General features: G+C 73.0%; 51 protein-coding genes (2 of these 51 cut by a window edge). 27 read left to right on the top strand and 24 right to left on the bottom strand.

What is annotated here, in order from left to right; genetic code table 11:
• The 16 genes from ACZ6O5_RS02520 to ACZ6O5_RS02445 all read left to right on the top strand — a co-directional run.
• Positions 1-525, top strand: the 3' portion of a protein-coding gene (locus tag ACZ6O5_RS02520) for an LppM family (lipo)protein (protein ID WP_465974136.1). It extends 300 nt beyond the left edge of the window; the window shows 525 of its 825 coding nt (coding positions 301-825); its start codon lies beyond the left edge, outside the window; the stop codon is at positions 523-525.
• Between the two features lie 250 nt (positions 526-775).
• Positions 776-1,120, top strand: a complete 345-nt coding sequence (locus tag ACZ6O5_RS02515) for a hypothetical protein (protein WP_107159812.1) — start codon at positions 776-778, stop codon at positions 1,118-1,120.
• Between the two features lie 13 nt (positions 1,121-1,133).
• The gene (locus tag ACZ6O5_RS02510) at positions 1,134-1,742 is read left to right on the top strand and encodes a glycine zipper family protein (protein ID WP_465974135.1); all 609 of its coding nucleotides are present in this window, start codon (positions 1,134-1,136) and stop codon (positions 1,740-1,742) included.
• The gene (locus ACZ6O5_RS02505; RefSeq protein WP_465974134.1) at positions 1,739-2,422 is read left to right on the top strand and encodes a carboxypeptidase-like regulatory domain-containing protein; all 684 of its coding nucleotides are present in this window, start codon (positions 1,739-1,741) and stop codon (positions 2,420-2,422) included. Before ACZ6O5_RS02510 ends, ACZ6O5_RS02505 begins: the two co-directional genes overlap by 4 nt.
• A gap of 17 nt (positions 2,423-2,439) precedes the next feature.
• Positions 2,440-3,666: a phage tail sheath family protein gene (locus ACZ6O5_RS02500; protein WP_465974133.1), complete on the top strand. Its 1,227-nt coding sequence runs from the start codon at positions 2,440-2,442 to the stop codon at positions 3,664-3,666.
• A 1-nt stretch (position 3,667) separates the two neighbouring features.
• Positions 3,668-4,150, top strand: a complete 483-nt coding sequence (locus ACZ6O5_RS02495) for a phage tail protein (RefSeq protein WP_465974132.1) — start codon at positions 3,668-3,670, stop codon at positions 4,148-4,150.
• Positions 4,151-5,567: 1,417 nt separating this feature from the next.
• The gene (locus ACZ6O5_RS02490) at positions 5,568-5,996 is read left to right on the top strand and encodes a hypothetical protein (protein ID WP_465974131.1); all 429 of its coding nucleotides are present in this window, start codon (positions 5,568-5,570) and stop codon (positions 5,994-5,996) included.
• Positions 5,996-6,757, top strand: a complete 762-nt coding sequence (locus ACZ6O5_RS02485; protein ID WP_465974130.1) for a CIS tube protein — start codon at positions 5,996-5,998, stop codon at positions 6,755-6,757. Before ACZ6O5_RS02490 ends, ACZ6O5_RS02485 begins: the two co-directional genes overlap by 1 nt.
• A gap of 88 nt (positions 6,758-6,845) precedes the next feature.
• Positions 6,846-8,414, top strand: a complete 1,569-nt coding sequence (locus ACZ6O5_RS02480) for a phage baseplate assembly protein V (RefSeq protein ID WP_465974129.1) — start codon at positions 6,846-6,848, stop codon at positions 8,412-8,414.
• Complete coding sequence (locus tag ACZ6O5_RS02475) at positions 8,414-8,752, top strand: hypothetical protein (RefSeq protein ID WP_281941801.1); 339 nt, start codon at positions 8,414-8,416, stop codon at positions 8,750-8,752. The genes ACZ6O5_RS02480 and ACZ6O5_RS02475 overlap by 1 nt, the downstream gene beginning before the upstream one ends.
• Positions 8,749-9,231: a GPW/gp25 family protein gene (locus ACZ6O5_RS02470; protein WP_465974128.1), complete on the top strand. Its 483-nt coding sequence runs from the start codon at positions 8,749-8,751 to the stop codon at positions 9,229-9,231. The genes ACZ6O5_RS02475 and ACZ6O5_RS02470 overlap by 4 nt, the downstream gene beginning before the upstream one ends.
• Positions 9,228-11,888, top strand: coding sequence for a putative baseplate assembly protein (locus ACZ6O5_RS02465; RefSeq protein ID WP_465974127.1), 2,661 nt, complete (start codon positions 9,228-9,230; stop codon positions 11,886-11,888). The genes ACZ6O5_RS02470 and ACZ6O5_RS02465 overlap by 4 nt, the downstream gene beginning before the upstream one ends.
• Entirely contained in the window at positions 11,869-12,495 is a 627-nt protein-coding gene (locus ACZ6O5_RS02460) for a phage tail protein (protein ID WP_465974126.1), read from the top strand. The genes ACZ6O5_RS02465 and ACZ6O5_RS02460 overlap by 20 nt, the downstream gene beginning before the upstream one ends.
• The gene (locus tag ACZ6O5_RS02455; protein ID WP_465974125.1) at positions 12,492-13,409 is read left to right on the top strand and encodes a hypothetical protein; all 918 of its coding nucleotides are present in this window, start codon (positions 12,492-12,494) and stop codon (positions 13,407-13,409) included. The genes ACZ6O5_RS02460 and ACZ6O5_RS02455 overlap by 4 nt, the downstream gene beginning before the upstream one ends.
• Complete coding sequence (locus ACZ6O5_RS02450) at positions 13,406-13,882, top strand: hypothetical protein (protein WP_465974124.1); 477 nt, start codon at positions 13,406-13,408, stop codon at positions 13,880-13,882. Before ACZ6O5_RS02455 ends, ACZ6O5_RS02450 begins: the two co-directional genes overlap by 4 nt.
• Before the next feature lie 27 nt (positions 13,883-13,909).
• The gene (locus tag ACZ6O5_RS02445) at positions 13,910-14,674 is read left to right on the top strand and encodes a hypothetical protein (protein ID WP_396774902.1); all 765 of its coding nucleotides are present in this window, start codon (positions 13,910-13,912) and stop codon (positions 14,672-14,674) included.
• Here ACZ6O5_RS02445 and ACZ6O5_RS02440 read toward each other — a convergent pair.
• The 8 genes from ACZ6O5_RS02440 to ACZ6O5_RS02405 form a co-directional block, all read right to left on the bottom strand.
• Positions 14,667-15,281: a bifunctional 4-hydroxy-2-oxoglutarate aldolase/2-dehydro-3-deoxy-phosphogluconate aldolase gene (locus ACZ6O5_RS02440; protein WP_465974123.1), complete on the bottom strand. Its 615-nt coding sequence runs from the start codon at positions 15,279-15,281 to the stop codon at positions 14,667-14,669. The genes ACZ6O5_RS02445 and ACZ6O5_RS02440 overlap by 8 nt on opposite strands.
• Entirely contained in the window at positions 15,278-16,261 is a 984-nt protein-coding gene (locus tag ACZ6O5_RS02435; protein ID WP_465974122.1) for a sugar kinase, read from the bottom strand. Before ACZ6O5_RS02435 ends, ACZ6O5_RS02440 begins: the two co-directional genes overlap by 4 nt.
• Complete coding sequence (locus ACZ6O5_RS02430) at positions 16,258-17,226, bottom strand: DUF6807 domain-containing protein (RefSeq protein ID WP_465974121.1); 969 nt, start codon at positions 17,224-17,226, stop codon at positions 16,258-16,260. The genes ACZ6O5_RS02435 and ACZ6O5_RS02430 overlap by 4 nt, the downstream gene beginning before the upstream one ends.
• The gene (locus tag ACZ6O5_RS02425) at positions 17,223-17,849 is read right to left on the bottom strand and encodes a hypothetical protein (protein WP_465974120.1); all 627 of its coding nucleotides are present in this window, start codon (positions 17,847-17,849) and stop codon (positions 17,223-17,225) included. The genes ACZ6O5_RS02430 and ACZ6O5_RS02425 overlap by 4 nt, the downstream gene beginning before the upstream one ends.
• Positions 17,846-18,718 carry a carbohydrate ABC transporter permease gene (locus tag ACZ6O5_RS02420; RefSeq protein WP_465974119.1) on the bottom strand — a complete coding sequence of 291 codons (873 nt, stop codon included), beginning with the start codon at positions 18,716-18,718 and terminating at the stop codon, positions 17,846-17,848. Before ACZ6O5_RS02420 ends, ACZ6O5_RS02425 begins: the two co-directional genes overlap by 4 nt.
• On the bottom strand, positions 18,715-19,698 hold the full coding sequence (locus tag ACZ6O5_RS02415; RefSeq protein WP_465974118.1) for a carbohydrate ABC transporter permease: 984 nt from the start codon (positions 19,696-19,698) through the stop codon (positions 18,715-18,717). Before ACZ6O5_RS02415 ends, ACZ6O5_RS02420 begins: the two co-directional genes overlap by 4 nt.
• Positions 19,699-19,724: 26 nt before the next feature.
• A complete protein-coding gene (locus tag ACZ6O5_RS02410; RefSeq protein WP_465974117.1) occupies positions 19,725-21,068 on the bottom strand; it encodes an ABC transporter substrate-binding protein in 1,344 nt (447 codons plus the stop codon).
• Positions 21,069-21,165: 97 nt separating this feature from the next.
• Positions 21,166-22,206 carry a LacI family DNA-binding transcriptional regulator gene (locus ACZ6O5_RS02405; protein ID WP_465974116.1) on the bottom strand — a complete coding sequence of 347 codons (1,041 nt, stop codon included), beginning with the start codon at positions 22,204-22,206 and terminating at the stop codon, positions 21,166-21,168.
• A gap of 238 nt (positions 22,207-22,444) precedes the next feature.
• Between ACZ6O5_RS02405 and ACZ6O5_RS02400 the strand changes: the two genes are divergently transcribed.
• The 8 genes from ACZ6O5_RS02400 to ACZ6O5_RS02365 all read left to right on the top strand — a co-directional run bounded on the left by ACZ6O5_RS02400 (position 22,445) and on the right by ACZ6O5_RS02365 (position 32,097).
• On the top strand, positions 22,445-23,773 hold the full coding sequence (locus ACZ6O5_RS02400) for a Gfo/Idh/MocA family protein (protein WP_465974115.1): 1,329 nt from the start codon (positions 22,445-22,447) through the stop codon (positions 23,771-23,773).
• A gap of 14 nt (positions 23,774-23,787) precedes the next feature.
• Positions 23,788-25,218 carry a glucuronate isomerase gene (gene uxaC / locus ACZ6O5_RS02395; RefSeq protein WP_465974114.1) on the top strand — a complete coding sequence of 477 codons (1,431 nt, stop codon included), beginning with the start codon at positions 23,788-23,790 and terminating at the stop codon, positions 25,216-25,218.
• On the top strand, positions 25,215-26,516 hold the full coding sequence (locus ACZ6O5_RS02390) for an enolase C-terminal domain-like protein (protein WP_465974113.1): 1,302 nt from the start codon (positions 25,215-25,217) through the stop codon (positions 26,514-26,516). The genes uxaC and ACZ6O5_RS02390 overlap by 4 nt, the downstream gene beginning before the upstream one ends.
• A complete protein-coding gene (locus ACZ6O5_RS02385; RefSeq protein WP_465974112.1) occupies positions 26,507-27,997 on the top strand; it encodes a mannitol dehydrogenase family protein in 1,491 nt (496 codons plus the stop codon). The genes ACZ6O5_RS02390 and ACZ6O5_RS02385 overlap by 10 nt, the downstream gene beginning before the upstream one ends.
• Before the next feature lie 100 nt (positions 27,998-28,097).
• Positions 28,098-29,303 (top strand): Gfo/Idh/MocA family protein, encoded by a 1,206-nt coding sequence (locus ACZ6O5_RS02380; protein ID WP_465974111.1) that lies wholly within the window; start codon positions 28,098-28,100, stop codon positions 29,301-29,303.
• Positions 29,296-30,675 (top strand): pectate lyase family protein, encoded by a 1,380-nt coding sequence (locus ACZ6O5_RS02375; RefSeq protein ID WP_465974110.1) that lies wholly within the window; start codon positions 29,296-29,298, stop codon positions 30,673-30,675. The genes ACZ6O5_RS02380 and ACZ6O5_RS02375 overlap by 8 nt, the downstream gene beginning before the upstream one ends.
• Positions 30,676-30,907: 232 nt before the next feature.
• Positions 30,908-31,318 carry an ATP-binding protein gene (locus ACZ6O5_RS02370; protein ID WP_465974109.1) on the top strand — a complete coding sequence of 137 codons (411 nt, stop codon included), beginning with the start codon at positions 30,908-30,910 and terminating at the stop codon, positions 31,316-31,318.
• A 59-nt stretch (positions 31,319-31,377) separates the two neighbouring features.
• Positions 31,378-32,097, top strand: coding sequence for an HD domain-containing protein (locus ACZ6O5_RS02365; protein ID WP_465974108.1), 720 nt, complete (start codon positions 31,378-31,380; stop codon positions 32,095-32,097).
• A 119-nt stretch (positions 32,098-32,216) separates the two neighbouring features.
• Here ACZ6O5_RS02365 and ACZ6O5_RS02360 read toward each other — a convergent pair whose 3' ends face one another.
• The 9 genes from ACZ6O5_RS02360 to pglY all read right to left on the bottom strand — a co-directional run bounded on the left by ACZ6O5_RS02360 (position 32,217) and on the right by pglY (position 47,995).
• On the bottom strand, positions 32,217-32,630 hold the full coding sequence (locus tag ACZ6O5_RS02360) for a barstar family protein (RefSeq protein ID WP_465974107.1): 414 nt from the start codon (positions 32,628-32,630) through the stop codon (positions 32,217-32,219).
• Between the two features lie 56 nt (positions 32,631-32,686).
• Positions 32,687-33,127, bottom strand: a complete 441-nt coding sequence (locus tag ACZ6O5_RS02355) for a ribonuclease domain-containing protein (protein WP_465974106.1) — start codon at positions 33,125-33,127, stop codon at positions 32,687-32,689.
• A 177-nt stretch (positions 33,128-33,304) separates the two neighbouring features.
• Positions 33,305-36,214, bottom strand: a complete 2,910-nt coding sequence (locus ACZ6O5_RS02350) for a M36 family metallopeptidase (RefSeq protein ID WP_465974105.1) — start codon at positions 36,212-36,214, stop codon at positions 33,305-33,307.
• A 140-nt stretch (positions 36,215-36,354) separates the two neighbouring features.
• Complete coding sequence (locus tag ACZ6O5_RS02345; RefSeq protein ID WP_465974104.1) at positions 36,355-36,882, bottom strand: hypothetical protein; 528 nt, start codon at positions 36,880-36,882, stop codon at positions 36,355-36,357.
• A gap of 197 nt (positions 36,883-37,079) precedes the next feature.
• Complete coding sequence (locus ACZ6O5_RS02340; RefSeq protein WP_465974103.1) at positions 37,080-37,718, bottom strand: hypothetical protein; 639 nt, start codon at positions 37,716-37,718, stop codon at positions 37,080-37,082.
• A gap of 356 nt (positions 37,719-38,074) precedes the next feature.
• On the bottom strand, positions 38,075-40,198 hold the full coding sequence (locus tag ACZ6O5_RS02335; RefSeq protein ID WP_465974102.1) for a DEAD/DEAH box helicase: 2,124 nt from the start codon (positions 40,196-40,198) through the stop codon (positions 38,075-38,077).
• A gap of 8 nt (positions 40,199-40,206) precedes the next feature.
• Complete coding sequence (brxD, locus tag ACZ6O5_RS02330; protein WP_465974101.1) at positions 40,207-41,520, bottom strand: BREX system ATP-binding protein BrxD; 1,314 nt, start codon at positions 41,518-41,520, stop codon at positions 40,207-40,209.
• Positions 41,517-44,246 carry a BREX-2 system phosphatase PglZ gene (gene pglZ, locus ACZ6O5_RS02325; protein WP_465974100.1) on the bottom strand — a complete coding sequence of 910 codons (2,730 nt, stop codon included), beginning with the start codon at positions 44,244-44,246 and terminating at the stop codon, positions 41,517-41,519. Before pglZ ends, brxD begins: the two co-directional genes overlap by 4 nt.
• Positions 44,243-47,995 (bottom strand): BREX-2 system ATPase PglY, encoded by a 3,753-nt coding sequence (pglY, locus tag ACZ6O5_RS02320; protein ID WP_465974099.1) that lies wholly within the window; start codon positions 47,993-47,995, stop codon positions 44,243-44,245. The genes pglZ and pglY overlap by 4 nt, the downstream gene beginning before the upstream one ends.
• Before the next feature lie 301 nt (positions 47,996-48,296).
• Between pglY and ACZ6O5_RS02315 the strand changes: the two genes are divergently transcribed.
• The 3 genes from ACZ6O5_RS02315 to ACZ6O5_RS02305 all read left to right on the top strand — a co-directional run bounded on the left by ACZ6O5_RS02315 (position 48,297) and on the right by ACZ6O5_RS02305 (position 52,057).
• Positions 48,297-50,285, top strand: a complete 1,989-nt coding sequence (locus ACZ6O5_RS02315; RefSeq protein ID WP_465974098.1) for a GmrSD restriction endonuclease domain-containing protein — start codon at positions 48,297-48,299, stop codon at positions 50,283-50,285.
• Positions 50,286-50,316: 31 nt separating this feature from the next.
• A complete protein-coding gene (locus tag ACZ6O5_RS02310) occupies positions 50,317-51,504 on the top strand; it encodes a hypothetical protein (RefSeq protein WP_465974097.1) in 1,188 nt (395 codons plus the stop codon).
• A gap of 106 nt (positions 51,505-51,610) precedes the next feature.
• Complete coding sequence (locus ACZ6O5_RS02305; protein ID WP_465974096.1) at positions 51,611-52,057, top strand: hypothetical protein; 447 nt, start codon at positions 51,611-51,613, stop codon at positions 52,055-52,057.
• Here the strand turns inward: ACZ6O5_RS02305 and ACZ6O5_RS02300 are convergent.
• From ACZ6O5_RS02300 to ACZ6O5_RS02270, 7 genes are all read right to left on the bottom strand, one after another.
• On the bottom strand, positions 52,050-53,015 hold the full coding sequence (locus ACZ6O5_RS02300) for a hypothetical protein (RefSeq protein ID WP_465974095.1): 966 nt from the start codon (positions 53,013-53,015) through the stop codon (positions 52,050-52,052). The two genes, ACZ6O5_RS02305 and ACZ6O5_RS02300, sit on opposite strands and share 8 nt — an antisense overlap.
• Positions 53,012-53,620 (bottom strand): thymidylate synthase, encoded by a 609-nt coding sequence (locus tag ACZ6O5_RS02295; RefSeq protein ID WP_465974094.1) that lies wholly within the window; start codon positions 53,618-53,620, stop codon positions 53,012-53,014. Before ACZ6O5_RS02295 ends, ACZ6O5_RS02300 begins: the two co-directional genes overlap by 4 nt.
• Position 53,621: 1 nt before the next feature.
• Positions 53,622-54,293: a type 2 periplasmic-binding domain-containing protein gene (locus ACZ6O5_RS02290; protein WP_465974093.1), complete on the bottom strand. Its 672-nt coding sequence runs from the start codon at positions 54,291-54,293 to the stop codon at positions 53,622-53,624.
• Complete coding sequence (locus tag ACZ6O5_RS02285; RefSeq protein WP_465974092.1) at positions 54,290-54,694, bottom strand: hypothetical protein; 405 nt, start codon at positions 54,692-54,694, stop codon at positions 54,290-54,292. The genes ACZ6O5_RS02290 and ACZ6O5_RS02285 overlap by 4 nt, the downstream gene beginning before the upstream one ends.
• Complete coding sequence (locus tag ACZ6O5_RS02280; protein ID WP_465974091.1) at positions 54,601-55,734, bottom strand: radical SAM protein; 1,134 nt, start codon at positions 55,732-55,734, stop codon at positions 54,601-54,603. The genes ACZ6O5_RS02285 and ACZ6O5_RS02280 overlap by 94 nt, the downstream gene beginning before the upstream one ends.
• A 208-nt stretch (positions 55,735-55,942) precedes the next feature.
• Positions 55,943-56,440, bottom strand: a complete 498-nt coding sequence (locus ACZ6O5_RS02275; RefSeq protein ID WP_465974090.1) for a DUF6642 family protein — start codon at positions 56,438-56,440, stop codon at positions 55,943-55,945.
• Positions 56,441-56,474: 34 nt separating this feature from the next.
• Positions 56,475-56,993, bottom strand: partial view of a hypothetical protein gene (locus ACZ6O5_RS02270; RefSeq protein WP_465974089.1) — the final stretch only. It continues 732 nt past the right edge of the window; the window shows 519 of its 1,251 coding nt (coding positions 733-1,251); the start codon falls outside the window, past its right edge; its stop codon occupies positions 56,475-56,477.

Below are 56,993 nucleotides of genomic sequence, written 5' to 3'. Positions count from 1 at the left end.
TCACAATTCACCAGCGAGAGTGTGAATCTTGTCCGGGATGGCGATCTCTATCGCTTCTCCCTTCCGCTGGACCCGAAGAAATACGGCGGAAAGGTGGCCGAACAAGATCCCCGGAATCAGCAGGCGTTCATGACCCTGATGGCGTTCGAGATCTCCGTGACGTTCCCCGGCCGGGTGCTCGACAGCAACGGGACGGTCAACGGGCGCTCGGTGAGCTGGCAGGTCGTCGCCAACCAGCCGAAGCCGGCCGAGTTGCGGGCCGTCGCCGAGGCGCCACCGACGCCATCCGCCAGCGCGGTCGCCGCCGTGACCGGGGGCGGCTCCTTCCCCTGGCTGCCGGTTGTCGGCGGGGCGGTCGGGCTGCTGGTGGTCGCCGCGGTGGTGGTGGTCGTCCTGCTGCGGCGCCGCTCCCGGGGCGGCCCGGCCGGGGCGCCGGCCGCGTCCCCGACGACCCCCACGCCGACCGCGACCCCCACGCCGACCGACCGGACCGCGCCGACGCCCCCGGCCGACCGGCCGATCTGAGTCCCACCGACCGCACCGGCCATCGACCGTCCGACCCCAGGTCACCCGGTCACCGACGCCCCGACCCCGGCCACCCGGCCTCTGCCCGACCCGGGCCGACGCCCCGGCCCTGCCCACAGCTTTCCGCCGTACCGGCGGCGACCCGCCGGTCCCCCACCGCGCAGCGGGCGCCACCCGTGGACGCCATCCTCGGGCCGCCGCACCACCGAACCCCGACCGCACCACCGCACCGTCGAAAAGGGGGATCGCCGTGAACGATCTCTTCACCTGGGCCGCCCTGGGCAGCCTGACCGGCGCCAGCGCCGCCACCCTGCTCGCCACCAACGTCATCGGCGGCCTGATCGGGCCGAGCGGCGACAAGGCGCGCAAGTGGATCGCGCTGGGCGTCGCGCTCCTGCTGTCGTACCTGACCGCCGCGTTCGCCGACGACGCCGGTCCGGAGAAGTGGATCATCGCGTTCTTCAACGGCCTGGTCATCTTCTCCGCCGCGCTCGGCATCAACCAGTTGCCCCCGGGCAACCGGCAGGCGACGCAGGCGTCGCCGACCCAGCTCGCCCAGGGGCACGAGCCCCGCTTCGTCCGCTCCTGGGTCTGAGGAGGTGCCCGCCATGGTCTTCGGCATTCTCAGCGCCGCCGCGCAGATCGTCTTCGGCGCGGTGCTCGGGCAGGCCGCCGCCGGCACCGTCGGCCTGCTGGTCGGCGCCGTCGTCGGGCTGCTCGTCGGCGCGCCGTTCGGCTGGGCGACCGCCTCGGCCGGCACCTACGACGCCGACGCGAAGGGCATCCTCCGCTTCGTGGTCGACCACACGTGGAGTCTGCTCAACACGTTCGCCGGCGCGCTCTACCTGGCCCTGCACCTCGTTGTCGGCCACCAGCTCGACCGGGTCGTCTCGGCCGGCAGCGGCCGGGTCAACGTGGTCGAGGGCGTCTCGCCCCGGTACGCCACCACCATCGGCACGGTCTGCGCCGGGTCCAGCCCCGGCATCCAACGGCACGAGGACGTGCACGTCCTCCAGGCCCGGCTGCTCGGCCCGCTCTACCTGCCGCTGGTCGCGCTCAACTACGTGCTGTTCACCGTCGCCCCGGTGTGGCTGCTCTGGCACGACCACACCAACGCGCCGATCAACAGGTTCACCCGCTACTTCGAGATCGGCGTCTACCCGCACGTCTGGAACGAGGCCATCGCGTACCGGATCCAGGGGACGCCGCCGCGATGACCGGCGCCATCGAGGCGGCCGTCGCGGACGTCGCGGCCTGGCTGACCGGGACGGTGGGTGAGCCCGTCCCGGTCGGCCCGCCCCGCGACGACCCGGCCGGCGGGCTCACGGTCTGGCCGCTGGAGCTGCGGCCGGCCCGGCAGACCGCGGCCGGCGGCGCGGCGCGCGAGCCGTACCGCTTCGTGGTCCGGCTCCTGGTCAGCGGCGGTGGGCCGGCGGCGGTGCCGGCGCTGGACCGGGTGCTCGCCGCCGCCACCGACGGGGGCGGCCGGGCGGAGCTGGTGCTGGCCGCCGGCGACCCGGCGCTGTGGCGGGCGTTCGGCGTGCCGCCCCGGCCGGCGCTGCTGCTCGACGTGCCGGCCCGGATCGACCGGCCGGCGCCGACCGCGCCGCCGGTGCGCCAGCCGCTGCGGCTGCGGCAGCTCGGCATGCGCACGCTCGACGGCCGGGTAATCGGGCCGCAGGACCAGCCGCTCGCCGCGATGCGGGTGGAGCTTGTCGGCACCGCGCAGGCCACCGAGACCGACGCCGCCGGCCGGTTCCGGCTGGTCGGCGTGCCGCACGACCCCGACGCCCCGGACCGTCCGGTACGGATCCGGCTGGTCGGTCGGGGGCGCGTGCACACCGCCGAGTTCGACCCGGCCGCCGACGGCCTGATCGTCGTGCCCGCCCCCGACTGACTCCCCGAGGAGGACCGATGCCCACCTACTTCTCCCCCGGCATCTACGTCGAGGAGGTGCCCTCCGGGGCCCGCCCCATCGGCCCGGTCGGCACCAGCACGGCCGCCTTCGTCGGGGTCGCGCCGGACCGCACCGCCCACGTCGACCGGCCGATGGCGGTCAACAGCTGGACCGAGTTCCTTCGCCTCTTCGCCGACGGCGAGCACCTGGAGAGCACCCCGCTGGCCCGGGCCGTCTTCGGCTTCCTGGACAACGGCGGCACCCGGTGCTGGGTGGTAAACGTCGGCGAGGGCGGCCAACTCACCGGCACCGGTGGGCGACGCGGCGGCCTGCAACTGCTGGAGGCGATCGACGAGATCGCCATCCTGGCCGCGCCCGGCTACCACGACCCGGTGTCGCACGAGGCGCTGATCAGCACCGCCGAGCGGCTGCGCACCATGGTGGCGATCTGCGACCCGCCGCCCGAGGTCACCGACGTCTCCCGGCTCACCCGGGTCGCCACACCCGGCAAGCCCACCACCGGCAAACCCGCCGAGGGTACGCCGAAGGACGGCGACGACGACGCGCCCGGCACCGGCGGCGACCGGCCCCGGCAGTCCGACTTCGCCGCGTTCTACTTCCCCTGGATCCGGGTCCGCGACCCGCTCGGCGGCGACCTGGTGCCCACCCCGCCGAGCGGGCACGTGGCCGGCATCTGGGCCCGCACCGACGCGTTGCGCGGCGTGCACAAGGCGCCGGCCAACGAGCCGGTACGCGGCGCGGTCGACCTGGCGTACCGGGTCACCCGGCCGGAACACGACGTACTCAATCCCAAGGGTGTCAACGTGATCCGGTTCTTCGCCGGGGAGGGCATCCGGCTCTGGGGCGCCCGGACGCTCGCCGCCGAGGCCAGCGAGTGGCGCTACCTGAACGTACGGCGCCTCGCCATCTCCATCGAGCAGGCCATCGCCAACGGCACCCGGTGGATGGTGTTCGAGCCGAACGACTTCACGCTGTGGCGCTCCATCCGGCGCGACGTCGGCGCGTTCCTGACCCGGGTGTGGCGCGACGGCGCGCTGCTCGGCCGTACGCCGGAGGAGGCGTTCTTCGTCAAGTGCGACGAGGAGACCAACCCGGCCGACGTGCGCGACGCCGGGATGGTGGTGGCGCACATCGGCATCGCGGTGGTCAAGCCCGCGGAGTTCGTGGTGTTCAAGCTGAGCCAGTGGGCCGGCGGCACCGAGACCGAGACGATCGGAGGCTGACATGCCGACCACGGCCACCCCGCAGCCGGGCGCGCCCGTCGACCCGTACCGGGCGTACCACTTCAAGCTGCTCATCAACGGCATCACCAACGGGCACTTCACCGAGGTCAGCGGCTTCGAGGTGGCGATCCCGTCGCTGGCGTACCGGGAGGCCGGCAACGAGCGCATCCGCGCCGTGCCCGGGCAGGTCGAGTACGCGCCGGTGACGCTCCACTTCGGCCTGACCAACGCCCGGGAGCTGTGGGACTGGGTGAACGCGGCGGCGAAGGGCACGGTCAACCGGCGCAACGTCTCGGTGGTGCTGCTCGACCCGGCCGGCACCGCCGAGGTGCTGCGCTGGAACATGATCAACGCCTGGCCGACCCGGTGGCGGGGCGCCCACCTGAACACCCTCTCCCAGGAGATCGCCATCGAGGCGCTGACCCTGGCGTACGAGGGGCTGGAGCTGGAGTCCGGCAGTGCGCCCGCCTCGGCGACCGCGTGACCGGCTGGCCCGCGCGTTGCGGGCCACCGCCGACCGTCTGACGTACCCGTCACCCGACGCCCACCGGCCTCCCGCCGTGCCGCCGGCAACCCTGCCGTCACGCCGCCCCGGCGAACCCCCCGAACACTGGCTCCGCCTGGTGGCCGCCCACGCCCCCGGCCTCCTCCTGGGCCTCCCCCACCCCCCGCCCTCCGTTGGTGATCAAGGAGTTGGCGTCGGCTCCGGCCGCGCGGCCGACACGAACTCCTTGATCACCGGACGATCCGCGAGGGCCGGCATGGGGTGGGGCTGGGCGGGACGGCTGTGGCGCGGGTGGCGGGCGGGTCCGACCGGCGCTGGCCGGCGACCCGGTTCGCCGAGATCTTGGTACGGAAGCGCCCTCCCGGGGGCCGGTTCCTACCAAGATCTCCGACAATTCCCGAGCACTGGGACGAGTGTCCCGTCCAGTGGCGGGGCTACGGGTGGTGGTGGGTGGTGGGGTCCGGGCGGGGCGGGTGCGGCGGTGATCGGCTCCGATCCGGAGGGCGGGACGGCGTGGATCGACGGGGAGTTGTTCCCCGATCCGGGGGAAGCGGGCACCGGGGCGGCGAGCGTGCCGACCGGACGGCGAACGGACGGCACGGAGCCGACAGGCCGGAGTACGCCGCCGGCCGGTGCCGACTCGACGTGGGCCACGCCCGGGGCGTTGCCCTCCGGACCCACGGCGGATGCCGGACCCCGCGCTACCGGATCCCGAGGAGCCAGATCGGTGACTCCCGACGCGGCGGCTTCCGGAGCCTCCGCGACATTCGGCGGCGGCGCCCCGATAGGCCACCGCGCGCCAAGGCGGGACGATGCCCCAGGACCGGCCGGCACGCGATGGCCGGCCGATACGCGGTGGTCGGCCGACACCTGGTGGTCGGCCGACACCTGGTGGGCGGGCGACGCAGGACGGTCGGGCGACGCCGATTGGCCGGGCGGCGCCCGTTGGCCGGGCGATGCCGGCTGGCCGGACGACGCGGTGGGTCCGGTCGGCGCATCGGGACGGAACAGCGCACCCGGTCACGAGAGCACGCCCGGTCAAGGCCGCACGACGGGTCACGGCGGCACACCTGGTCACAGCGGCACACCTGGTCACGGCAGGCCCGGTCACGACGGCACCCCCGGTCACGACGGCACGCCAGGGTCGAGCGTCGCGGCGGGGTCAGCCCGCGCGACGGGGTCGACGGGAGGTGGTCGATCGGGGCGGCATGCGCGGCGTGCGGAATGGCCCGAACAGGACGCGGACCAGGTGGCCGTACCCGGTGGTGCCTGGTCGGGGGCGCCGGGTCGACGCGCGGCGGACGGCTCCCGTCGTGACGGCCGGGAACGACGCCGGGCCGACGCCACCGGCAGGCCGACGCGCGCCGGTGCGGACGGTCGGCCGATTCGCGGGGCCGTGCTTCCGCTCTCGCTCGGCCCCGCGCCGCGCGGATCGGTCGACGGGCACGACCGGACCGCACACGACCGGACCGGCCACGACCGGGGCGAGCATGACCGGGGCGAGCGGGTGCGCGGCGAGCTTCCGGTGCCGCTGTCGTGGCGGCGCCCGCACCCGTCGACGCCGCCGACGGCGCACGACGCGGGCCTGCGCCGTCCGGTCGCCCCGTGGCCGGCCCTGCCGGACGAGACCGGCGCGGGCCGGGCCGGCGACGCCGGGCGACCGTCCGCGGTGGGACGGCCGACCGGCGCGAGCGGGACGGATGCCGGAGCGGCCGGGCGGGACCCGTGGCCGGCGCTGCCGGACGAGCCGTCGCCCCGGGCGTCGGCCGCGCGGGGCGCCCGGTTCCGGGACGCCCTGCTGGACCGGGAACAGGCGGGTGGCTGATGGAACGCGTCGCCTTCCTCGTGGACGAGTCGGGCACCCGGGTCGACTGCCTGCTCAATCCGGAGACCGTCCAGGTCACCCGGCTGGCCGGGATACGCCCGCGCGGCGGACCGGACGGGTCGCTCACCGGTGCCGGCCTCGCCGACGACCCGTTGGTCTTCACCGGCGGCGGGCGCACCGAACTGGTGCTGGACCTGCTCTTCGACATCGACTTCGTGGAGTCCCCGGCCCGCCCCGACGACGTCCGCGCGTTGACCCGTCCGCTGTGGATGCTCGCCGAGAACTCGGCCGTCGAGCACGGCTGGCCGCGTCCGCCGCTGGTCCGGCTGGTCTGGGGCAAGACCTGGAACGTGCCGGGCGTGATCGCGGCGATCGCGGAACGCTTCGACGCGTTCACGCTCACCGGCACGCCCCGGCGTTCCTGGCTGCGGCTACGGCTGGTCCGGGTGGCGGAGAGCGCCGAGGCGGCCCAGGCCGGGTTCGAGGCGGAGCTGGCCGCGGCGAGCACCCCGACCGTGACGCCCGGCTCGGCGGTGGTGGCCGCCGCGGACGGCGCGGCCGAGCCGGGCTGGTCGGGTGTGCGCTTCGACCTGCTCGCCCACGACGCGTTGGGTTCCCCGCTGCGCTGGCGGCTGCTCGCCGAACACAACCGGATCACCGACCCGCTCACGGTTCCGGCCGGCACCGCGCTGGCGGTGCCGGCGTCCGTCCTCGCCACGCCTCCGCTCGACGCCACCACCACGACGGGAGGTACGCCGTGACCGCGCCTGCGCCGGTGGCGCGTGGCAGCCGCGACGATCCCGGCCCCGGCCTGCCGGGGGCGCACCACGCGACGACCGGAGGCGTGCGGTGAACCGGGCGGCGGCGGTACGCGTGGACGGCCGGCCGCTGGCCGACCCGACGCGGCTGCGCGGGGTCCGGGTCGCCGCCCGGCTGGACCGGCCGACGCAGTGCGAGCTGGCGCTGGCCACCGCACCCGGCCCGGGTGCCCTCGACCCACCGGTACGCCCCGGCGCGGCGCTCGACGTCCGCCTCGACGGCCACCCGGACGCGTTGTTCACCGGCGAGGTGACCGCCGTCGAGGTGGAGTACGCGGGCGACGGCGTCGCGCTGCTGCGGATCCGGGCGTACGACCCGCTGCATCGGCTGCGCAAGCGGCAGGAGCTGCGGGTGTTCGAGTCGGTGACGGCCGCCGAGCTGGCCGGGGAGCTGTGCGCCGGGCTGGGGCTGGCGGTGGTCGCCGAAGTCGACGGGCCGCGCCTGGACCGGCTGCTCCAGCACCGGCACACCGACCTGGAGCTGCTGTGCGAGGTGGCCGGCCGGGCCGGGCTGCACCTGGGCGTGGACGGGGACCGACTGCGGCTGCTCACCCTCGACGGGCACGGCGAGCCGGTGCCGTTGACGCTCGGCGGGACCGTGCACGCGCTGCGGATCGTCGAGAACCTGGACCGGGCCGGGGCGGAGTGCGCGGCGCTGGGCTGGCACCCGCAGCGCGCCGAGCCGCTCGGGCAGCGGGCCGGTGAGGCGCGCAGCGGGCGGCGGATCCCGCTGCTCCCGGAGCCGGGCGACGTCGGCGCGGACGGGGTGCGTACCGCGGTGGACCAGCCGGGGCGCAGCGACGACGAGCTGGCCGCGCTGGCCCAGGCCGGGCTGGACGCGCGGGTCGCCGCGCTGGTCACGGTCGAGGGCACGGCCGAGGGTGACCCGGCGTTGCGGCCGGGCCGGCGGATCGCGTTGGCCGGCGTCCCGGATGAGGTGGCCGGCGTGTACGTGCTGACCGAGGTGGTGCACACGGTGGACGCGGACGGCCACCTGACCCGGTTCTCCACCGTCCCGCCCGAGCCGCCGCCGGTCGCGGCGCCGGCGGCGACCGTCACGCTCGGCACGGTCACCGCCGTCGACGACCCGGACGGGCTGGGCCGGGCCCGGGTGACGCTGCCGGCGTACGGGGACCTGGACGCCGGCTGGCTCGCCGTGCTCTGTCCGGGCGCGGGTCGGGGCAAGGGGATCGTCGCGCTGCCCGACCCGGAGGACACCGTGCTGGTGGCGTTGCCCGGCGGCGAGCCGGCCTCGGGCGTGGTGCTCGGCTCGCTGTTCGGCGCCGTCGAGCCGTACGACGCGGGGATCGTCTCCGGCCGGTCCCGCCGCTGGTCGATGCGGACCGGCACCGGCCAGTCCATCGTGATCGACGACGACGGGCGCACGCTGCGGCTGGCCACCGACGCGGGCAGCTTCGTCGAGCTGCGTCCCGAGCTGACCACCGTGCACGCGGCCGGTGACCTGGTGCTCTCCGCGCCGGGCCGGGCCATGGTGGTGCGCGCGAAGACCGTCGACTTCCTGCACGCCCCGGCGGTCGAGGACGCGCAGACCGCCGCCGCCCAGGCCCGTACGCTCGCCCGTTCCGCCGGAGGTGGCTGATGCGCTGGATCCACCGCGACTCGTTGATCACCTGCGGCCACGACGGGCGGGTGACGAACCGCCCGTCGCAGCACTGGGTCACCGTGCGGGGCGTGCCGGCGCTGGTGCGGCCCGACCCGGTGGGACGGGACGTCACCGCCTGCCCGAACTACGGCCCGACGGTCAAACCCTGCCTGCACACGATGACCGTGACGGTCGGCTACAGCGCCTGGGTGCGGGTGGACCGGCAGCCGGTGGTGCTGTCGCACCTGGACGGCCTCACCGACGGCACGCCGCCGGGCACCGTGCACCACCAGGTCCGCGACCCGCGGCAGATGTTCCTGGGGGCGGACCGATGAGGGCGTTCCGGTTCGTCGGCGCCGGGTTCGACGCCGGCCGCGCCGGCGGCCTGGCGTTGACCGCGGCCGGCGGGCTCGCCATGACCGAGGGCGACGAGACGGTACGCCAGGCGCTGTGCCTGCTGCTGTCCACCACGCCGGGCGAGCGGTTGATGCGTCCCGGGTACGGGTCGCGGCTGCACCGGTTGGTCTTCGCGCCGAACGACGACACCACCGCCGGGCTGGCCATCCACTATGTGCGGCAGGCGATCCGGCGCTGGGAGCCGCGGGTGGAGGTGCTCGACGTGGACGCCGGCCCGGACCCGGACGACCCGTGGCGCCTGGTGATCCGGCTGGACTACCGGGTACGGGCCAGCCTCTCCCCCGGCCAGCTCGTCTTCTCCGTCGACCTGCTGCCGCCCGACGACGAGCCCGACGACCCGGGCGACCGACCCGGCGGCGGCTCCGCCGACCGGCCCGGTGAGGAGGCCACGCCATGACGCTGCCGGTGCCGCACCTGGACGACCGCGCCTTCCTCGACCTGGTCACCGAGGCCCGGGAACGGATCCGCCGCTCCTGCCCGGACTGGACGGACCTGTCCGCGCACGACCCGGGGATGGCGTTGCTGGAGGCGTTCGCCTACCTGACCGAGGTGATGATCTACCGGCTGAACCAGTTGCCGGAGAAGGCGTACGTGGCGTTCCTGAACCTGCTCGGCGCGACCCGGCACCCGCCGGCGGCGGCCTGGGCGGACGTGCGCCTGACCCGCACCGGCCCCGACCGCGGTCCGGTGCGGGTGCCGGCCGGCACCCGGATCGCCGCGGCCCGCGGCGCCGACCCCCGGCCGGTGGTCTTCGTGACCACCGAACCGGCCCTGCTGCCCGCCGGTGAGACCGAGACGACGGTACGCGTGCACCACTGCGAGCCGGTCGACGCGGAGCTGCTGGGCACCGGCACCGGCCAGCCGGGTCAGACGTTCCGGGCCGCCCGCGCGCCGCTGACCCGCACCACCGAGGCGCTGGACCTGCTGCTCGGCGTGGAGGTGCCGGCCGGCTCGGTGGAGCTGGGCGCCGCGGCCCGCGAGCACGAGGGACGCACGTACGAGATCTGGCGGCCGGTAGACAGCTTCGCCGGCGTCGGCCCGCAGGCCAGGGTCTACCTGGTCGACCGCGCCTCCGGGGTGGTCACGTTCGCGCCCGCGCTGGACCTGCGCCCGGCCACCGGCGACGGGAGCGGGCCGGACGCCCGGAGCGACACCGGGAGCGCCCCGGCCGACGAGGGGACGGCCGGGGTGACCACGGTGGCGGCGGTGCCACCGGCCGGGCGGCAGGTGCGACTCTGGTACCGGTGCGGCGGCGGGCCGGCCGGGAACGTGGCCGCCGGCGTGCTGACCAGCCTGCGCGACCCGCTGCCGGGGCTGCGGGTGGCGAACCCGCTGCCGGCCACCGGTGGCCGGGAACTGGAGTCGCTGGAGTCGGTGCTGGCCCGCGGGCCGTACGAGTTCTTCGCCCAGCAGCGCGCGGTCACCGCCCGCGACTTCGAGGTCCTCGCCACCGGCTCCGGCGCGGTGGCGCGGGCGCGGGCGTTCACCCGGGCCGCCGTCTACAGCTTCGCCCGGCCGGGCGAGGTGGAGGTGGTGCTGGTGCCGTACGTGCCGGAGGCGGCCCGTCCCGGCGGCCGGCTGCCGGTGGCGGTGCTGCGCGAGCACGAGGTCGAGGAGGCGCGCCGCCGGGTCGAGGCCGACCTGGAACGCCGTCGCGCGCTGGGCACGGCGGTGCGGGCCGGCTGGGCCCGCTACAAGGCGGTCTCGGTCCGGGCCCGGGTGGTGGTGCGCCGCGAGGAGGACGTGGACGCGGTCCGCCGGCGCATCCACGACCGGCTGCACCAGACGCTCAGCCCGCTGCCCACGACGCTCAATCCGACCGGCTGGGCGTTCGGCGAGCCGCTGCGCGCGTCGAACGTCTACCGGATGTTGGAGCACGCCGAGCCGGGTGTGCGGTACGTCGAGTCGGCGCGGTTCGTGGTCGACGAGGCGCCGGACGCGCAGGTGCGGACCGTCGCGGTGGACCAGTACCAGCCGGACACCTGGTACGCCGGGCGCGGGCCGGTGCTGTTCCGCTCGACCGACGCGGGCGCGGGCTGGGAGCCGGCCGGCCGGTTCGACGACGAGACGGTGGTCCGGGTGGTGCCCGCGCCCGCCCCGACCCGCGCCGGCGTGGTGCCCCGGGCCGGTTCGGTGGCGGTGGTGACCGCCCGCGACGCCGGCGGCTCCCGGGTCCGGCTGAGCACCGACCTGGGCGAGACGTGGACGCTGCTCACCGACCTCGACTCCGGCGTGCGGGACCTGGCCTGGATCGACCGGGACGGCACCGGCGCGCTGCTGCTGGCCACCGACGCGGGCCTGTACGAGGTGCCGCTGCTGCCCGGCGCGGTGCCGTTGCAGATCCTGGTCGACCCGGCCGACGCCGACCGCGGGTTCTACGCGGTGCGGTCGTTCGTCTCCGAGCGCGGCGCGCCCGGCGTGGCGGTCGCCGCGCAGGCCGGCTTCGGCGTCTACCTGTCCGTCGCGGCCGGCCGCCCCGGCACGTTCAGCCACGTCGGCCTGGCCAACGTGGACAACCGGGTCCTCGCGGTGCAGTACGACGGCCCGGCCACGCTGCTGTGGTGCGGCGCGGGCGAGCCGGACCCGAAGAAACCCGGCCAGGGCGCGCACCGCACCCGGCTGTTCGAGTCCGACGTGCGGTGGCAGTCGATGGCCGCCGGCTGGATCGGCGGCACCTGCCGGGACCTGGCGTTCAGCGGGCCGCTGGCGCTGGCGGCCACGCAGAGCGGCGGCGTGGTCCGGCTGGACACCCTCGCCGGACAGCCGCAGTGGCGGCCGGTGATGGTCAACTGCGGGCTGCCGCTGCGGGACCGGACCCGGTTCTCGCCTGTCGACGCCATCGCCGCCACCGCGCCGACCGACCCGTCCGGTGCCGGTCGGCTGGTGCTGGCCGGCGGCGAGCGCGGCGTCTACCGCAGCGGCGACGGCGAGGACTGGACGGCCAGCGCCAACCAGGCCACCGCCGACGTGGTCACCGTCCCCGGCACCTGGCTGCTCTGCTCCGGCGAGCACGACATCGAGGTGGTGCGGCAGGATGCGCCGAACCGCGATTGAGCGGCTGCTGCCGGCCGCGTACCAGCGGGCCGCCGGCCCGGGCAGCGTGCTGGGCGCGCTGCTGGACGTGATGGAGGCGCTGCACGCCCCGGACGAGGCGGTGCTCGCCGACGTCGACGCGCTGTTCGGGCCGTACCGGACGCCGGACGGGTTCGTGGCGTACCTGACCCGCTGGGTGGCGATGGACCACGTGGTCGCCGCGCCGCGCGCCGACGCGCCGCCGCCGCTGCCGCTGGGCCGGCTGCGGGACCTGGTCGCGCACGGCGCGCTGCTGGCCCGCTGGCGCGGCACCCCGTACGGGATGCGCACCGCGCTGGAGCTGGCCACCGGGGTGACCGGGTTCGTGCTGGACGAACCGGCCGACCGGCCGTTCCACCTGGTGGTGCGCGTGCCGCCGGCCGCCGTGGACCGGCTGGCGCTGGTCGGCCGGATCGTCGAGGCGGAGAAACCGGCGGCGGTCACCGTCGAGGTGGTCGCCGCCCCGGCCGACCCGCCCCACGACCCACCCGCCGGTCCGGCCGACGACCCGGCCCCGCCCGGGCCGGTACGCGCGGTCGGCCGGGCGTCCGTGCCCCCACCCCACGAGCCGCCGGAGGAGCCGTCATGACCACCGAATGGACCGTCGTCGCCGCCGCCGAACAGTTCACCCTGGACGCCCGCAACGCCGGCGAGCTGACCTTCACGGTGTCCAACCCGGGCCCGGCGCCGGACACCGTGGTGTTCGACGTGGCGCCCGGCGAGGGCAGCCAGCGGGCCTGGTTCACGGTCACCGAGCCGCAGCGGGTGGTGCCCGGCCAGGGCTCGGTGTCGGTGCTGGTCCGGCTCGCCGTGCCGGCCGGCACCCCGCCCCGGCGGTACGACATGACCGGGTTCGCGTACTCGGCGAACACCGCCCCGGAGGAGAGTTCCCGCTCCAGCGGCCGGGTGACGTACGACGTGCGGGCGGTCGCGCCGCCGAAGCGTACGCCGTGGCCGTGGCTGGCCGCCGCGGCGGTGCTGCTGCTGGTGGTGACCGGCGTGGCGGTCTGGCTGGTGACCCGCCCGGAACAGACGTCGCCGCCGCGGCCGGCGGCGGTGACCGTGGAGGCGGAGACGCTGGTGGCCGCCGCCGAGGTCCGGTCCACCACGGCCGCGAAGGCCGAGGTGGTGGCGCAGGACAACTGCTGCGACGTGACGTGGTCCGGCGACGCGCAACTGTTCTTCCTGGGCCGGGCGGTCGGCGACCGGGTGACCGTGCCGGTGGACCTGCCGGCGGACGGCGCCTGGCGGTTCTCCACCGTGCGCACCACCTCGTTCGACTACGCGAACACCATCTGGCTGGTCGACGGCCGGCAGGTGGGCGACACGTTCCTCGGCTTCACGCCGACCGTGGTGCGCACCGACGACGTGGCGGTGGGCACGCTGGAGCTGACCCGGGGCACGCACCAGCTGACGCTGGTGGTGGTGAGCCGGACCCAGGGCACCGACCGCTACTTCGCCGGCGTCGACCAGATCCGGTTCACCCCGGTCGGCCAACCATGAGTGGTCGGCAGAAGCTGCTGGTGGTCGCGCTGGCCGGGCTGCTGGTGGTGCTCTACGTGGTGGCGGTGGCCGGGCGGCGCGACGGCCCCGGTGACCCGGCCGCCGGGCCGGGCCCACTGGCCCGGCTGGGACGCGGCGCCGGCACGGTGGACCCGGCGACGGTGGGCGTGGCGTGCGTGCCGCCGGCCACCGCCCCGACCGCCACCGCCGACGGGGTGGTGGTCGCGTTCGGCGCGACCTGCCGGCTGCGCGTCGCCGACCCGGGCGCGCTGCGCACGCTGGTGTTGCGCGGCGCGACGCCGTTCGAGGTGACCGCCCGCGCGCCCGGCGACGCGGACGTCACGGTCACCGACGAGGTCACGCCGGGGCCGGACGGGGCGACGGTGGCGAAGGTGGCGGTGGATCGGGAGACCGAGGTGCTCCTGCGGTGCGCGGGAGGTGGCGGGTGCACGGTCACGCTCGCCCGGTCCTGACCGGGCCCGACCGCCGGGAGGCGCGACATGGGTGAGCTGCGGAAGCCGTTCCTGCTGCTGGCGCTGCTGGCGGTGGCGCTGGTGGTGGGCGTGGAGCTGGGCGCGGCGGCGCTGACCGGCGGCGGGGACGCGGGCGCCGCGCTGCGGGACAGCGCCGGCGGGCTCGGCGTCGAGCTGGGCGACGTCGGCGCGGTGGCCGAGCCGTCCGGTCGGGGCACCGGCTACCTGGCGCTGATCGACGTGGTGGCGCTCTGGACCACCGGGCTGTTCGCGCTGAGCCTGGTGCTGCCCGACCGGGTCCAGGGCCGGGTGCAGGGCGCGGCCACGCTGGTCTTCTCGGTGGTGCTGCTGCTGGTGTCGCTGGTGCTGCTGGTCGTCGCGTTCGTCGAGCTGACGGTGATGGTCTCGCTGTTCCTGGCGGTCCCGTTCGGCACGCTGGCGTACCTCGCGGTGTGGGGGTTCTTCCCGGTCGGCGACGCGGCCGTGCTGCTCGGGCTGGCGCTGCTGCTCAAGCTGGTCTGGGCCGGGCTGCTGCTGGCCGCGCAGCCGCGTTTCCTGCGCAACAAGGGGCTGGTGCTGCTGGCGTCGACCACGCTGCTGTGCACCCTGGTGTTGCAGTTCCTGCACGGCCTGGTGCCGGTGATCCTGGTCAGCGTCGTCGACGACCTGGGCGCGGTGGTCTTCGCGGTGGTGGCGATCATCTGGGCGCTGGTGCTGCTGGTCGGCTCGATCCCGGCGATCGTCAAGGCGGTGCGGACCACCGCGACGACGTCCGGCCGCACCGTCAGCTGACCGGGTCGCCGGTGGCGAGCGCGGCCAGACGCGGGAGCTGCGCCGGGTCGGTGAGCGCCGAGCCGACCGCCACCACGCGTACGCCGGCGGCCAGGAAGTCGCCCGCGTTGCCGGCGTCGATGCCGCCGGTGGCCACGAACCGTGCCTCCGGCAACGGCCCGGCGACCGCCCGGAACCAGGCCGGGCCGAGACTGACCGCCGGGAACGCCTTGAGCCAGACCAGGCCGTGGTCGAGCGCCCGCTGCGCCTCGGTCGGGGTGGCCACGCCGGGCAGGTGCGGGATGCCGTAGCCGCGCGCCGTGTCCGCGACGGCCAGGTCCAGGCCGGGGGCGACGGTGAACGCCGCGCCGGCGCTCATCGCCTGGCGGACCTGCGCCGGGGTGCGGACCGTGCCGGCGCCGACGAGCCGGTCCCGACGACGTCCGGCGGTGACCGCGGCGCTCAGCGCGGGCACCGCCGCGGGAGTACGGATCGGGACCTCCACCACGTCGATGCCGAGATCCCAGGCCAGCTCCGCGAGCCGGACCGTCTCCTCCGGCGGCAGGTCGCGCAGGATCACCATGACCCGCCCGTCGCCGAACAGCGGTGCGAAGTCGTGCTCGGTCATGTGCCGCTCCCTTCGTCGCGCCGCCTCGCCGGCGCCGCCCATTCCCGGTCCGTCAGCGCCAGCGCCCGGGCGATCCCGGCCGGATCGGGCGGTGGCGCGGTGTCGCCCGGCGTGGCCAGCACCGGCGCGGCGGTGAGATGACCCATCCGCAGGCAGGCGCGCAGGTCGAGGTCGCGCAGCAGCCCGGCGAGGAAGCCGGCGGCGAACGCGTCCCCGGCGCCGACCGGCTCCACCACGTCCACCGGGGGCGTCGGCACGAAGACCGCCGGCCCGGTACGCGGCAGCGCGGTCGCGCCGACCGGCCCGTCCTTGACCACCACCAGCTCCGGCCCGGGCAGCAGGTCGCGGACGGCGGCCGGGTCGGCGCTGCCCCACAGCGTCGCCGCCTCGTCCAGCCCGACGAGCACCACGTCGGCGCGGTCGGCCAGGTCGCGCAGCACCGGTGCGGCCCGGTCGGCGGGCCAGAGCGCCGGCCGGTGGTTCACGTCGAACGTGGTACGGGCCCCGGGCAGCGCCCGCCCGGCCAGCGCGTGCGCGAGCAACTCCCGGCAGGAGTCGGAGAGCACGGCGGTGATCCCGGACAGGTGCAGCAGCCGCACCCCGGTCAGCCGGGGGTCGGCCAGGTCCGGCGCGCCGAGGCGGCTCGCCGCGGACCCGGCGCGGTGGTAGTGCACGCGGGTGCCGGCCGGGCCGGGGTCCTTGAGGTAGACGCCGGTCGGCGCGGCCGGGTCGACCGTGACCGTGCGGACGTCCACCCCGGCGGCGGCGATCTCGGCGACCACCCGGCGGCCGAACGGGTCGTCGCCGACCCGGCTGACCCAGGCGGCGCGGTGGCCGAGCCGGGCCAGGCCCATGGCCACGTTGGACTCCGCGCCGCCGACACCGACAGCCAACCGGTCGGCGTGCTCCAGCGGCCCGCCGTCGTCGGGCGCGAGCACCACCATGGTCTCCCCCACGCAGGCGACCTCCGGGCCGGTCATGGTGTGTCCTGTGTGCGCGACTGCGGGGCTCGCAACCCCGGCTCACTCCTCGCGCTCACGGTGCCCACCTTTGTGCGCGACTGCGGGGCTCGCAACCCCGGCTCACTCCTCGCGCTCACGGGAGCCGCCATCCGTTCCGCGACCTCGGCCCGGTCCAGGTGGCCGTCGACGACGAGCACCCGGTGCCGGTTGCGGCGCGGCCGGTCGGCGGCGACCACCGCCGGGCGGTCGAACGCGTACGCGACGCAGACGCCCGGGTACATGGCGGTGCGGACGAACCACCTGTCACCCGGCCCGAGCCCGCTGAACACCAGCGTGTACGCGGCGCCGCCGGGCGCGGTGCCGGACAGCGCCAGCCAGGGCGCGGCCGAGCCGTTGACCGCCTCCTCGCCGACCGCGTCCACGGTGCACACCCGGGGTTCCGGGCCGGCGACGGCCCGCCAGAAGAAACCGCCGTAGCCGGCGCCGCCGGGGCGGCCGTTGGTGGCCGGGCTGCCCAGGGGGACGTCGGCGCCGGTGGCGGACGTGAACGTGGCGGACAGGTCGAGCCACCAGGCGTCGTCGCCGGCCGGCGCGGCGGTGAGCCGGCGGTGCTCGCGCAGCAGCGTCCGGCCCTCGGCGTCCCGCCAGTCGAGGTCGTGGTCGAGCCGGTCGGCGGCTCGCTCCCGCCAGCCGGTGTGGGCGATGACGCCGTGGTCGTCCCGCCAGGTGTAGCCGGTGCCGCGCACGTACGTCCGGCCGCCCCAGAAGTTGGCGCCGGCCACGTCCGGCACGGTGAGGGACGCGCCGAGGTGCCAGAGGTGGTCGGCCGGGAGCGCGTCGGTGACCGGGGTGCCGGCGCGGGTGCGCACCGGATGCAGGTAGGGCCGGGGGCCGTGGCGCGGGTCGAGGTCGGGGCGGACCAGGTAGCGGGCCACCTCGACCCCGGCCACGACCAGCCGCTCCGCCCCGGGATCAGCGGTCACGACGCCTCCGGCCCGAGCGCGGCGGAGTGGGCGCGCGCCCGGCGTCGGGCGTCGACCGCGTGCAGCGCGGCGAGGGCGTACCCGCCGAGGATCGGCACCGCGACCGGGGTGACGAGCGCGGCGAGCAGCGCGGCGAGCCCGCCGATCCCGGCCGCGGCGGCCCAGCCGCCGGGGTGTCGGGCGCAGACGCGGGCCACCTCGCGGGCGGCGCGACGCCAGCCCCGGCCCCCGGTGCGCCCGACCGCGACGGCGACCAGGCCGGCGTACCCGAGCAGGGCCGCGACCACGACGGCGGTGACCGCCAGGGCGGGCCCGCCGCCGGGCACCCGGCCGGTGGCCAGCGCCAGCAGGTCGACGGCGAGCAGCGCGGCGACCGCGAGCACGACGGCGCTGACCGCCGTGCCGGCGGGCACCGCGCGGCCGAACCGGGTCAGGCTGGTCCGGGCCGGCGGCCAACTCCCGGTGCCGGACCGGTCGTGCAGCGCGGCGCAGGCGGTGGCGACGGCCGGGGCGAACGTGAGCACCGGCAGCGACGCCGCCGCCACGACGAGGCCGAGCAGCGCCAGGTCGGCCGCCTCGGCCACGGTGTCCCGCCAGTCCCGGCGGGGGGCCTCGGCGTTCATCCCTTCAACCCGCTGGTGTTGATGCCCTCGACCAGCATCCGCTGGAAGGCGAGGAAGAACAGGAACACCGGCAGCAGCGACAGCACCGACATGGCGAACATCGGGCCGACCGCGCTCTGGCTGGTCGAGTCGATGAACAGGGTCAGCGCCACCGGGACGGTGTAGTCCTCCAGCGTGGACAGGAAGACCAGTTGGCGGAAGAAGTCGTTCCAGGTCCAGATGAACGAGAAGATCGCGGTGGTGACCAGCGCGGGGCGGCTCAGCGGCAGGATCACGTGCCGGAAGACGCCGTACGGCGACGCGCCGTCGATCTTGGCGGCCTCGTCCAGCTCGCGGGGGATGCCGCGCATGAACTGCACCATGAGGAAGACGAAGAACGCCTCGGTGGCCAGGAAGTGCGGGATGAGCAGTGGTAGGTACGGCCAGTCGCCGCCGACCAGGCCGAGGCTGCGGAACAGGATGTACTGCGGCACGATCAGCACGTGCCCGGGCAGCAGCAGGGTGCCGATCATGACGGTGAACCACGCCTTGCGGAACCGGAACCGCAACCGCCCCAGGGCGTACGCGGCCAGCAGGCAGGACAGCGCGTTGCCGACCACGGTGAGCAGGCTGACCATGGCGCTGTTGAGGAAGAACCGACCGAAGCTGACGTCGAAGTTCGTCCAGCCCTCGGTGTAGTTGCCGGGGGTGAACTCCGCCGGCAGCAGGCCGATGTTGTTGACGATCTCGGCCGGCGACTTGACCGAGGTGCCGAGCATCCAGATCAGCGGGTAGAGCACCACCGCCACGATCGCCACGAGCACCACCAGGCGCAGCGCCTGCCGGTTGCGCGGGCGGCGGCGGCCGGCGACGGCGGTCACCGCGGTCATGAGTCGTCCCCTCCGTCCGAGTAGTGCACCCAGAACCGGCCGGTGCTGAAGAACACGGCCGTGATGAGCGCGATGGCCAGCAGGAACACCCAGGCCATCGCCGAGGCGTAGCCCATCTCCAGGTCGGTGAAGCCGGAGATGTAGAGCTTGAGCGTGTACATCAGGGTGGAGTCGACCGGGCCGCCGGTGCCGTTGCTGAGCACGAACGCGGCGGTGAAGCCCTGGAAGCCGTGGATGGTCTCCAGCACCAGGTTGAAGAAGATCACCGGGGAGAGCATGGGCAGGGTGACCGCGCGGAACCGTCGCCAGGTGCCGGCGCCGTCCACGGCCGCCGCCTCGTACAGCTCGACCGGGACCTGCTTGAGCCCGGCCAGGAAGATCACCATGGGCGCGCCGAACTGCCAGATCGCCAGCACCATCAGCGTCTGGAGCGCCCAGTCCGGGTCGGCGACCCAGGGCAGCCCCTCGATGCCGAAGAGCGCGAGGAACGAGTTGAACGCGCCGTCGCGGTTGAACATGTTGACCCAGACGATGGCCAGCGCGACGCTGCCGCCGAGCAGCGACGGCAGGTAGAACAGGCCGCGGAACAGCCCGACGCCACGCCAGGTGCGATTGAGCAGCAGCGCCACACCGAGCGCGGCGGCGAGCTTCAACGGCACGGCGACCAGCGCGAACGTCAGCGTCACCCGCACCGCGTGCCAGTACGACGGGTCGGCGGTGAACATCCGCTCGTAGTTGGCCAGCCCGACCCAGCGCACCTCGGACAGCGGGGTGAGGATGTCGTAGTCGGTGAAGCTCAGCCAGAGCGAGAGCAGCATGGGGATCGCCGTGATGCCCATCAGTCCGATGAGCCAGGGCGAGAGGAAGACGTACCCTGCCAGGCCCTCGCCGAGCCGGGCCCGGCCGGCCCCGCGCCGCGTGGGGCGGGGGCCGACCGGTCCGGTTCGCGGGCTCCGGCCGGGCGCCGTGGTGAGGGCCACGGGTCCGGTTCCTTTCCGTCGAGGGGTCAGGCGATCGCGGCTTTGCAGGCGGTGACGAACTGCTCCGCCGCCTGGGCCGGGGTGGCGCGGCCGTACTGGGCGTTCTCGGCGGCCTTGGTCAGCTCCGACTTGACCTTGCTGTGTCCCTTGATCGGGACCTGCGGGGACGGCCCGAACTTCTGCGCCAGCTCGGACTCGACCTGGATGGACTGCTTCATGGCCGGGTCGGTGGCGGTCTCACTGACCTTGGCCCGCAGGTCCATGTTGGAGGGCAGGCCGCGGTCGGTGCCGAGCAGCGCGACCGCCTCCGGGTCGTTGTTCAGGAAGTTGATCACGTCGACCGCGACGTCGCGGTGCTTGCTGCCCTTGAACACCGACCAGTACATGGAGGCGCGGGCCCACTGGGCGCTCGGGTCACCGGGGTAGGCGACCACGCCCAGCTCGTCCTTGGTGTTCTTCTTCAGGTCCGGCATCTGGTTGGCCCAGACCCAGGAGGTGGCCGCCTTGCCGGTGACCACGAGCTGCTTGGTGATGTCGGTGGCGTTGCCCTCGTGGATGACGTCCGCGGTCGGGGTGGCGCCCCGGTCCCGGGCGCCCTTCCACAGCTCGAACCACTTCGTCACGTCCTCGACCGTGAAGCCGAGTTCCTTGCCCCGGTACAGGTCCTTGCCCTGCTGGCGCAGCCAGACCCAGAGCGCCTTGTAGTCGGCGCTCGGGTCCTGGGTGCCGGGCACCTTCGTCTTCTTCGCCACCTGCTCCGCCCAGGCGATGTGCTCCTCCCAGCTCATCCCGGTGGTCGGCTCCGGCAGCCCGTTCTTCGTCAGCAGCGTCCTGTTGTAGACCAGGCCCTGGGTGTTCTCCCCGGCGGCCACCCCGGCGAGCTTGCCGTCGACGACGCCGTACTCCAGCAGGCTCTTCGGGAACTTCGACACGTCGAGCTTGCCGGAGTCGCGGTAGCTGCCCAGGTCGAGCGTGGTGCTGCGGCCGGCGTACTCGGCCAGGTAGTTGTCGTCGATCTGGAACAGGTCGGGCGGGTTGCCGCCGGCGGTCAGCGTGGCGAGCTTGTCGAAGTAGCCCTGGTTGGCCTGCCAGGTCTTCTCGAACGTCACGTCGGGGTGCTTCTTGGTGTAGAGGGCCAGGGCGTCCTCGGTGAGTTTGGCCCGGGCCTCGCCGCCCCACCAGAAGACGGAGAGCTTGACCGGGCCGCCGTCGCCGGCGGCGTCGTCGTCGCCGCAGCCGGCCGCGCCCAGCGCGAGCGGCGCGGCCAACGCGACGACGGCCAGGCCGCGGACGAATCGACGTCGGGACAGGGGGGTACGGTGATCCCGCCCGGCGGGTGCGCCGGCGGTGGGGGGCGTTGCGGCGTGCATCTGCGCTCACTCCTCGGCTGTGGGAGGCGACGACGTCACCGGCGGCCGTCCACGGGTCGCCCGGGTCCGCACCGCTATGCGGGCCCGGGCCACCTGCTCAGGCCCCGGTGCCGTCCCGACCGGGAACGGGCCCGGTCGAGTCGCGGACGACCAGTACGGTCTGGAGCATTACCTGTGCGGTGGTGCGACGGTCGCCGGCCGACGCGCCCCGGCCCCGCACGCCACGCGGCGCGTCGGAGTCGAGTTGCAGCAGCATGTCGACGGCCGTCCGGCCGGCGGCCGCGGTCGGCGTGGCCACCGTCGTCAACTTGGGGCGGGTGAGCCGGCTCAGCGCGATGTCGTCGACGCCGACCACGCTGACGTCCTGCGGCACCCGCAGCCCCAGCGCGTCCAGCCCTTCGATCAGGCCGATCGCCATCAGGTCGTTGTAGGCGAGCACGGCGGTGACGCCGCTGCGGCGTACCTGGTCGGCGAGCCCGCCGCCGCCGGTCTCGGTGGGTTGGTTGGGCCCGAGCAGGGTCAGCTCGGCGCCGCCGCCCCGGGCCGCCGCCGAGGCGGCCCGGCGCATCTCCCGGGCGGTCCAGGAGCCGCGCGGGCCGCCGAGCAACGCGATGCGCCGGTGACCGAGGCCGAGCAGGTGCTCGATCGCGGAGCGGGCGCCCTGCCCGACGTCCATCATCACGCAGGGCAGGCCGGTGACCTGGCGGTTTATCACCACCACCGGAACCTCGCGGCTGACCTGCTCGATCAGGCTGTTGCTCATCCGGGGGCTGCACAGCAGCACGCCGTCGACCTGCTTGGCGAGCGCGTGGACCAGGTCCTCCTCGGCGGCCACGTCCTCGTTGGTGTCGGCCACGAACACGTGGTAGTCGCGGTGCCGGGCCTGCCCCTCCGCCGCCTTGATCAGCGGCGGGAAGAACGGGTTGGCGATGTCGGCCACGATCAGGCCGATGTTGTGCGTCCGGCCGGTGATCAGGGCCCGGGCGGCCCGGTTGGGCCGGTAGCCGAGGTCCTCCGCACAGGCCAGCACGCGGACCCGGGTCTCCGGGTTGACCAGGTGCGGGGCCGAGAACGTGCGGGAGACGGTGGAGATGTGCACGCCGGAGGCCCGGGCGACGTCCCGGATGGTGGCTGGCACGGTGGGCTCCCTCGTCCGATGTGGTGGGGGTCACGGGGTGCCGCCAATTAATGCAAACGGTTGCGCCGGTGTCAACGGTCCATTGTTACGGCTCGATTGCGGTACCGCTCCCGTTGGCTGCACAAAAACGCACCAATGCGGATTCATAGGGCGGGATGTTCATCGACCGTTGACGACCTCTCGCCCGACGTGGTTTCTTCGGCTGCAAACCTTTGCAGAACTGCGGGAGGCCGACGTCATGTCACCACCGGCCCGGAAACGGGTCCGCCACGCCCTGGTCGGCGCCGGGGCGCGCGCCGAGATGTTCGTCCGCGCGCTCGCGCTCGACCACGCCGACACCGCCGAGCTGGTCGCCCTGGCCGACGTGAACCAGGCCCGGATGGACGCGCACAACCGCTGGCTCGCCGACCTCGGCCACCCGCCGGTGCCCACCTACGCCGCCGCCGACTTCGCCACCATGCTGGCGAGGGAGCGGGTCGACGTGGTGCTGGTGACAAGCGTCGACGTCACCCACGACGAGTACGTGACCGCCGCGCTGCGGGCCGGCTGCGACGTGGTCACCGAGAAGCCGATGACCGTCGACGCGCCCCGCTGCCGGCGCGTCCTGGACGCGGTCGCGGAGACCGGCCGGCAGGTCACCGTCGCGTTCAACTACCGCTACAACCCGTTGCACGAGCAGCTCCGCCGGCTGCTCGCCGACGGCGCGGTGGGCGAGATCGGCTCGGTGCACTTCGAGTGGCTGCTGGACGTGCGGCACGGCGCCGACTACTTCCGCCGCTGGCACCGGGACAAGGCCACCTCCGGCGGCCTGCTCGTGCACAAGGCCAGCCACCACTTCGACCTGGTCAACTGGTGGCTGGACGCCCGACCGGTCGAGGTGTACGCGGCCGGCCGGCTGTTCTTCTACGGCGAGACCGGCCGCCGGCACGGCTACGCCCGCGACTACGACCGGGCGCACGGCGCCCCCGCCGCCGCCGACGACCCGTTCGCGCTGCGACTGGCCGAGCACCCCCGGCTGCGCGAGTTGTACCTCGACGCCGAGGCCGAGGACGGCTACCACCGGGACCGCAACGTGTTCGCCCCCGGCGTGACCATCGAGGACGACCTCGCGGTGCTGGCCCGCTACTCCACCGGCGCGACCATGACCTACCACCTCACCGCGTACGCGCCCTGGGAGGGCTACCGGGTGATGGTGAACGGCAGCCGGGGCCGCCTCGAACTGGAGGTCACCGAGAGCGACCACGTCAGCCCCGGCGGCGCGTCCGCGCTCAAGGGGGCCGCGCTGCACGGCGACGAGGCCGCGGTGGAACGCGGCGCGGCCCGGCTCACGCTGCGCCCGTTCTGGGCGCCGCCGGTGGAGATCGGAGTGGAGGGCTGGACCCGGCGCGGGCACGGCGGCGCGGACGCCCGGATGACCCGGGTGCTGCTCGGCGGCGAACCCGACCCGCTCGGCCGTGCCGCCACCGCGTACGACGGCGCGCTCGCGCTGCTCACCGGCCTGGCCGCCAACCGTTCGCTGGAGACCGGCGCGCCCGTCCGGGTCGCCGACCTGCTCACCCTGCCCTGACCGAGGAGCCCGCCGTGCCGATCTCCCCCAGCGATCTGCTGCTGCCCGCCGAGCCCGGCCAACGCGCGTTGGCCCGCGAGCTGTACGCCCTGGCGGCCACGCAGCCGATCATCTCCCCGCACGGGCACGTCGACCCGGCGCTGCTGGCCGAGGACCGCCCGTTCCCCGACCCGGCCCGGCTGCTGATCGTGCCCGACCACTACCTGACCCGGATGCTGCTCAGTCAGGGGGTGCCGCCGGCCGACCTGGGCGTGCCGAGCGTCGACGGCAGCCCGGTCGAGACCGACGGGCGGACCATCTGGCGGCGCTTCGCCGCGCACTGGCACCTGTTCCGGGGCACGCCGTCGCGGCTGTGGCTGGAGCAGACGTTCCGGAACGTGTTCGACGTGGACACGCCGCTCTCCCCGGCCACCGCCGACCCGGTCTACGACGCGCTCGCCGCCCGCCTCGCCGAGCCGGCGTTCCGGCCCCGGGAGCTGTTCACCCGCTTCGGCATCGAGGTGCTCGCCACCACCGAGTCGCCCCTGGACGACCTGGGCCGGCACGCCAAGCTCGCCGCCGACGGCTGGGGCGGGCCGGGCGGGCGGGTGGTCACCACGTTCCGCCCGGACGACGTGGTGGACATGGAGTTCGACGGCTGGGCGGCCAACGTGGACCGGCTCGCCGACGTCTCCGGCGAGGACACCGGCACGTACGCCGGTTACCTGGCCGCGCTGCGGCAGCGCCGGGCGGCGTTCGTCGCGGCCGGCGCGACCTCCACCGACCACGGGCACCCGACCGCCCGTACCCTCGATCTCGACCCGGCGCAGGCGGCGGCGCTGTACGACAAGGGCCGGCGCGGCCTCGCCGACCCGGGCGACGCGGAGGCGTTCCGGGCGCACATGCTGCTGGAGTTCGCCCGGATGTCGCTCGACGACGGCCTGGTGATGCAGCTGCACCCGGGCGCGGTGCGCAACCACAACCGCTGGCTGCACGCCCGGCACGGCCGCGACGTCGGCGGCGACGTGCCGCAGGCCACCGACTACGTGCACGGGCTCGCCCCGCTGCTGGACGCGCACGGCAACGACCCGCGGCTGACCGTGGTGCTCTACACGCTCGACGAGGACACCTTCACCCGGGAACTGGCGCCGCTCGCGGGCGGCTACGCCGCGCTGCGGCTCGGCGCGCCCTGGTGGTTCCTCGACTCGCCCGAGGTGCTGCGCCGGTTCCGGGAGGCGGTCACCGAGACCGCCGGCTTCTACAACACCGCCGGGTTCGTCGACGACACCCGCGCGTTCTGCTCCATCCCGGTCCGCCACGACGTGGCCCGCCGGGTCGACGCCGGTTTCCTGGCCCGCCTGGTCGCCGAGCACCGCCTCGACGCCGACGAGGCCGCCGAGACCATCGTCGACCTGGCGTACCGGCTGCCCAAGCAGGTCTTCAAGTTCTCCGGAGGACGCTCATGACCAGGATCGTCGACGTCGAGGTGCACGACGTGCGCTTCCCCACCGCCGCCAGCGGCGACGGCTCGGACGCGATCAACCGGGGCGACTACTCGGCCACCTACGTGGAACTGACCACCGACGGCGGGCCGACCGGCACCGGGTTCACGTTCACCAACGGCCGGGGCAACGAGATCACCTGCGCGGCGGTCCGCGCGCTCGCCCACCACGTACGGGGGCGCACGGTCGCCGAGATCGCCGCCGAGCCGGTGGCGTTCTGGCGGTCGCTCACCGCCGACGTGCAACTGCGCTGGCTCGGGCCGGAGAAGGGAGTGATCCACATGGCCACCGGCGCGCTGGTCAACGCGGTCTGGGACCTGCGCGCCAAGCTGGCCGGCAAGCCGATGTGGCGGTTCCTCGCCGAGCTGCCCACCGACGAGCTGGTGGCCACCGTCGACTTCCACCACATCACCGACGCGCTCACCCCGGACGAGGCGGCGGCCATCCTGGACAAGGGCCGCGACGGGCTCGGCGAGCGGCTGGCCGGGCTGGAACGCGACGGCTTCCCGTCGTACACCACGTCGGTGGGCTGGCTCGGCTACCCGGACGAGCAGGTGCGCGCGCTGACCCGCGACGCGTACGCGGCGGGGTGGCGGGCGATGAAGATGAAGGTCGGCGGGCGGCTCGACGACGACCTGCGCCGGGGGCGGATCATCCGGGCCGAGATCGGCCCGGACGCGCTGCTGATGATGGACGCCAACCAGGTCTGGGACGTGGACGAGGCGATCGCCGCGATGGGCGTGCTGGTCGAGGTCGACCCGTACTGGATCGAGGAGCCCACCCACGCCGACGACGTGCTCGGGCACGCCCGGATCGCCCGCGCGGTGACCGAGCTGTCCGGCGGCCGGTGCCGGGTCGCCACCGGCGAGGTCGCGGCCAACCGGGTCATCTTCAAGCAGTTGCTCCAGGCCGAGGCGATCGGCGTGATGCAGGTCGACGCGTGCCGGGTCGGCGGCGTCGACGAGGTGCTCGCCGAGCTGCTGCTGGCCGCGAAGTTCGGGGTGCCGGTCTGCCCGCACGCCGGCGGCGTCGGGCTGTGTGAGTACGTGCAGCACCTCGCGGTCTTCGACCACCTGCGGGTGAGCACCGGCCTGGACGGCCGGATGGTCGAGTACGTGGACCACCTGCACGAGCACTTCGTCGACCCGGTCCGCACCCGCGGCGGACGCTACCTGCTGCCCACCGCGCCCGGCTACAGCGCCGCCATGCGGCCGGAGTCGATCGCGGAGTTCCGCTTCCCGGAGGGACCGGCATGGCGCTGACCGTCGACACCGACCGGCTCGGCCTGGCCACCCTGCGCCGGCTGCCCGAGGAGAGCCGGCCGCTGGTGCGCCCCGGCACCGTGCCGGCCGGCATCGTCCACCTGGGGCTCGGCGCGTTCCACCGCGCCCACCAGGCCGTGCACACCGAGGCGGCGGTCGGCGCGGCCGGCGGCGACTGGGGCATCGTCGGCGTCGCGCCGCGCAGCACCGACGTGGTCGAGGCGCTGGCCGCGCAGGACGCGCTGTTCAGCGTCACCACGCTCGCCGCCGACGGCGCGTCGACCCGGGTCGTCGGCGCGCTGGCCGGGGTGCGGCACGCCGCCAGTGACCCGGACGCGGTGGTGCGCCTGCTCGCCGACCCGGCGATCCGGGTGGTCACGCTGACCGTCACCGAGAAGGCGTACCAGCTCGACCCGGTGACCGGCGCGCTGGCCGCCGACGCGGAGCTGACCGCCGACCTGACCACCGACCGGCCGCCGCGCACCGTGCCCGGGCTGCTGGTCCGCGGGCTGCTCGCCCGCGCCGCCGCCGACGCCGGGCCGCTGGCGCTGGTGAGCTGCGACAACCTGCCGGCCAACGGGCGCCGGCTGCGCAGCCTGGTCGACCAGTGCCTGGCGCTGGCCCGGGTGCCCGACGCGACGCTGGACCGGGTGGCGGCGCAGGTCACCTGCCCCGGCACCATGGTCGACCGGATCGTGCCGGCCAGCACCGACGAGACCCGGGAGACCGCGCGGCGCGCGCTCGGCGTGACCGACCTGGCGGCGGTCGCGGCCGAACCGTGGTCGCAGTGGGTGATCGAGGACGACTTCCCGGGCGGCCGACCCGCCTGGGAGCGGGCCGGCGCGGTCCTCACCGACGACGCCGGCCCGTGGGAACGGCTGAAGCTGCGCGCGCTCAACGGCGTGCACTCCGCCACCGCGTACCTCGGGGCCCTCGCGGGCGCGGAGACGGTGCTCGACGCGCTGGCGCTGCCGCACCTGGACGCGGTGCTGCGCCGGCTGGTCGCCGAGGAGATCGCGCCGAGCTTCACCCCGCCGCCCGGCGTCTCGGTGCCGGACTACGGGGAGCGGGTGCTCGCCCGCTTCGCCAACCCGGCGATCCGCTACCGCACCGCGCAGGTCGCCTCGGACGGCTCGCAGAAGCTGCCGCAGCGGGTGCTGCACACGGCCGTCGACCTGCGCGCGGCCGGCCGGTCCGCGCGGTGGAGCGCGCTGGTGGTGGCCGCCTGGCTGCGGTTCCTGCACGGGCACGCCGACGACGGCCGGCCGCTGCCGCTCGACGACCCGCTCGCCGACCGGCTGCGCGCGGCGCTGGCCGGCAGCCGGCACACCCCGGCCGGCGTGGTCGACGCGGTGTTCGCGGTCCGCGAGGTCTTCCCCGCCGAGTTGGCCGCCGACGAGGAGTTCCGGACGGCCGTGGCCGGCTGGCTGACCGCGCTGGACCGGCACGGCGTCCGGGCCACCCTGGCCGGCGCCCGGTGACCGGCGGCACGCCGGCACGACCCGGCGACAGCGACGACCCGCGACCCGGCGACGACAGCGACGCGCGGCCCGATAGCGACGCCGGGCCGGGGGTGGACCGGTGAGCGGCGACCCGCCGCCGCGGGTGGCGCTGGTCGGGGCGAACGGGCACGGCCGCTGGCACCGGCGGGTGATCGCCGCGCTGCACGGCGCCGGCCGGCTGCGGCTGGTCGCGCTTGTCGACGTGCGGCCCCCGGAGGAGGAGCCGGACGCGCCGACACCGCCCGGCACCGGGATCTTCACCGACCACCGGGCGATGCTGGCCGCGTCCCACCCGGACGTGGTGGTGGTGTGCACGCCGCCGCACACCCACCTGCCGATCGCGCGCGACGTGCTCGCCGCCGGCGCGGACCTGCTGCTGGAGAAGCCACCCGTGCTCGACCTGGCCGAACACCGGGCGCTTGTCGACGCCGCCACCGCCGCCGGACGGGCGGTGCAGGTCAACTTCCAGGCGCTCGGCTCGGCGGCGCTGGCCGAGCTGACCGGCGCGCTGGCCGCCGGGCGGCTCGGCCCGGTCACCGGCATCGCCACCGTCGCGGCCTGGCAGCGTCCCGACGCCTACTACGCCCGTTCCCCGTGGGCCGGCCGGCGGTCGGTGGACGGCCGGCCGGCGCTGGACGGCGCACTGGCCAACCCCCTCGCGCACGCGCTGATGCAGTGCCTGGCGGTGGCCGAGGCGGTGGCCGGCGAGCCGGTGCGACCGGCCCGGATCGAGGTGGAGCGCTACCGGGTCCGCCCGATCGAGGTGGACGACACCACGGTGCTGCGGCTGATCCCGGACGTCGGGCCACCGGTGCTGGCCGCGCTCACGCTGGCCGCCGAGGAGCACGTGGCCGGCGACGTGCTGGTCACCGGCGAGCGGGGACGGGCGGTGCTGGAGTACCCGACCGACCGGCTGCGCCTGCCCGACGACGCCCGCCCGCGCGCCGTGCCGGGCCGGGTCGGGCTGCTGGCGAACCTGCTGGACCACCGCGCCGCCGGCGTGCCGCTGATCGCGCCGTTGGCGCGTACCGGGCCGTTCACCGAGGTGCTGGACGCGTTGCGGGACGCGCCCGAGCCGACGCTGCTCGACGGCGACCTGGTGCGCACCGTGGGCGACGGACCGGAGCGGGTCCGGGTGCTCCGGGGCGTCAACGCGGTGCTGCGGGACGCGGCGGAGACCGGCGCGCTGCCGTCCGAGGCGGGCGTGCCGTGGGCGGCCCGGCCGTACCTGGTGGACCTCGGCGTCGACATCCCCGACAGACAGGACGGAACACATCATGCGTAGACGAACGATCACCGCCGCGATCCTCGCCGCCGCGCTCGCGGCCACCACCGCGATCCCGGCGTCGGCCGCGCCGGCCGGCGGGTCGCCGTCGCGTGCGGCGGGCCTGCTCGGCCGCCCGGAACCGGCGGCGAAGCTGCTCGGCCGCCAGGCGCTGCCGGCGAACGACGGCTGGGCCGCCGAGGGCGTCGGCACCACCGGCGGCGGGGCCGCCACCGCGGACCGGGTACGCGTGGTGCGGACCCGCGCCGAGCTGGTCGCCGCGCTCGGCGGCGACAACGCCACGAACGCGGCCGACGCCACCCCCAAGATCGTGTACGTGGCCGGCCCGATCGACGGCTTCGAAGGGCCCGACGGCACGCCGCTGGGCTGCGCCGACCTGGCCGACCCGGAGTACGCGCTGCCGGCCTACCTGGCCGCGTACGATCCGGCGGTCTGGGGCCGGGTGGACCCGAGCGGCCCGCTGGAGGCGGCCCGGGTCCGGTCGGTGGCCGCCCAGACCCGGCAGACGCAGATCAACGTCGGTTCCAACACCACTATCGTCGGGCTGCGCGGCGCCCGGCTCACCGGGCTGACCCTGATGATCGACCGGGTCGCCAACGTGATCGTGCGCAACCTGGAACTGGCCGACGCCCGGGACTGCTTCCCGGCCTGGTCCCCCACCGACGGCGACGCCGGCAACTGGAACTCGCAGTACGACCAGATCTCGGTGCGGCGCAGCGAGCATGTCTGGGTGGACCACAACACGTTCACCGACGGCGACAACCCGGACCGCGCGCAGCCGAGCTACTTCGGCCGGCCCTACCAGGTGCACGACGGCTCGCTCGACGTCACCCACACCGCCAGCCTGGTCACCGCGTCCTGGAACCGGTTCGTCGGGCGGGACAAGCTGATGCTGATCGGCTCCTCCAACACGGTCGGCCCGGACGTCGACCGGCTGAAGGTCAGCGTGCACCACAACCTGTTCGACGGGGACCTCCAGCGGCTGCCCCGGGTGCGGTTCGGCCAGGTGGACGTGTACGAGAACCACTACCGGCTCGGCGGCCCCGGCTTCGAGTACGCGCTCGGCGTCGGCGTCCGGTCCGCCATCGTCGCGGAGCACAACTTCTTCACGCTCGCCGACGACGTCGACCCGGCGGACCTCATCCGCGACTGGGGCGGCACCGCGCTCACCGAGCGCGGGAGCTGGGTGCGGCAGGGCGACGGCCCGGCCCGGCCGGTGGACCTGCTGGCCGCGTACAACGCCGCGCACGACCCGGACCTCGGCGGCGACGCCGGCTGGACGCCCACGCTGCGCGCCGCGCCGCCGCTGCCGACGCCGCTGGTGCCGCTGGTCGTCGGCGCCTGGGCGGGAGCCGGCCGGCTTCCGCTCTGACGCTGACCCACCCGCGCTCCGGGCCGGCGTCCGCACCCGACGGACGCCGGCCCGGCGGCGTCCGTCGGGGTGTCTGCTGACACGCCGGCCCCGATGCGCGATGATCACCTTTGACGGACCCGCCGTCGGTGGCATGAATCGGCGGTCACCGGGGACAAGAGGGTGAGAACCGGGCGGTGACAGCGCGAGTGGATGCCCAGGCCCGGAGACGGGCACGGGACGGAGGCCGGACGTGACGGGTGGGACATCCGGCCGGGTCCTCACCATCGACCTGCCGGCCGACCCCGGCCGGCTCGCGCCCACCCGGGAGCGGCTGCGCGGCTGGCTGCACGCGCACGGCATCGGCGAGTGGGACGTCGAGACGGTGCTGATCGCCACCGGGGAGGCCTGCGCCAACGCGATCGAGCACGGCTACCGCTTCGCCCCCGACGGGATCACCACGCTCCGGGTCGAACTGCGCGACGACCAGCTGGAGATCGAGGTACGCGACCACGGCGCCTGGCGGCCGGCCGACGGCGGCGACGAGAGCGACCGCGGCCGGGGGCGGCTGATCATGGCGCGGGTGATGGACGAGGCGACCATCATCGGCACGCCGGAGGGCACCTGCGTACGCCTGGTCAAGCGGCTCACCCCGGCCGGCTGACGCCAACCGGCGTGCCTGTCGGCTGTCCCCGGCGAGCGAAGATCAGCTATAAGGGACGTATGGAGTTCCCCGCGTACCTCGCCACCATGCCGATGCACGCGATCACCGAGATCCACGGTGAACCCGGCCTGCTGGCCCGTTTCCGGCTGGAGGTCGCCGCGTTCGACGACGCGGCCCGCGACCGGTTGACCGAGGCGCTGGACCTCGCCGCCGAGCTGCACCGCGACGACCGGCGGGTCCGGGAGCCGTACCTGAACCACCTGTTGCGGGTGGCGATCCGGCTGATGCACCACTACCAGGTGCGGGACGTGGACGTGATCGTCGCGGGGCTGCTGCACGACGCGGTGGAGGACCATCCGGTCGAGCTGGCCGGACCAACCGTCGACGGGGACGTGACGACGGCGGTGCTGGCCACGCTCGCCGCGCGGTTCGGCCCGCGGGTGGCGCGGCTGGTCGCGGCGGTCACCAACCCGGAGTACGACCCGGACCGGGACCGGGACGCGCAGTACCGGGAGCACGTGGCGAGCAGTCTGGACCGGGAGCCCTGGGCGCGGGTGATCAAGGTGTCCGACTTCACCGACAACGGCGTCGGCGTGATCCACACGGTGGGCCCGAAGGTGGCCCGCGCGGCCACCAAGTACCGCCCGCTGGTGCCGGTCTTCCGCGAGCTGGTCGCCCGCCCGGACACGCCCCTGTCGGCACCGGTCAAGCGACACATCCTCGCCCAGCTCGACCTCGCCGAGGAGCGCTTCAGCGCCATCCTCGACCCCCACCCCTGACCCACCCCTCCACCCCAAACAGCCTCTTTCACGGAAAGCGTGGCTGTTCCAGGCGGATCAGCCACGCTTTCCGTGAAACAGCGGCCAGGGAGGGTGGGGCGCGGAGGGGCCGCGGGTGGTCAGGCGGGGTCGGGGGTGCCCAGGGCGGCGGCGACCCTGGCGCGCAGCGCGGGCAGCCGCTCCGGGTGCTCGCGCAGCACCACCCGCAGGGTGGCGTGTCCGCCGGCGGCTGCCGCGCCGAGCACGTCGAGCAGCGTGCCGAGCTGCGCCGGCGGCTCGTCGGCGAGCAGGTCCGCCGCGTCCCGCACGACGAGGGTGAGCGGCCCCTCCTCGATCCGGTCGTTGAGGACGTCGGCGAGCGCGTCCCAGTTACGGCCGTACCAGTCGGGCAGCGGCAGCGCCCCGGCCAGCGTCTCGTGCAGGGCCGCCCGGGTGCGGGTGGCCGGGCCGGGGACCGGCACGCCGGCCGGCTCGGGCGCCGAGTCGGCGTCGAGCGTGAGCCAGGCCGGCGGCTGCGGGGACGCTGCGCCCATGGGATCTGTCCTTTCCGACCGTCGGCGCCGGCCGGGGAGGCCGGCGCCGACGGAACTCAGAGCCGGTAGAAGTTGGCGTAGTGGTCGGGCGAGAACCAGGTCGTCCCGGTGCTCCTGTTCACCACGATCCGGTACGCGTCGCGGGCGGCGTTGCAGGCGCGCGGGTAGACGTCGTACTCGTAGTAGGTGGCGTTGGTGGGCAGTTGGCCCTCGCGGTTGTAGAACTGGCCACCGGCGAAGTTGCACTGGCCGCCGCTCCACGAGTACCAACCCCGGCTGGTCGGGAAGCTCTTCGCCGACCAGCCGGAGCGGGCGGTCCGGGCGTCCGCGCAGCGCGACAGCGTGCAGGAGCTGTAGACGGCGGCCTCGGCGGGCGCGGCGAGGCGGGTGGAGACCGTGGCGGGGGCCACGAGCGCGGCGGCGGCCACGGCGGTGACCAGGGCGGACGCGGCCAGGGCGCGGCGCACGCGGGTGACTACGGCGCGGAACGGGGTCAAGGGATCCTCCTTGAGCGAGCCGACAGAACATCGACCAACATCGTTGGCTGGTCGGCGCTCAGTCTGCCCAGGATCCTGCCCGGCGTACAGCCCTCACCCGGCGACCGGGCCCCGAATCCCGGGTGAACAGGCGGTGGCGGGTGCGGACGGACCGAGCCGCCCGCACCCGCCGGGTGCTCAGCGCGCGAACGCCTGGAACTCGGCGATCCGCACGTTCTGCGCCTGCGGGCTGGCCGTCGCGCAGTCGGTCGCCGCCCGCGGGTCGGCGTCCTGCTCACCGGCGTAGTCCGGCGCGCCGGTGCACTGGTTGGTCAGCACCTCGACGCGCAGGTGGGTGGCCCGGGTGCGGGGGATGTCGAACGAGCGCAGGATCAGCTCCGGCGCCCGGGGCCGCGGCGCCACCGCCGGGAACGCGTCCGGCCGGCTCGTGAACACCGGCCGGAAGTCGGCCGCGTCGGCGCAGCTCACCGTGCCGTCGGCGGTGCACGCCAGGACCCGGAACTGCCGCACCGCGGAGTACCGGCTCTGGGTGCCGGCGTCCGGGTCCCCGGTCACCGGCGGGCGCAGCATCGCGCTGACCTGCACCCGGCGTACCTGCTGGAGGCCGCCGGCCAGGTCGACGGTGACCTGCCGCCCGGCCACCGGCGCGCCGAGCGACGCCCAGTTGGTGGCCTCGTCGTCGTCCGCGACCGACGCCAGGTTGACGCCGTCACCGGCGACCGTCGCGCCCGCCGTCGTCGAGGCCAGGTTGGGCCGCAGCACCACCGGCAGCGCCCGGTCCTGGCCGGCCCGCACCGTCACCGGGCCGATCCGGGTGTGCCCGTACCCGGGCGCCCGGACCACGAACTCGTACGTGCCGGGCACCAGGTCCACCCGGTCGGTGCGCGGGGTGGCCGCGTCGGTGTCCGCGACCGGCACCGCCCGCGCCTGGTAGCGCCCGACGAACAGCTGCGCGCCGGCCACCGGTCCGCGGTCGCCGAGCGGCAGCAGCCGCAGCGAGCCCTCCTCCGCGTACGGGGAGGTGAAGCCCGGCGTCGGATCGGGGTCGGCGTTGCCGACGCTGGCCGCGGTCTCGCCGAGGCCCCGCGCGGCGAACGCGTTCCAGAGCAGGTCCTGGTTGGCCCCGCCGAAGCGGATCCGGTCGGCGGCGAGCATCGCGTCCCGGGCGTCGACCATGCTGACCTGGCTGACCGCCATCAGCAGGAACGAGTCGACGACGAGCTGGATCCAGCGCCGGTTGCCCGGGCAGGCCGTCACGTCGCGGGCCCCGGTCGCGCACGCCTTCTGCACGGCCGGCGTGCCGGCGCCCCAGCGGCGCATCATGGCCGCCCGGATGTCGGTGTTGGTGGCGCTCCACACCTCGCCGGACGCGTGCACCTGGAGGCCGGTCACGTCGTAGTCGACCGACGAGTAGTTGAGCGGACTGGCGCTCATGTTGTAGTTGCGGATGCCCGCGTTCGGGTCCTGGGTGGTGTACTCACCGATGGTGAAGCCACGCCGGCCGGGCGCGGCGTACCCGTGCTCGAACAGGTATTCCATGGCGAGCTGGTCCGACCAGCTCTCGCTCATGCCCTGCGGCGAGCTGACGCCCGCGCTCGGGCCGGCGATCATGCGGTTGGTGACCGCGTGGCCGTACTCGTGGGCGATCACCGACATGTCGAAGTCGCCGTCCACGCAGGGCGCGTAGAACGAGCCGGCGACCGGCTGCCACAGGTACATGTTGGTGGTCGGCGCGACGCCGTCCGGCGGGGTGATCTGGTTGGCGTTGTTGCGGGCCGGGAACGTCGGCGGGCCGCCGCTGACGCCGCCGGCCTGCGCGTTGCCCTGCTCGGCGTCGCCGCCGAGCCCGCCCCGGCCGAGGTTGTCCTGTTGCAGGTTCCAGGTCTCCTCGGTGAAGCCCAGGTGGTAGGTCCAGTCGTGCATCCGGTTGTGCATCCCGAACAGGTTCGCGCGGGCCGCGTCGATGTCGCCTGCCTGCGGCGAGGTGAACACCTCCGGGTCGCAGCGCCGCTCCTGCCACTGGTTCGTCCACGGGTACGCGTAGACGCGGTCCGGTCGCGGCGTGGCGGTCTCGGTGCCGACGCTGAACGGGTCGTTGCTGAACCAGTTCTGCACCGCGACCGCGTTGTTGCCCTTCGTGGTGGCGGTGGACGCCCCGGTGGCCGGGTCCACGTCCCACGCCGGGTGCCCCGGCACGCCGACCACCTCGCGGCAGCCGGCCGCCGGCGCGGCGCACCAACGCAGCCGGGTGTCGGCCGAGGACCTGTCGACCCGCGGCGAGTTCGGGAACACCTCCCAGGACGGGTTGTCCTCCGCGTGGTCGATCAGGTCCGCACGGACCAGCACGCCGCCGTCGCGGGCGTCCACGTAGGTCGAGTAGGCGGCCGGGTCCGCGCCGGTGGTGTCCGCGCCCAGCACCACCTCCCAGGCCGCGCGCGGCCCCCGGTCCGCGGTGGGCACCGCGACCAACGAGGTACGCAGGACCCGCGCGTCGGCCCGGCCGGCGTCCGCGACGGCTACCGTGCGGGCCTGCGCGGCGTCGATCGTGGCCGGCGCCGGCGTGCCGGCGTCCCGGGCCAGTGACGAGCTGACGTGCCAGACCGCCCCGTCGCGTACGCCGATCGCCAGCATGCCGTCGACGGCGGCCGGCAGGCCCCCGAAGCGCTGCCGGAACAGCACTGTCGCGCCCGGCCCCATCGGCGCCACGGTCAACTGCTCCAGCGCGGCGGCGCCCTCGGTGGTCAGCCCGAGCACGTCGGAGTTCGCCGTCACGTAGGCGCGCGCGGCGGCGGCCGGATCGGCGGGCAGCCCGGTGGCGAGCGGCTTCCCGGTCGAGGTGAGCGTGGCCGGCGTACCGAAGTCGGTCCAGCGGACCCGCGCGCCCAGCGCGGCGACCCGGTCCCGCTGCCGCGCGCTGGCGGCGACGCGGCCCTTGCGGTTGTCCTTGGCCCGGGTGTCGTGCCGGTCCCCCGGCAGGTGGTCGGGTACGGCCTGGGTGCGGGCCTGGCCCCGGGGTGCGGCCTGACCGCCGGCTCCGGCGGTCAGGACCATGCCGGCTGCCATGAGCAGCGCGGTGGTCCCCGTCAACGCACGGGATGGTGTGCGCACGGTCCCTCCTGTCATCGTCGAACGGCGATGTCCGTTCCGCCATCCGACCAGGATGATCGATCGGCCGACACCCGCCGAACATCCATTAATGACAGTGCGTCGATGCCCCGGGACGCCCGTCAGCGCGGCTGCTGGCCGATCAGGGCGCAGACCGCCAGGTACACCTCCCGACGGCGAATCTGGTCCTTCCGCTCGACCACGAACACGAGGTCACCCCGGCGGGTGCGCAACAGGACACCCGGGAGCATGTTGGACGCCCCCAGGAGGCGGCTCACCGGATGCCGGACGTTGCGGTCGGCGACGGCTCCCGCGAGACCCGTCATGTGGAACTCGTCCTCGCGCGCCGACAGGATGTCGCCGGCGGCGAGCCGGTCGGTCACCAGCCGTCCGCCGGCCATCAGGCTGCGCGTCACGACGAGGTGGTCGGCGAAGACCCGCATCACCGCGTGGATCCGGCTGGCGTCGGCGCGGGCGCCGAGGCCGGCGGTGAACCCCTCGAACGTCACGAGCGGCGTGGCGTCCCCACCCGTGGGGGCGGTGCGCAGTCTCCGCTTGCCGCGACGGGCCGCCATGACGCCGAGCAGGAGCGGAGCACCCCCGATCAGCAGACACAGCAGGAAGCCGAGCGCGGGACTGTTCCGGCTCATGGGTGTTTCCTTCCCTCGACGGCGGAGCGGACCTTGATCCGACCACGAGGGACGGTCGGCGGGATCGGTTGCCGAGCCGCAATCAACGGTGCGGACGCCCGTCACCGCGCCTGATCGGCCGAGTCGACCGACCTTGACGGCGACTCGGCCGGCCCGATCAGGCGGCCCTGACGACCGTGTCCGAGCGCTTGGGACCGTCAGGCAGACGGACGGGGTTGATCGTTGGAGTCTGCCGGCTGGCCCGGGTCTCGGCCCCGCGGGCTGCGGGGCGCCAAGGCCGCCGGCTCCGGCCGACCAGGCTTCGGGAGCAGGTGCCGCACCTGCTCCACCGAGCCCCCGCGAACACCGAGGCTGTTCCGGGCGGCCCGGTAGAACCGGTCACGCCCCACATCGGCACGGTGGATCATCCCGGTCACGTCCGTCGGCGGGCGAGGCAGATCACGGGCGGCCGATTCGATGTCGCGGACCGCGTGCCGCCACTCGGCGGCGGCCCGGACCGTCGCCTCGTCACCGAGCAGCAGCACCGACTCCCACGCCAACGTGTGCCGGACGTCGGCCTCGGCCAGTCGCGCCACTCCCTCGTGGTGGGCGAGCGCCGGCCGCCGCGCCCCGGGACGGTGCTCGCCGAGCATCTGGGTCGCCACCGCGTGGATCTCCTTGACCGCCTTCGTCAACTCCACGTACGCGTCGAGACGCCGCTCGTCCCACCGGACGGTCTGGCTCCGGCGCCACCGGGTCCGCTCGTTCAGGCCGGTGGCGAACATCGTGCCCACCGTCCCGATCAGGACGCCGAGCAGAGCCGGTAGTTGCGTCCCGAGGTTTCCCAGCACGCTCATCGACTCCACCTCACCCGTCCGTCCACGCGGTCACACGCTATCGCGCGCCAGGAAGGCGGTCACCGCGTGGCGGAAGCCCTGCGGATCCCCGACCCAGGGCAGGTGACCGGCCGTCCAGAGCGCGGCACCGCGCTACCATGTCGGCGTCCCGCAAATTCCGCTTCACTCTGGCGTTGATGTCCGGTTGCGGCCCTGGTTGACGCTCAGCGACGGTCCCCGTCGAGGCACGGGATGCTATACGCACCCTCCTGTCATTGCCGAACGGCAATGTCCCTCGCAACCGCCGACCAAGAATGACAGGGCCGTCGGCGCCTTGAACACCCGGTAGCGGTAGTACCTCGATGTGTCAGGCCGAGTCAGCCCAGGTGTGTCACGCGCACCGGCTCGCTGAGGATCGCCTCCGCGGCCGGGACGTCGGCGAGCCGGGTGGCCAGGGTCGCCACGGCAAGGCGGGGCGGTAGTGCGGCACTGAACTTCAGACCGTTGACGGCGGCGTCGTCGACGACCGGCAGGCACACCCGTCCGGCGGTCGCGGCGAGCCCGGAACGGAGTTCGTCCCGGCTCAGGCCGGCCCGCAGCCGGATCGACGCGTCGTTGGGGCGCTGGGTCGGATCCGTCAGCTCACTGAGTGTGGAGATCAGGGTGGCGTTGGCCCGGTAGCCCGCCCAGGTCCACCATCGCGCCTCGCCGTCACGATCTTGCACCACCAGCGTGCCGCCCGGATGGACCAGCGACGAGTGTTCCTCGCGCAGACCGGCCAGCCGGCTCGCGGCCCGCCCGGTCATGGCGACCGGCGGGTCGACGCCGAGCAGGACATCCCGCATGGCGCGCAGCATCGGGAACGATCGCCCCGTCGGGGTTCCGCCGGTCATCCACAGCGCCTTGCCCCCGCTCTCCGCCGGCTCCACGAAGCATCGATGACGTTTCCAGTCGATGTGGGTGACCCGCCAACTGCGTCCGGCGAGCAGCAACAGTCGTGGTCCCTGCACCCTCGCGGTCAGCAGCGCCGGATCCGTGCGGCCGATCTCGGAGCGTCCCGACATCACCGTGAACTGGGGCGGCGCCGTGAACACCGCCAGCATGTCCATGAAGTGCCGCCGACCGAAACGCCGTTCCGCCTCCGGACCGACGAAGAGCATCCCGGAGTCGGAGTCGAGGTATCCCTGGTCGACGAGGTGCCGCACGATGACCTCGGCGTTCCCGTCGAACGGGGGCAGGTCGTTCCATCCGTGCCGCCAGAGCCGGTCGCCGATCCGGTGCTCCTGCAACGCGAGCGCGAGCACCTGCTGGGCGACGATGTGTCGAGGCTCGGGCGGCGGGACGACCTCCTCGACCCACCCCTGGCCCCAGAGGTGGAGCAGCCCGGTCGCCTGAAGCAGCCCGTCGCCGTCGAGCGCCAGGAACAGGCAGTTCCGGTTGGTTCCCGGCCGGCGACCGGTCCGGCCGAGCCGTTGCAGGAAGGCGGCGACGCTGCGTGGCGCGTCGATCTGGACGACCCGGTCGAGGTCACCGACGTCGATGCCGAGTTCGAGTGTGCTGGTGGCGACGATGACGCAGTCGCGTTCCTGGGCGAACGCCTCCTCGGCGCGACGCCGCTCCTCCGCCGACAACGAGGCGTGCGACAGGAAGGTCCTCACCCCGAGCGCGCGGAGCCGCTGCCCGAACTCCTCGACCAACGCACGGGACTCACAGAACACCAAACGCTTCTCTCCCCGGTGCAACGCGGCCATCACCTTGGCCGCGTTGTGCACCGAGCCCACATAGTCCACCTCCACGTCGCCCGGTGGCTGGCCGGTGAGCCCGGCGGAGGCCGGCCGCACGTCGGGCGCGACGACGCGACCGGGCTGGCGGTCCCGGCCGGCCCCCTGCAACCAGGTCAGCAGGGTCTCGGGATTGCCGACCGTGGCGGAGAGGCCAACGCGCTGCACGGGTCGACCGGCAACGCGGCTGAGCCGTTCCAGCAGGGCCAGCAGGTGCCAGCCCCGGTCGTCGCCGGCGAACGCGTGCACCTCGTCCACCACGACCGCCCGAAGCCCTCGGAAGAACTCGTCGTGATCGACAGTAACGCTGACCAGCATCGACTCCAGTGACTCCGGAGTGGTCAGCAGGACGTCGGGCCGCTCCCGGAGGATCCTGCGTCGTCTTCCCGCGGTCACGTCACCGTGCCAGAGCGCGGCCCGACGCCCCAACCAGCCGGTGTAGGTCTCGATGCGAGGCAGCAGATTGTTGAGCAGGGCCTTGAGCGGGCAGACGTAGAGCACCGACGTGCCGGACCATTCCTCCCGCGCCATCCGGGACAGCAGCGGGAACATGGCCGCCTCCGTCTTGCCGCCGGCGGTGGGTGCGAGAAGCAGCGCATCCTCGCCGTCGAGAAGCGGTCGCACGGCTGCCTCCTGCATGGGTCGGAGGGCCGGCCACTGCAGCGAGTTCACCACGTGGTGCAGGACCACCGGGTGCAGCAGCTCGGCGTCCGTCGACATTCCGCTCCCTAGAGGTCCAGATCGACGTCGGCGGCGCTGGTGACGTTGCGTTCCACGTCGGTCATCTCCGTCGGCGACAGGGTCAGCGCGTAGTGGCGGCGCGGGTCGAACTCGGCGAACTGGTCCACCCGGTCGAGCACGTCGGCCACCAGTTTCTTGAGGAACAGCCGCGGCGCCACGCCCACCTTGCCGCCCAGCCCACCGGCGACGGCCCGGGCGAGGTCACCGAGGTAGGCGTCGTCCACACGGGTGCACAGCCGATCCGGCGCGGTCGACCCGTCCGCATACAGATCCCGCACGCGACCGCCCAGTTCGACCAGCGAGTCGACGGTGAAGCCGGGCAGCCGGACCTGGACCGCGCGCGGGTTGTCGAAGCGCGGGTCCGTGGTGAAGTCGACCGCGAGCCGCTGCGCAAGGGGTGCGAGCCGCTGGACTCCCTGCGGGCCCTCGTAGAAGGCCGGGGTTCCGGTGATCACCAGATACAGGCCGGGAAAGCGGCCTGAGTGCACCTCGTCGATGAGCTGACGCAGCGCGTTCAGGGCCTTGTCCCGCGCGTCCGATCGGACCCGCTGCAGCGTTTCGACCTCGTCCAGAACCAGGAGCAGACCCGGATGGCCGCTGTCGCGCAGCACGGTCAGCATCCCCTGAAGGAAGCTGAGCGCGGCGAAGTGGTCGAGATCGCCCCGGACACCAGCGACGCGGCGGGCCGACGCGGCGACGTGCGGCTGGCCACCGAGCCAGGCGAGCACCGCGTCAGCCGTGGCCGGGTCGTTGTCGAGACCGGCGCTGCGGTAGCCGCGTAGGGCGGCCGCGAAGGCGGGCGCGCTCCGGCTGACGGCGGCCAGTCGCTGCTCCAGCAGCGCCGTCACTGCCCGGTCGAACGCACCCCCGTCCTCCGGCGAGACCTCCCCGGTCGCGAGCACGTCCTCCTCGAGCGCGTAGAACCAGCTGTCGACCACCGGCCGCAGCGCGCTGGGCGGAAACGTAGCCGTGCTCAGGCGCTCGGTGAGCCGTCGGTAGACCGTCTCCAGCTTGTGCAGCGGTGTCTCGTTCTCGGAGATCTGCACTTCGGCAGCGGCCAGGTTGGCGCGTTTCGCCCGCTCGGCGATCCAGCGGGTGAAGAACGTCTTGCCGGAGCCGTACTCACCGCGGACCGCCTTGAACACCGACCCTCCGGCGGCGACCGTTTCCAGGTCCTCGCTCACCGAGGACAGGAAGCGGTCCAGGCCGACAGCCAGAAGGTCCAGGCCGGCCGACGGCACGGCGCCACGCCGCAGGGCGTCGATCACCTCCCGCCGCCGGGCCGGGCTGACCGTGGTCACGGCGCACCCGGCGGCAGGCCGAACTGTGTCCGCAGCAACGAGATGTCCAGGCGAACGGTGCGTCCTTCGTCGATCAGGGACAGCACGGGATAGTTGTCGATGTTGAAGATCCTCTGCAGAGTGGCGAGGAAGCCGGACGCCCGTGCGGGCAGTTCCCCCGCCCGCTGGGCCAGGACGGCCAGCGCCAGCACACCCCGGGCCTCCACGAGCGCCCGCAGTGCGGCTTCGATCTTGCGGAGGTCGAGCCTCCGTGGGGTCAGGCTGTGCTGCGCACGGAAAATGTCCGAGCCCAGGAGGACCGTCACCAGGTCACTCTCGACCGCCGGGGATGTCGGCGCCACCGCCGGCAGGTCGAACAGCGCGGGCTCGCCCGACCTCGCCTGCGGTTTGCGGCGAGGCTTGGACGCCCCCACCGGCGGCGGCTCGGTCTGCGCCACCTGTGGTTCGTGCGTCTCCCACCAGCGGGGCCGGTCCGCGGGCAGGGGCGCCCACCCGTCGGGGATCTCGCCGGCGTTGGGCAGCAGGAAGGTCAACAGCGGGATCGTCACCTCGCCCAGTGACGCTCCACCGTGGTAACCGGCCTTGGTGGGACGGTAGCGCCGCAGCGGATCCCAGAGCGCGATGATCCGGTTTCCCTCGGCCACGACCCGAGGGCCGGTGAGTTCCACCTCGCCGGCGCCGGCAGGCCGGTCACCCGTCCGGTGCCGGGCCGAGGCCGCATCATCGGCCTTGACCAGCTCGCCACCCCGCTCCAGCACGTGCCCGTGGTCGCTGGTCACCACGACGATCCGCCCGGACGACCGCGCGAGGTCGAGCAGGCCGCCGAGGAAGCCCAGATCACTGAGTTGCCAACCGGCCTCGTTTCCTTCCCTGCCATGGGACAGTGAATCGTCCACGGTATTGATCACCACGGCGACGAGGCGCGCGGTGCTCGCCAACGCGTCCGCCAGTTCGCCGGCGAGCACCTCTCCCGCGCCGCCACGAGCCGGCCCTTTGTGAAAGATCCGGGCGTCGTCCCCCCACCGGCCCTTGCCGAAGATCTGCTCCTCGGTGGACTGGGTGCCGGAACGAAGCGCGCCAGCGAACAAGGAGGTTCGGGACACTGCCGTCACGGTGGGCAACGCCGCCACCATGCCGCGCCGCCGGGCAGCACCGCTGCCGGCGAGGGCGTCGTATTCCACCCACTGGTGCGACAGCACGGCGGCGAGGTCGACCGAGACCGCCGCGCTCATGCCGTCGAGCACCACCAGGAGCACCTGCCGGTGCGCGCGAATCAGCGGATCGACGACCCGTGGCAGAAGGTTCTCGACCGTCAGGAGGTCACCGTCGTTGCTCGGGCCGGCGGTGGTCCACGCCGCGAGCCGACTCGCGAACGCCCGGTCGAGATCACGGCGACGCTGGTACGCGCGGTCATGGATGGCGCCGAACGCGCGTTGCAACTCCGGGTGGACGTCCTCGCCGGCCCAGACATGGTTCAGCGCCAGGTCGACCCAGCCCCACTCCGCGACCTGTCGCTGCACGCCGTCAGCGACACTGGCCGGCGGCTCGGCCGGAACGCTCAGCCATCGGACCAGCCGCTGAGCCATCCGCACCCGCCGGACACGTTCCGTCTCCTCCCCGGCCAACCGGTGCGTGGCGAGCCGGTCCACCTGAGCCTCCAGGTCAGGGGCATCGGCATTTCCGAGCGCGGAAAGAAGGGCCGCGGCGACGTCTTCGATCCGCCTGGACAAGCCGGTGCGGAGGATCTGACTGTGTCCGGCGCTGCCCACGGCGTTGAACTGGATGAGTAGCTGTTCGGCCCGGTCCAGGACGGCTTGCCCCTGCCGCCGCACCGCCGGGTCCCGATCGGTCAGCATGCCGCCGACCACACCGACGGTGGCGTCGGCGAACCCGCGGACCGTGGCATCGTCGTCGAGACCGCCGAAGTACTGCTCGATCCGTCCGCGCGCGCGGAGCGCCTCGGGCATGTCGACGGTCCACAGGGTGTCACACACCAGGCCCAGTGGAAGCGCGTCCGTGCCTCGCCCCACACCGACGAGGGCGAACAGCGCTCGGGCCGGTCGCCGGAACTCGTCGACCAACCAGCGGGTGAGGCCGTCCTGCTCGTCTTGCGTCAGCAGAGTGAACGCCTCCACCGCTGCGGGTTCGACGCTCCACCGCAGCAGGGTTCGCACGTCGAGCGCGTCCGGGTCGTCCCCTCGTCGGGGCAGGCCGAGCCGGACCGCCGCGAGGTGTCGCAACGCGATGTCCCGGCTGAGCACCTTCGTGGCGATTCGCGGCCACCCACCGGGCGGCATCGCGTCGAGCAACGCCGGCCCCGCCCACTCCTCCCGCTCCAGCGCGGAGTCAGGCACTCGGGCACCGAACGCGTCGACCACGAGGTCCCACGGCTCGACGGTGAGCACCCGCTGCCGGAACACACGGCTCAGGATGCCCGGGCCGAGCTTCGACTCAAGGGCGCCGGTGAGCAGCACCAGTACCTCCGGCCCGCGCTCGGCGACGAGCCGCTCCCAGATACCCAGCGGCGAGACGCACGGAACGACTCGGATCTGACGTCCGTCGGGCAGCGGCAACATGGGATGGTGCGGCCATTCCGGCTCCGCGGCCACCACCATGATTGGGTACGCGTCGCCGTTGCGGTGCCGGTCGAGTTCCTGCGCCACCTTCTGGGCGAGAGCCGCCGGGCTGATCCGCAGCACCTGGGGGGCAACGGTCGCCTGAGTCATCGCACGATTCTCCAGGTCACCTCGATGGTCGCCGCGGGGTGCGCGTCGGCGAACCGATGAAGATCGGCCAGTGCTCCATCAAGGCTGCTTGCCGGCACACGTCGGGCGCCGGACGCCGTGTCACCACCCGGGTGCCCCGGGGAGGTCCCGGTGGAGCCGCCTCCGCTGCTGGTGCCGGCTCCCGTGCCACCGCCGGTCCCGGCACCTGAGCCCGAGCCGACCGCAACCTCGCGGAGCAGCGCCGTGGCGTCGGTCTGCGCGCGACGCAGGGCCGGCGCCAACGGGGCGGTCAGCTCATCGGCCTGGGCGACCCGGCGAAGTTCGGTCAGAATCGCGGCCGCCTTCGTGGCGTGCCTGTCCGTCAGGCCGGCCACGATCTCGAAGTTGTCCCAGGGAGCCGAGCCCAGTGCCAGGGACACGTCACCCGCGCTGCGGATGCTCCTGCCCAGGCGGTCCGCCGGGCCGGCCAGCTCCGCCCGCGCCAGCCGTTCGACCGCCTCCTTGGCCGAACCGGCTCTCGACAGCGCGTCGACAAGATCAGCTGCTGCTCGAGCCGTGCGGAGACGGCCCGTCTCCCGGGGCAGCTTCAGCCAATTCGCCCACTCTTCCAGCCGACCCGCCAGCGCCCTGACGTCGTCGCCGTACCGAAGTGCCGCCGCCTTCAGGTCCCGGCCGAACAGCGCGACCAGGCGGCCCCGCCGCAGGGCGAGGGGCTGGAAGCCGAAGATCGCGGCGGACCGAGCGCGCGCCTGTTCCCAGTCCTCCTCGCTCGGGAGGCTCTCCTCGCGCAGGGAATGGTCGGCGGTGATCCGGCCGATCTCCGGCACCGGCATGACCTGGCTGCCGTGCAGATAGAACGCCCGGTCGGTCTGCTCGGCGAAGGCGGCCACCACGAGCTGCGCCACGATCGGGTCCAGGCCGCGTGGTTTCGGCTCGTCGATCCAGCGCAGCAGGTCGGCGACCCGAAGCTCGCCGGTGATGCCCTCGCTGGCGGCCTTCTGGTGGAAGTGCTGCGCCCACTCCCCCTCGGCGACGAAGGCGGCCTCGTGCATCGTGCCGAGCCGCAGCGGGTTGGCGATCCGCCGCACGGTCAGCCGGTGGGCACGCTCCACCTCTACCCGGCCTTCCGGGGACTCCACCGCCTGCTGGACGTAGCCGAACACGGTCCTGACCTCGGGAAGCCGCACCGGTTCGCCCTTGCGGTCCGGGTCGAAGTCCGGGTGCCCCGGATACTGCTGGCTGAGCATCTGGTCGCCGAGGCTGCGCAGGGCGTCGTTGAAGGTGGCGCCCATCGGCAACGTGGGTTCCAACGCCCGGGTCAACGACTGGAGATGGTCGTCGAAGCCGAGCTGGACGTCGGACGACTGCTTGGTGGCCAGCCCGTAGGCCTGGCGCAGCACGCCCTGCATCTTGGCCAGCAGCGCGCTGCGCTGGTTGGTCAGCGCGCCGTGCGCGCGGCGGCGGTCGTCGGGGTTGAGGTGCTCGGCGTGACTGTCGAATCGTTGCCCCTCGAGCAGCTTGTCGATGATGACGAGCTTGCCCAGCTCGTTGCGCCGTTCCACGGTGAGGGCCGCCGGGATCCAGCAGATCGTCCGCGCGGTGGTGCGACTGACCAGGTTCTGTACCCGCTGCCGATCGTCGGCCGGCCCGTGGGTGCCGTCGTCGAAGGGATAGTCGACGATCATCCGCCAGCCGGTCGGATCGTCCGGATGGAAGGCTTCGTCGCGGATGTCGTGGGGGTCGCGGACGTTGCCGTAGACCAGCTCGATCGCGCGCCGGCTGCCGCGCCAGGTCAGCCCGGCCTCGGCGAAGAAGGAGTCGGTCCAGGGCACCCCGAGTTGCGTCCAGAGCAGCCGCTGGACGATGTGCTTGCGCGCGCCCTCGTTGTCGTAGTGCTTGGCGGTGGCGAGCACGCTGTCGACGTCGACACCGACCAGCTCCAGCGACACCACCGGGTCGTCGCCCTCCCCGATGCGGATCTCGGGGAACTGGCCGGCCCAGTCGGCGACCTTCCGGTTGACCTGGGCCACCTCGCCGCCGGGGATGGGGCTGGTGATGCTGCCGTGGTTGAGCGCGGAGAGGCGCCGACCGGTGAGGTTGCGCAACGCCGGGACGCTCGGCGCGAGGGCGGCCAGCAGCAGCGTCTTGATCAGGCGGTCGTCGCCGGTGAAGGCCCGGATCCGCCCCGCGGCCTCGGGGCTCGGCCGGTCGCCGCGACGTGCGGCGTCGAGGTCCTCCTCGACGAGCCCGTGCTGGCCGAGCAGGTGTGGCCGCAGCTTCAGGTCGTAGAGCTTCTGGGCCATCTCGAACTCGGCCTTCAGCTTCTCGGTGAAGGGCTGGTCACCGCCGCCGCTGATCACGTCGTACAGGTCGCCGAGGGGCACGAGCTGCCCGAGCCGCAGCGTCTCGCGCCGGTCGACCAGGAGCTGCCGCATGAGCTTGAGTGCGGTACGGGAGCGCTGCAGGGCGCTGGAGACGTGCACCAGGGTGGAGAGGAAGGCGGGGCTGAACGGGTACGTCGACCGGAACGCGTCGATGTCGGCGCCGCTGCCGGAGTCGCTGCCGAGGAGGGTGTCGAACACCTCCCGGCGTACCTTCGTGGTGCTCTCGAAGGCGCGCGACATCGCCTCCCCGGCCTCGCTGGTGAGCGGTTTGAGCAGCCGGCGGCGGGCGATCTCCGGGAGGTTGCGGTCCTCGAGCTTGATGACGTCGAAACGGCCGCTGGCCAGGTTGAGGGTGTCCTGATAGCTCAGCTCGTTCGCGCCGACCACCTCCTCGCCCACCAGCTCGCGAAGGTCACGCTGCCGGGCGATGAAGCTGATCACCGGAATGGGCCGCCGGGTGTCGCCGCCCTCGACGAAGTTGGTGATCTTCTGGATCTCTCGAGAGACGAACTGCTGGTCACCGATGGAGTTGGCCAACCAGAGGATCAGCTCGTCGAGGAAGAGGATCAGGCCGTGGTAACCGAGTTCCTTGGCGTGCCGGCTGATCTCGGTGAGCCCTCGGTCCAGTGAGATGAAGGCCTCGGCGTCCTCCCGGGCGTTGCTGAAGAACCCGATGTTCCAACTGGTCAGCAAGTCGTTGACCAGCTTCCGGCGCAGGTCGTCGGGGTAGGCGCCGGCGAACGCCTGGTCCAGCCGCTCAGGCGTCCAGAACGCCTCGGTGTCACCCCACTCGTCCTCGACGTCGCCGCCGGGCAGGCCGGCGATGAACTGCGGGTCGCCGATCTTCTCCCGCAGCGAGGCGGCCTGCCCCAGCAGCGCGTCCGTGCGATGCACCGCGGGGATGGTTGCCTCCGGGTGCAGCGCGCGCACCTGGTCCACGTACCCGCCGAGGACCCGCTGCTCCAGCGACCGCGCGTCGAGCAGGTGGTACGGAACGAGCAGGAACTTCCGTCCGTCCAGCCAGACGCTGTGCTTGGCGACCAGGGGCGCCAACTCGTCCCGTCCGCGCGCGGCCGGCTCACCACGCAGCAGCGCGTGCAACACCGCCATGAAGTGCGACTTGCCGGAACCGAAGGAACCGTGCAGGTAGGCAGCCTTGGAGGCGTGGCCCTCGACGGCGGAGCGGATCAGCCCGAGCGCCTCGTCGAAGTTCGCCAGCAACCGTTCCGTGACGACGTAGTCGCGCAGGGTGGTATCGGCGTCGGCGACGCTGTCCGCCAGCTTGAGCACGAAGTCGCTTGTGCTCGTACGCTCCGGGATCTCGATGAACTCTCGAAGCAGCGGCACGGGCGTGGGCGAAGACATGCTGAACACCGTACCGATCACGGTCGGTTGCCTGAGCGTGGGCGCGCAGTGCCGGCAGCGACATGGACCGACGGCGGACCCAGGCGCAACCGGACAATCGTTCCGGGCGGCACAGGGCTGGGATAGAACGGCTGATCATGGGGTGGACACCCGAAACCAGACAGGGTAGGACATCAGTCGGGGCCGTTCCGTGCCGCCGCCGTCGGCGCCTCACCGTCGGAACGCGGCCTGTCTCGTTCAACGCCGCGGCAGCGGCCCTGGCTCGGCTTTCATCTTCTCGGCATGAAGAGGTTACTGACTGATGCACGTGGACAGGATCGAACGGTCCATCGGAAAGCTGATCGACGAGATCTCGAATGCCGAGATCCTGCTTCCCGAGATCCAGCGCGAATATGTCTGGAAGCCGACACAGGTGGCCAAGCTGATGGACTCCATCTATCGGGGCTATCCCTTCGGATCCCTGCTGTTCTGGGAGACCGACGAGCCGCCGGAGACCCGTGAGATGTTCATCAGCGGACCGGAGGCGGTCCCGAGCAAGCCGCCGCTCTTCCTTCTCGACGGCCAGCAACGCCTGACGTCGCTGCACCGGGTGTTCACCGACCATCTGGAAGCCCAGGTCGTCTTCCACGTGGAGAACCAGAAGTTCCAGAACCAGAGCGCCGCCACCCAACGCGACCCGAAGTGGGTCAAGGTGGCGGATGTGCTCGATCAGAAAGCCTCCATGATGCGCCTGGCCCAGCGGCTGCTCGACGCTGGATCGTCCCTCGAGGACCATCAGATTGAGGAGCGACTCAGCAAGATCAAGGAGCTGCGTAACCGCCGATTCGTCATGGAGGTGCTCAAGGGCTTTCCGTACGAGGAGGTCGCGGAGATCTTCGTCCGGGTCAACAGCGGTGGCCGCCGCCTCGGCACCCTCGACCTGGCGATGGCCACCCTGTCGACGCGGTGGAAGGGAGTGCTGGCCGAGCTGCAGAGCGAGTCGGAGCACTGGCTCCGCCACGGCTACGGGCACATCGACGTCAATTTCCTGTCCCGGGCGTTGGCGGGGGTGGTCCTGGGACGGGGCCTGTCGGTGTGGTCCCACAGCAAGCTCCGGCAGACCAGCGACGCGGAACTGGAGCGGGGTTGGGAGGTGGTCAAGCACGGCCTGCGGCGACTGATCCCGCTGCTCCGGTCGCACCTCGGGCTCACCCGATCCGACCCACTGCCGTCGATGATCGTCCTGATCCCGCTGGTCGTGCTCCTCGGCGAGCGCAGGGACGAGACCATCGATCCGGAAACCTCGAACGGCATCATCTACTGGTTGCTGCTGGCCACCATCCGCACCCGCTACAGCGGATCCACTGACACTCGCCTGAGCCAGGACATCCGCGCCGCCCGACAGCCTGATCCGGTCCGCTCCCTGCTTGAGGGACTCAACGTCGAGAACTCCCGGGCCGAGGTCACCGAACGAGCGCTTCGCGGACGGACGAAGGAGAGTCCCTACTTCTTCCTCAGCCTGCTGGTGGCGCTGGCCGGCAACGCCCACGACTGGTGGTACGGCGGCGAGATCCTCCCGGACGCCGCGAACGCGCCGAAGCTCGAGCACCACCATGTCCACCCGCCATCGACGCTTGACGACCCCCGGTTCGACAAGGGGATGATCAACGACCTGGCCAACCTGGTGTTCATCTCCAGCCAGGCCAACAAGAAGATCAACGGGCGGAGCCCGGCCGAGTACTTCCCGGATCTGAGCGATGACGAACTGCGGGCGCATCTTGTGCCCCTTCACGAGGCATTGCGGAGCCCCAAGGGTTACCAACGATTCCTCACCGCGCGTCGAGCCCTTCTCGTGGACGCCATGAACGCACTCCTGGACCGCTTCCGTCCATCGTTCCTCGACGAGGTGCCCCGCGAGAACGCCGACCCGAGTGCCGGCTATTCGCTCGACCTGGCGTTGTACGGCGGCATCCGCGACGGTGGCCGGATCGTGTTCACCGCCTCCGGGGACGGCATCGCCTGGACCGGGTCGGCAAGCATGGCCGAGTTGGACAGCGCGATCGAGTCGGCTCGGGTCGCCGGCATCGACAGCGATGTGACCATCTCGGGCGAGTCCGTGCCGGTCGAGATGATCGAGGATTCGCTGCAGGTGCCTATCGGACCGTTCCTGGTGACAGGCACCCCTGAGGAATGGCGGACCGTCTTCGATCGGGAGCTCGACACGTCGCTACCGCTCTCGACCCTGCCCGTCGTCGAGACGAAGCCCTGGGACGGAAGCTCGGTGAAGTTCCCGATCACCAGCACGGACTGACCGCGTACGCATTCACTCAGAGGAATCACTGATGGCACAAGCGTGGATCGTGCGGGCCGGCCGCGACGACAGCTACGACGCACTTGCCCTCGACAAGCACCTGATCGCGGTCGGTTGGTCCGCGGCGGGAGACCTGACCGACGCGGTGAGTCCCGGGGAGATCAAGGACCGCGTCCGTGCGGCCTACCCGGACGTTGAGCGGCGGGCGGTGGAGAACTACGCGATTCAGTTGATCGCGTTCCGGTCGCGGATGACCGAGGGCGACATCGTGCTGTTCCTCCGGGCGACGAGCCCCGATGTCGCCATCGGCAAGGTGGTGGGGCCGTACCAGTACCGGCCGGATCTGCCATCCGGGATCCGGCACGCGCGTGCGGTGCACTGGTCCCGTACCGACGTGCCGCGAGCGTCGGTGGAGCGAGAGGTGCTCGCCCTGCCGTCACTCACCACCGTCTACCGAATCAACCAGGCCGACAGCATCGCGCGCCTCGAACGACTCCGAGGCTCGGCGGCGCCGGTGGCGACCCTGCCCGATGAGCCCCTCCCCGCCGCCGATCTCGACCACGACGCCGCACCGTTCACCAACCTCAAACGCAACCTCAACTACGCCCGCAGTCTTGCCACCGCCGGGCAGCATCTCGCTCTGCTCAAGGTGGGCGCCTTCGAGGTGTCCGACGTGTTCCGGGCTGCCTGGGTACAGAGCGTGGCAGCGCTCGACCACTGGGTGCGCCAGGAGATTCGCGCGCGGATGCTCAAGCTGGCGGCGCAGCCCGCGATCCAGAAGCCCCGGGCTTTCGCCGCGTTCCAGATGTCGCTCGGGCTTGTCGAGCAGGTCCAGCTCGGCACGAAGACGCTGGTGGACGCGCTCGATCAACAATTGCGGGATCAGGGGCATCTCGTCTACCAGAACCCGGACAAGATCCGGGAAGGCTTCGCTCTCGTGCACGACACCAAGGGCTTCTGGGATCGCGTGGCACAGGTACTCACCCAGCAGGGTGGGGACGGGGTCTCGTTCACCGGCAAAGAGGTGCAGGAGCAGCTCCGGCAGATCGTGCAGCGCCGGCACAAGATCGCCCACGAGTACGACGACGACCCGGCCAACCCCACGGGGAAGCGACCCATCGACGGGGCCGAGACCACCCGGACCATCGACTACATCGAGCAGGTCGCTGCCGCGATCCTGGATGTCCTCAACAGCGCTTCCGATCACCCGACCGGGTGAGGCCATGACCGTCCTCGTCGGCGCGCGGGAGGGTCCTTGAGCCATGGTCGGCAGCGTGGCACTCTCCCCTCATGCCGGTGCCGATCATCGCCCGTGAGGCTCCGACATGACGCTGTTCCGGTCGCGGCGTCGTGTCAGTCGCGGGGAAAGCCTGGCGATCGTCTCGGCGGCCGCCTCGCTCTCCTCGATGTTCGGGGTCGCGTGGACGGTCGAGGATCGGGTCCCGCAGCGGAGCGTGACGGCGTGCGCCGAGGCTCTGCGTCCTGGTGGACGACGGGACGCCACGCTTCGCCTTCCACGGGAAGCTCGAGACTGGTTCGACCTGGATTTCGACGCCCCGGAGGCCGGCTACGCGTTGGCGTTCGTCCACGTCTGGTCGCTTGCCGTGGCCGATACGGCGGTCGAGCCGTCGGGTCGAGATCATGTGCGGGTGGCGATGTGGCACCTCACCCACCTGCTGCCGGCGTCGGAGCGCCGCATACTGCCGGACATCGAGGAAGCGCTGCGAAAAGCTGGTGGGCCGCCTCGACGCGCGGTCGCCGGCCTCAGGTGAGCCGGTCGGGGGCGTGACCCGACTGCCGGAGGGACCTCTCCAGGTGCATCAGGAGCAGGAACGGCCTCGCCCGCCGTACGGCCTTCCGCCAGGTCAGGGCACGTAATCCGTATTTGAGGACGACCGTCGACGGCACGGTGGCGCCGAGGACGTCCCAGACCACCTCCTGGGCCACCTGTCCGCCGACGCGCGGTCGAGCGAACTCGGCAACGGTCTCCCGGTATCGACGTGCCAGTTCACGAGCGGTCGCCTCCGGGGTCAGGACCGGGTCGTGGCCCCGTGCCACTGCCGACAGAGACTCGTCGAGCAGTGTTCGGAAGCCCGCGTTGTATCGCCTCGACTCGAGGATCTGGTCGACGTTGAGCTGGTCGAGCGTCCCGATCTGGAGTTGTGCGAGCACGTCCCGCACCACCGCGGCCTCGAAGCGTTCGGGTTGCGGCCGGCCGAGATGCCGGGTCAGTTCGGTCCGCACCGCGGGGTTGGACAGCATGCCGTCCTGCCCCAGTTCGGAGGAGATGACGAGGGAAGCCATGTGGTTGCGCAGGCTCACGATCTCCGCCGCACCCTGGCGTAGCGAACCACGGTCGCCGTCGTGGCGGCGGTACGCCTCCTCCCGGATCGCACGCATCACCTCGTCCATGCGGGTCAGGCTCGTGCGCATCTGCCCCTGCGGGATGACCAGGTCGGCACGTCGCCGCCGCCCCGAGGGCGGGCCGTAGCGCACCCGGCCGCCGTCATCGACCTCGTACTCGTGGCCCCACAGCCGCAGGAGCCCGGCCTCGTGCAGCTCGTCGACCCGACGGTTGATCTCGCCGGCACGCTCGCGGTAGGCGGACGCGACCTCGAAGGACGCGCGCAGGACGACACGGTCGGAGAAGAACACCACCGACTGCAGGACCCGGTCGATGGTGTGCGGGTCGACCAGGCCGCTGTCCAGCAGCGTGAGCGAGCGGGTCATGACGCGCCTGCGAGATGGGTGAGGTAGTCGACCTCGTAGATGTGGGCGCTCCACGCGTGGTAGCAGACCTTGGCGCCCTTCGCGCCGAGGGCGAGCGCGGCGTCGGCCGCCAACTGCGCGAAGGTCAGCATCTCGGGTACGAACCCGACCCACACGTCGACGCTGCGGGCGGTCAGGAAGAGCACGAGGTCGTCGCCGATGATCCGGAGCGCGCCGCCGACCGGTGAGACCGGGAAGCGGCCACCCAGATCCTCCTCCGGCCGCCACATCGAGAAGACCGCCGACCGGCTGTGTTCGTCCTGACGAAGCAGTTCCGTGGCTTGCGCGAGCTGGTCGATCGGTGCGCCGTCCGGGCCGATCCAGCCGCGCAGTCGCTGGTAGAGCAACGAGGACTCGCGCTGGTCGCCGAAGATCCGGTCCCGGTAGTCCTTGATGAGTTCCGGGTAGAGGTAGCCGGACGGCGGTGTCAGATCCGCCGCATTGCGCAGCCGGACCGTGAGGCCGGGAATGTCGAAACAGATGCCGTGCCGGGTAGTGACCCGGGCGGGGTCGGCACGGGCGAAGATCGACAGGACGTCCGCCCAGCCGGCCGCGACGGTGGTCATCTCAATCTCCACTGCTCAGCTCCCCCCACGGCGTGGTGTCGGTCGCCCGCCCGTCGCCGGCCGCCGCGCAGAAGCTCGGCATGGCGAGCGTCGGCAGATCGGCCGCCTCCGGCCATCTGACGGCGGACGATCGGGTCACGACGCACATGTCGGTGGCGAGCAGCGGTACGTCGACGTCCAACCCGTTCGCGGCAAGCGTTTCCCCCGATGTCACCAGTAACACGCCGGCACCGTGATTATCGACGCGAATGACGCCCTCGGTCGATCCGTGCAGCCGCACGATTCGCGACGGTCGCTGATCAGTCCGAGTGCCCAACCACGCCTCCGTGATGGCGGGGTATTCGGTGTAGATGGTCTCGACGTCCCGGCCCGCGACGGTGCAGTAGGTGACGAAGGAGGTCCGCGCCGCGGGCAGGGCACGCATGGCGAGTGGCGCACCGCTGGCGAGACTGTGCTCGACGCACACGTCGTATCCGGTGATGCCCACGTCAACGGCTCCCACCGCCACCAGCCCGGGGATGTCGAAGCCCCGACATCGTACGACCACGTCCGTGCCGGATCGCTGCCACAGTGACCGTGGATGCGATCCGTCAGGCCCGGTGAAGAGGTCACCGAACATGTCGGCCACCGGTGCGAACAGGCGGCTGGACGGTGCCGGGACAGCGATGATCACGGAGACGTCCTCGCCGTTCCGCCGGCTCGAATGCCGGCGTGGATCTCCTCGACCGGCACCACCGCGTCGACGAGTGCCCGCAGCGCGAACTCCGCGGGCTGCTCGGAAAACAGGATGGTCTTGCCCTGTCCAGCGGCGTAGCCGACCTCGATGCACACGCTCACTCCGGCGTATCCGCCATTGGCGACCACGAAGACGGCATCCGACTTGCTGATCTTCGCGAGGAACTCGTGGGTGAGCCGGAACTTGGCCGTCTCGTCGACCGTGACCAGTTGTTCGTTGTAGTCGTAACGCGGCGTGTGAACGATCAGCCCGAGGGCGCGGAAGGCTTCCTCCGCCCGGCGGGCTGTGTCGTAGAACTTCGAGCTGCTGCAGATCGTGACGGACGTGAGGTCTGGCATCGTTCCTCCTGAGAGCCGGCAGGTGAGGGGCTCGGGGTGAGCGGTATCAGATGTCGCGGCTCGGCAAGGTACCCGACACCGGCGCGCCGCCGGAGAATTCCTTCCCACGTGACCGAGGGGGTCTCCCCCGGCGTCGGCTGAGATAGCCGCCGGCGATCCGCCAGCGCCGGATAGTCGAGATGGAAGGGCCGTACCGCCAGCCGTCGCGGAAGCCCCGGGCTGATCCGGGTCAGCTCCGAGTAGAGCGAGTCGAGTTGCGTGGTGCTCCAGTCGTTGGCCCCGATCGCCGGGAACACGTCGAAGCCGATCTCAAGCGCCAGGGCGAGCCCATCGCGGATGGCCGACCACTCCCGGCTGTCGGGCGGGTGGTGCAGCGTGGTGTGGAGCTTGATGCCGCGCATCGCCGCCGAGTCACCCGCTCCGGGACGACCCCCGCTCCGGCGCCAGGCATAGGTCAGCGTGGACAGGTTCGACTCCACCTTGAGGACCACCGAGTCGAGCAGACCTCGCACGGCCAGGGCATGGTGGATCTCGAGGACGAGCGACGGCGCCAGCAGCGGCTCACCGCCGCTGACGCGCAACAGGCTGAGCCTTCGGCCGGTACGCCGGAGCGCCGCCCGCAGTGCGACGAACTCCGCCACGACGGCATCGGCGCTCACCACGAAGTGATCAGCGCCGGCCAGGTGCGCGTAGTCGACGTAGCAGTAGGAGCACCGGAAATTGCACGCGGCGACGTGGGTGATGGCCGCGAGGTTGTGGTCGGACCAGTGGCCGCCGAGCTGGGCGGCCACCGTCACCGGGCTGTCGGACAGGTTGGCCACGTGGCGGAGCTCGGTGAACTCCGGCAGCGAGGTGGGCAGCCGCATCCGGGGCCGGCTGACCGGCGTGAACAGGCGAAACTGCCGCGTCTGCACATTGCCGAGTGTGGTCCGGCGAAGGTCCGTGAAGGCGTAGTCACCGCCGCCTGCATTGACGATCTGATGCGCCCGGCGCAGGAGCGGCCGCGTCTCCGGAGTGGCGAGAGGAACCTCGTTGACCATACGACCTCCACTGCCTCGGCTGAGCCCTCGATGAATGTCATCGACATCATCAGATGGTCGCGTCGGCCCGAGAGCCGGGTCAAGGCATCGCGGAGACAGCCGATTCACCCGCCCTCATTGATGGGATTTTCACGCTGGATCCGTTCGCATACACCACCCGAAAGCCCAGGTGGCTGGCCAAAGGCGCCCAGCGGGACGAAGAGGCGAGTTACTCGGCGCTGTTGACCTTGCCACTGTTGACGAGCCGGTCCAGGAGCACCATCTCGAAGGCGGCCGACTCGATCCAATCCACCTGCTTGGTGAAGCCACATACCATCGACGCCCCCGTCTCGTACAGGAAGTCGGCGAGGTATGAGTCGGAGCCTCGCATCACCGAGCAGGCGCCGATGTAGATGCGCTTGCCCTGCCATCGGCCCGACATCCAGCCGGCTACCTCCTCAAGGCTGGTCGAGTGCGACTTGGAAAGCCACATATGCCTGGGCGACCCGTGTAATGCGAAAAAACCCACTTCGTAGGCCACGTATCGAGCTGTCGACCACTTTTCCAGCTGATACTTCAACTGCTCCTGAGTGACGGCGCTGCAATGGATGTGCCGGAGGCTTCCCAGACGTTCCAACATGTCCAGCGTCGGCAGCACCGAACGCCGCTTGGTCAGGTCGTGGTCCCACTCGCCCTCGACGCAGAACACTCCCTTGAGCTTCGGCACGCAAGACCTCCTCGAAGTGATGGAAGTCGCTACGCTACGAAACGAGGTCAGCGACCGCCATCCCGGAAAGGGCCTGAGATAGTTGGCCGAGAGTCGGTGCTTCCGGTGGCGTCAATCCCAGCAGCTCGGCCCACCTCGACGGCGGCTCATCACCGGCGAGCAGGACGACGCGGTTCTCCGCACAGATGTCTCGCCACACGGATACCGTTCCGCCGGACACGAGCAGCACCGCCTGGATCGGCAGGTCACGAGTGTCGAGGCGATGCCGATACTCCAGGACCTGACCGAGACCGAGCCGGAGCTGCTCCACGTCGTTGCCGCCCTTCACACTCTTGACTTCTGCGATGAACTGCCGCCCCTCGGCATCTCGCCATGCGAGGTCGACCGGTATTCCGCGCAGTCCGGCTCCGCACGGCACATCGATCGAGGCGAGATGGTCGAGCAGCCTGCGGCACAGCCGATCGTGTTCGTCGATGCCGGCTCGATAGCTCTCCGCGTCGAACGTGCGCTGCGGCGGCAGTGCGGTGGGCGCTACTGGCCGGCTGTAAGGCCG

It is taken from the genome of Micromonospora sp. NPDC049201 (genome assembly GCF_055586805.1).
Note: the sequence above shows the minus strand (reverse complement) of the source record. Positions and strands in the feature narration are given on the sequence as shown.

Excerpts from the sequence above, each read along its gene's own strand:
- ACZ6O5_RS02510 (WP_465974135.1), top strand. The coding sequence starts at position 1,134 with ATGGTCTTCGGCATTCTCAGCGCCGCCGCGCAGATCGTCTTCGGCGCG.
- ACZ6O5_RS02505 (WP_465974134.1), top strand. The coding sequence starts at position 1,739 with ATGACCGGCGCCATCGAGGCGGCCGTCGCGGACGTCGCGGCCTGGCTG.
- ACZ6O5_RS02500 (WP_465974133.1), top strand. The coding sequence starts at position 2,440 with ATGCCCACCTACTTCTCCCCCGGCATCTACGTCGAGGAGGTGCCCTCC.
- ACZ6O5_RS02495 (WP_465974132.1), top strand. The coding sequence starts at position 3,668 with ATGCCGACCACGGCCACCCCGCAGCCGGGCGCGCCCGTCGACCCGTAC.
- ACZ6O5_RS02485 (WP_465974130.1), top strand. The coding sequence starts at position 5,996 with ATGGAACGCGTCGCCTTCCTCGTGGACGAGTCGGGCACCCGGGTCGAC.
- ACZ6O5_RS02475 (WP_281941801.1), top strand. The coding sequence starts at position 8,414 with ATGCGCTGGATCCACCGCGACTCGTTGATCACCTGCGGCCACGACGGG.
- ACZ6O5_RS02470 (WP_465974128.1), top strand. The coding sequence starts at position 8,749 with ATGAGGGCGTTCCGGTTCGTCGGCGCCGGGTTCGACGCCGGCCGCGCC.
- ACZ6O5_RS02465 (WP_465974127.1), top strand. The coding sequence starts at position 9,228 with ATGACGCTGCCGGTGCCGCACCTGGACGACCGCGCCTTCCTCGACCTG.
- ACZ6O5_RS02460 (WP_465974126.1), top strand. The coding sequence starts at position 11,869 with ATGCGCCGAACCGCGATTGAGCGGCTGCTGCCGGCCGCGTACCAGCGG.
- ACZ6O5_RS02455 (WP_465974125.1), top strand. The coding sequence starts at position 12,492 with ATGACCACCGAATGGACCGTCGTCGCCGCCGCCGAACAGTTCACCCTG.
- ACZ6O5_RS02450 (WP_465974124.1), top strand. The coding sequence starts at position 13,406 with ATGAGTGGTCGGCAGAAGCTGCTGGTGGTCGCGCTGGCCGGGCTGCTG.
- ACZ6O5_RS02445 (WP_396774902.1), top strand. The coding sequence starts at position 13,910 with ATGGGTGAGCTGCGGAAGCCGTTCCTGCTGCTGGCGCTGCTGGCGGTG.
- ACZ6O5_RS02440 (WP_465974123.1), bottom strand. The coding sequence starts at position 15,281 with ATGACCGAGCACGACTTCGCACCGCTGTTCGGCGACGGGCGGGTCATG.
- ACZ6O5_RS02435 (WP_465974122.1), bottom strand. The coding sequence starts at position 16,261 with ATGACCGGCCCGGAGGTCGCCTGCGTGGGGGAGACCATGGTGGTGCTC.
- ACZ6O5_RS02425 (WP_465974120.1), bottom strand. The coding sequence starts at position 17,849 with ATGAACGCCGAGGCCCCCCGCCGGGACTGGCGGGACACCGTGGCCGAG.
- ACZ6O5_RS02420 (WP_465974119.1), bottom strand. The coding sequence starts at position 18,718 with ATGACCGCGGTGACCGCCGTCGCCGGCCGCCGCCGCCCGCGCAACCGG.
- ACZ6O5_RS02410 (WP_465974117.1), bottom strand. The coding sequence starts at position 21,068 with ATGCACGCCGCAACGCCCCCCACCGCCGGCGCACCCGCCGGGCGGGAT.
- ACZ6O5_RS02400 (WP_465974115.1), top strand. The coding sequence starts at position 22,445 with ATGTCACCACCGGCCCGGAAACGGGTCCGCCACGCCCTGGTCGGCGCC.
- ACZ6O5_RS02390 (WP_465974113.1), top strand. The coding sequence starts at position 25,215 with ATGACCAGGATCGTCGACGTCGAGGTGCACGACGTGCGCTTCCCCACC.
- ACZ6O5_RS02385 (WP_465974112.1), top strand. The coding sequence starts at position 26,507 with ATGGCGCTGACCGTCGACACCGACCGGCTCGGCCTGGCCACCCTGCGC.
- ACZ6O5_RS02375 (WP_465974110.1), top strand. The coding sequence starts at position 29,296 with ATGCGTAGACGAACGATCACCGCCGCGATCCTCGCCGCCGCGCTCGCG.
- ACZ6O5_RS02365 (WP_465974108.1), top strand. The coding sequence starts at position 31,378 with ATGGAGTTCCCCGCGTACCTCGCCACCATGCCGATGCACGCGATCACC.
- ACZ6O5_RS02360 (WP_465974107.1), bottom strand. The coding sequence starts at position 32,630 with ATGGGCGCAGCGTCCCCGCAGCCGCCGGCCTGGCTCACGCTCGACGCC.
- ACZ6O5_RS02345 (WP_465974104.1), bottom strand. The coding sequence starts at position 36,882 with ATGAGCCGGAACAGTCCCGCGCTCGGCTTCCTGCTGTGTCTGCTGATC.
- ACZ6O5_RS02340 (WP_465974103.1), bottom strand. The coding sequence starts at position 37,718 with ATGAGCGTGCTGGGAAACCTCGGGACGCAACTACCGGCTCTGCTCGGC.
- ACZ6O5_RS02335 (WP_465974102.1), bottom strand. The coding sequence starts at position 40,198 with ATGTCGACGGACGCCGAGCTGCTGCACCCGGTGGTCCTGCACCACGTG.
- pglZ (WP_465974100.1), bottom strand. The coding sequence starts at position 44,246 with ATGACTCAGGCGACCGTTGCCCCCCAGGTGCTGCGGATCAGCCCGGCG.
- pglY (WP_465974099.1), bottom strand. The coding sequence starts at position 47,995 with ATGTCTTCGCCCACGCCCGTGCCGCTGCTTCGAGAGTTCATCGAGATC.
- ACZ6O5_RS02315 (WP_465974098.1), top strand. The coding sequence starts at position 48,297 with ATGCACGTGGACAGGATCGAACGGTCCATCGGAAAGCTGATCGACGAG.
- ACZ6O5_RS02310 (WP_465974097.1), top strand. The coding sequence starts at position 50,317 with ATGGCACAAGCGTGGATCGTGCGGGCCGGCCGCGACGACAGCTACGAC.
- ACZ6O5_RS02305 (WP_465974096.1), top strand. The coding sequence starts at position 51,611 with ATGACGCTGTTCCGGTCGCGGCGTCGTGTCAGTCGCGGGGAAAGCCTG.
- ACZ6O5_RS02300 (WP_465974095.1), bottom strand. The coding sequence starts at position 53,015 with ATGACCCGCTCGCTCACGCTGCTGGACAGCGGCCTGGTCGACCCGCAC.
- ACZ6O5_RS02295 (WP_465974094.1), bottom strand. The coding sequence starts at position 53,620 with ATGACCACCGTCGCGGCCGGCTGGGCGGACGTCCTGTCGATCTTCGCC.
- ACZ6O5_RS02285 (WP_465974092.1), bottom strand. The coding sequence starts at position 54,694 with ATGCCAGACCTCACGTCCGTCACGATCTGCAGCAGCTCGAAGTTCTAC.
- ACZ6O5_RS02280 (WP_465974091.1), bottom strand. The coding sequence starts at position 55,734 with ATGGTCAACGAGGTTCCTCTCGCCACTCCGGAGACGCGGCCGCTCCTG.